The following is a 55903-nucleotide window of genomic DNA, read 5'->3' as shown; positions in this document are numbered from 1 at the left end:
GGCGGCGCCCCGCCCGAGGGTGCCCGGGTGCGGCGCATCGCCCACCTGGACATGGACGCGTTCTATGCCTCCGTGGAACTGCTGCGCTATCCGCAGCTCAAGGGCCTGCCGGTGGTGATCGGCGGCGGCGGGCGCGAGTCGCATGACGCGCTGCTGGCCGCATACGGCGGTGACCGCGCGGCGGTGCCGGTGGCGGCATTCCCGCGCCTGGGCGACTACGTGGGCCGGGGCGTCATCACCACGGCCACCTACCCGGCGCGGCAGTTCGGCGTGGGCTCGGCCATGGGCATGATGAAGGCGGCGCGCCTGTGCCCGCAGGCGCTGCTGCTGCCGGTCGACTTCGCCGAGTACCGGCGCTTCTCGCGCCGCTTCAAGGACATCATCCTGTCCATCGCCCCGGTGATGGAAGACCGGGGCGTGGACGAGGTGTACATCGACTTCACCGACGTGCCCGGCGGCCAGCGCCAGGGCGGCCGGGCGCTGGCGCGGCTGATCCAGAAAAGCATCCACGACGACACGGGCCTGACCTGCTCGGTGGGCGTGGCGCCCAACAAGCTGATCGCCAAGATGGCGAGCGAATTCAACAAGCCCAACGGCATATCGATCGTGCACGAAGGCGATCTGCAGAGCGTGATCTGGCCGCTGGCCTGCCGCAAGATCAACGGCGTGGGCCCCAAGGCCGAGGCCAAGCTGCTGGCGCACGGCATTGAGACCATCGGCCAGCTGGCCCAGCGCCCGCGCGACTGGCTGGTGCAGCATTTCGGCCGGTCGACCGGCGCCTGGCTGCACGAAACATCGTGGGGCCGCGACGACCGTCCGGTGGTGACCGAAAGCGAGCCGGTGTCGATGAGCCGCGAGACCACCTTCGACCGCGACCTGCATGCGGTGCGCGACCGGGCGGAGCTGGGCCGCATCTTCACCGACCTGTGCGTGCGCGTGGCCGAGGATCTGCGCCGCAAAGGCTACGTCGGCAAGACCATCGGCATCAAGCTGCGCTTCGACGACTTCAAGATCGCCACGCGCGACCAGACCATCGACGGCTACACGCAGGACGCCGCCGCCATCCGCCGCGCTGCGGGCCAGTGCCTGAAGCGCGTGCCACTGGATCGGCGCCTGCGCCTGCTGGGCGTGCGCGTGGGCAACCTGCTGCCGGAGGAAGCGGCCCGGGCCGCCGAGAGCACGGCCCCTGCCGAGCCGGCTGCGGGCGGCGTCGGGACCAACGCCGTGCTGTTCTAGCCGGGGGAGTTCAGGGCAGCAGCGGCTTCATGACCCGCACGAAGCGTTCGGCCTCCGCTTTGTCGGCCACTTTCTTGCACTGCACCGGATAGTGGAAAGAGTGCATCGAGTCGGCTGGAACGTCGAGCACCTGGAGCTTCCACATGCATCGCGCGGGATCGTCTTCGCTGCGCCCATAGACCAGGCTGGCGGGGCGTCCCTTCACGGTCAGGGTGATGGACTCGGACGGCGCGCAGGCCCGCGCACCCATTCGTTGGAGATGGGTGATCGAAACCATCACCTCTCCGAGTTCGGTGGTGTAGACCGCGTCGGCCCGGCTCCCGTCACCGGACTGGTAACGCACGATCTTCTCGCGCTGCGGGAAGCCGTAGGTGTCCGCCAGGCTGGCGATGCCCGCTGCGTCGGACTGGTTCAGCATGCGCAGGTCGAGCACGTACTGGTCCGGAATCTTCTCCTCGTTCCAGCGCACCGTGGCATTGGCGCTGTAGGGGCCGGCGATCTCGATGGTCTGCTTGCCGGGGCATGCCGGGGCGACGGGTGCCTGAGCGGCCGCCAAGTGCGAGGCGAGCAGCAGCGCGCATCCACCCAGCAGTTGGAAAGGGAAAGCGGTCATCTTGTTGCTTCCTTGTGCTTCATGCCGGACCTGGGAGCAGGCCGCCCCGAAGACTAACGCGCCGCAGCGGCCGGTCAAGCGCCGCGCCGGCGGCTACTGCCGCGCCGTCCGCACGTTGGCCGGCAGCGCCTGCGGATGGCTGGTGCGCAGTGGGTTGATGTCCAGCCCGCCCCGGCGCGTGTAGCGCGCATAGACGGCCAGCTTGATCGGGCGGCAGCGCGTCCATACGTCCATGAAGATGCGCTCCACGCACTGCTCGTGGAATTCGTTGTGGTTGCGAAAGCTCACCAGGTACTGCAGCAGCCCGGCCTGGTCGATCTGCGGGCCGCTGTAGCGGATCTGCACGCTGCCCCAGTCGGGCTGGCCGGTCACAAGGCAGTTGCTTTTCAGGAGGTGGCTAACCAGCGTCTCGGTCACCGGCGCCTCGCCCTCGGCGGCCTTCAGCAGCTCGGGCGCGGGCGTGTAGCGCGTGCATTCGATGTCCAGGCGGTCCAGCAGCAGGCCGTCCAGTTCGTGCACGGGTTCGCGGTCGAACAGCTCGGGCAGCAGCAGCTTCACGCCGACCGTGGACGCACTGGCCGCGCCGCGCCAGGCGGCCTCGCTCAGGTCGGCGCGCAGGCGGGCCTGCACCTCGGCCGCATCGGTGAAGCGGCTGTTGTTGAAGCTGTTCAGGTACAGCTTGAACGACTTGCTTTCGATGATGTTGGGCGTCTCGCAGGGGATGGTCACGTGCGCGATGGCCACTTGCGGCTTGCCGCGCTCGTTCAGCCACGACAGCTCGAAGGCGGTCCACAGGTCGGCGCCGAAGAAGGGCGCGGCGGCAGCGGCGCCCAGGCCGATCTCGGCGCGCTTGGGCGCGCGTGGAATGGGAAAGAGCAGCGATGCGTCGTACTGGTCGACGTAGGCCGAGGCGCGGCCCAGCTGCGATCGTTCGGGGGTGTTGTCGTTCATGGCCGGGTGTCCTTTCAGGTGCGTTCCAGTTCTTCGAGCAGCTCGGCCTCGCGCGCATGGGCCAGGGCCTGCAGCACGTCGCCCAGGTCGCCTTCCATCACCGCCAGCAGCTTGTAGAGCGTGAGGTTGATGCGGTGGTCGGTGAGCCGCCCCTGCGGGAAGTTGTAGGTGCGGATGCGGTCGCTGCGGTCGCCCGAGCCGATCAGGCCCTTGCGCAGCGCGGCTTCCTTGGCGGCGCGTTCGCTGCGCTCCTTTTCCTGGATGCGCGCCTGCAGCACCTGCAGCGCCTTGGCCTTGTTGCTGTGCTGGCTGCGGCCATCCTGGCATTCGGCCACGATGCCGGTGGGCAGGTGGACCACGCGCACGGCCGAGTCGGTCTTGTTGATGTGCTGGCCGCCGGCGCCGCTGGCGCGGAAGGTGTCGATGCGCAGGTCGGCCGGGTTCAGCGTGATGGCCTGGTGCTCGTCGGGCTCGGGCATCACGGCGACGGTGCAGGCGCTGGTGTGGATGCGGCCCTGCGTCTCGGTGGCGGGCACGCGCTGCACGCGGTGGCCGCCCGATTCGAAACGCAAGGCGCCATACGCTCCGTCAGCTTCCACCCGCAACACCACTTCCTTGTAGCCGCCGATCTCGTTCTCGTTGGCGCTCATGATCTCGACCTTCCAGCCCACGCTGGCGGCGTAGCGCGTGTACATGCGCGCCAGGTCGGCCGCGAACAGGGCCGATTCGTCGCCGCCGGTGCCGGCGCGGATTTCGAGGAAGGCGTTGCGTGCGTCGTCCGGGTCCTTCGGGAGAAGCAGGCGTTGCAGGCCGTCTTCCAGCTGCACCAGCTCGCCTTCAGCGGCGGCGACTTCCTCCTGCGCCATCTCGGCCATGTCCGGGTCGGCCAGCATGCCTCGGGCGCCTTCCAGGTCGCCTTCGCGCTGGCGATAGCGGGCGTAGCGGCTCGCGATCTGCGTCACCTCGGCATGCTCGCGCGAGATGGTGCGGTACTGCGCCATGTCGCTCATGATGTCTTCACGCGAGAGCAGGAAGTCGAGTTCTTCGAGGCGCTGGGCGTAGCGCTCCAGCTGGCTTCTGAGAAAGGGTTTCATCGGGGGCGAAAGGGTTTTGCTACGGTTTTCGTAGCTGTATGCGCTTGTGTATCAAGCGCTGGAGGCCGAAATGGCTTGAGATCGTGGGTGTGGCGGACGCCGGAGCGCCCCGCCAGGGCGAGCGCCGCTAGAGGCTGCTCTTGGTCTGCGAGCGCAGGAAGAGGCGCGAGACGGTCTGCGCCGTCTGGGCGCGCGCCTCGGCGTCGCCCGCGCGCAGCTCGGCCATGGTGCCGTGCAACATCTTCTGCGTGAGGCCGCGCGAGAGCGCCTCCAGCACCGCGTCCAGGTCTTCGCCGCGGGCCAGCAGCTTCTTGGCGCGGGCGATCTCGGCGGCGCGCCACTCGTCGGCCTGCGCGTTGAGCTGCTGGATCAGCGGCACCACGGCGGCGCCGGAGGCCGCGCCCGACGCACCGGCCGGCGGGCTGCGCAGGTCCATCCAGTGCATGAAGCTCTGCACGCCGGCGTCGATGATGGCCTCGGCCTGGGCCACGGCGGCCTGGCGGCTGGCCTGCGCCGTCTGCACCACCGTGGCCAGATCGTCCACTGTGTAGAGGTACACGTCGCCCAGCGCCTTCACCTCGGGCTCGATGTCGCGCGGCACGGCCAGGTCGACCATGAACATGGGGCGGTGGCGGCGTTTTTTCAGCGCCCGTTCCACGGCGCCCAGGCCGATGATCGGCAGGCTGCTGGCGGTGCAGCTGATGACGGCGTCGAATTCATGCAGCCGGTCTGGCAGGTCGGCCAGGCGCATCACCTCGCCGCCGAAGCGGGTGGCCAGCTTCTCGCCGCGCTCGAGCGTGCGGTTGGCGATGGCGATGGCCTTCGGGTCCTTGGCCGCGAAGTGCGTGGCGGCCAGCTCGATCATCTCGCCCGCGCCGACGAAGAGCACGCGGATGTCGGAAAGGTCTTCGAAGAGCTGGCCCGCCAGGCGCACGGCGGCGGCGGCCATGCTGATGCTGTGCGCGCCGATCTCGGTGCTGCTGCGCACCTCCTTGGCCACGGCAAAGCTGCGCTGGAAGAGCTGGTTGAGCGTGGTTCCCAGCGCGCCGGCCGTCTCGGCGGCGCGCACGGCGTCCTTCATCTGGCCGAGGATCTGCGCCTCGCCCAGCACCATGGAGTCGAGCCCGCTCGCCACGCGGAAGGCATGGCGCGCCACCAGGCCGTCTTCGAGCGCGTAGGAGTGCGAGCGCAGCAGCGCGGGGCTGACGCCGCCGCTCTGGGCCAGCCAGCCCAGGGTGTGATCGACCGCGCTTTCGTTGCCGGCGCAGTAGATCTCGGTGCGGTTGCAGGTGGAGATGATGGCCGTCTCGATCTGCGGGTGGCGGGCCGATGCGCCCGCCAGCGACTGGCGCAGGCCCTGCAGCGTGGGGGCGATCTGATCGAGCGCGAACGCAAAACGACCGCGCAGATCGAGCGGCGCGGTCGTGTGGTTGATGCCCAGGGCCCAGACTGCCATAAGCCGCCATTATAAAATTTGTGGCTCCGCCAGGTAAGCCACCTGCCCGAAAGCCTTGATCCAGGTCAACCCCATGGGCCCCCTCGCCGCCGCCAACCACCTGCTGAACTTCATCGCGCCCGCCCTGGTGGTGGCGCTGCTGCTGGTGCTGGCCTGCCGCCTGCTGATGCGCCAGCGCTCCGCCGCCAGCGGCCTCTGGAAGCAATGGGCGGTGGTGTCCGCCGTGGGCTGCGCGGTGCTGCTGGCCGGCCTGCTGGGGCTGGGGCGCGACGGCAAGATGCTGACGTATGCGGGGCTGGTGGTGGCGTGCGCCAGCGCGCAGTGGGTGTTGCTGCGCTGCTGGCGCTGATGGGGCCCGGTGCGATGCCCTGCGGATGGCGCTAGACTGAATCACAAGTTTCATGGGAGTCTTTATGGCCACGGGTTCCACAGGAAAAGTTCTCACTGAGCACAACATGCAGGTCGCCGAGCAGCTCATTCCCGAGCTTGCCGCCAAGGCCGGACGCAACGCCTACAGGACCACGTTGAAACAGACGGGTGCCGTTACCGTGAAGGCGAGCAATGGCCAGATGGTGGAACGCAAGCGGGACGGCAGCTTCACCGTCATCAAGTCCCTCGCCGTGGACAAACGAGTCAAGCCTGGGACTGTGCTCAAGCGAATCAGCTGAGTGCATCGCGACGAGTTGCGTCGATGAACACGCTTGCCAGCCGCGACTCATCTGCGTCGGCCGAGCCGGCTCGACGCCGCCTTCGCATTCTTGCGGGGCCCAATGGTTCAGGCAAAAGCACGATCAAGTCGGAACTCAAGCCTGAATGGATCGGCGCTTTCGTCAACGCCGACGAGATGGAGCGAGAGTTACGCACCAGAGGTGGGCAATTGAATCTCGGCGCTCTGGGGGGTTCTGGCGATGCGGCAGTCGTGCTGAACAGCATCATGCGAAGCCTTGCCACTTCCGGATTGGAAAGGCGACTCGATCTGTCTGCACTGCGCGACGGCATGGCGCTCGATGACAACATGACACTTCAAGTTCCGGGCCTGTGCGATTCCTACGTGGCGGCGGCGCTGGCGGAGGCCGTACGGCACGAACTTCTTGGCGCCGGGCAGACATTCACCTTCGAGACGGTGATGTCGCATCCCTCCAAGATCGAGTTCATGAGGAAAGCCCGTGCGCAGGGCTACCGTGTCTATTTCTATTTCGTTGCGACTGATGATCCCGACATCAATATCGACCGAGTGCGCCGCCGGGTGTTGCAGGGTGGCCATCCCGTCGATAACTGCAAGGTGATCGAGCGCTATCACAAGTCGATTGCCTTGATGGCGCAAGCGTGCGAGGTCGCGCATAGGGCCTACATCTTTGACAACTCTGGATCCAGGCACAAATTGCTCGCCGAAGTGACTGATTTCGACACCATCAGGCTCGCTGCCAGCCGCATCAATCCTTGGCTGCTCGGCACCGATCTCTGGCGAGCTTTTTCCTGACCTGTTGCGGCAGTCTTGGGTGCGGCCCCCCCGCGGAACCCCTGCGGGTAAGGCCCCGTGCCAAGCCCCGGCCGCCGTCCTAAGCTCGGGTTCTTTCATTCCAGCATTCGCACAAGGAGACCCCCGCATGCGCCTTCGCCACTGGCTCGCCACCGCCGCCTTGACCTGCCTGTCCCTCGGCGCCTTCGCCCAGGCCTTTCCGTCCAAGCCCATCCGGATCGTCGTGGGCTTTCCGCCGGGCGGGCCGCTCGACCAGCATGCGCGGCTGCTCACCGACAAGCTGCAGGCCGTGCTGGGCCAGCCGGTGGTGGTCGATTACAAGTCCGGCGCGGGCGGCACGGTGGGCGCGCAGGACGTGATGAAGGCCCCGCCCGACGGCCACACGCTGATGCTGGCCAACACGGGCGTGATGGTCATCAACCCGGCGCTGTACAGCCGCCTGCCGTATTCGACGCTGAAGGACTTCACGCCCATCGCCCGCACGGCCATGCAGCCGCTGGCGCTGCTGGTGAACCCGGCGCTGCCGGTGAAGACCCTGCAGGACTTCATCGCCTACGCCAAGGAACGGCCGGGCAAGGTGAACTTCGGTTCGGCCGGCAATGGCGGCATCAGTCACTTGGTGCCGGAGATGTTCAAGACGGCGACGGGCCTCTACCTGGTGCACATCCCGTACCGGGGCAGCGCGCCGGCCTTCACCGACCTGATGGGCGGGCAGGTGCAGTTCATGGCCGAAAGCATTCCGCAGGCCGCCAGCTACCACAAGCAGGGCAAGGTGCGCGCCCTGGCCGTCACCAGCCGCCAGCGCAACCCCGCGCTGCCCGAGGTGCCCACGGCCATCGAAAGCGGGCTCAAGAACTTCGAGGTGGTGGGGTTCTACGGCTTCCTCGCGCCGGCCGGCGTGCCCAAGGACGTGGTCGCCAAGCTGAGCGATGCCTTCGGCCAGGTGATGCAGCTGCCCGAGGTGCGCGACCGGATGGTGTCGCAGGGCGCCGACCCGGCCTTCCTCGGCGCCGATGCGTTCGCGAGCTTCCTGGCTGCGGAGATGCCGCGCTGGGCGACGGCGGTCAAGCAGTCCGGCGCCAAGCTGGATTGACCGCCGGGCTTCGGGCTGAATACTTGAAGCGTTTCAGCCCTCCGGCGCTAGTCCATCAAGCGCTGGTAGCTATCAATTATGTAGCGTTTGCCGCGCCGCCCACCGTCGCCTGCGGCTGGGGTACCGCCACCGTGGGCAGGGCCGGCGCGGCGTCGGGTGCCGGCGCTGCGGGGGCGTAGGGCGCCACGCTGGTCGATGCCGGCGGCGACAGCGCCAGCCCGGCGGCGCGCAGCGATTCGAGGATGGAAAACAGCAGGTCGCTCTTCACGCCGCCCGCGTTGCGCGGGTTGCTCACGTAGCCGATGGCCAGGAAGGTGAGCGTGCCGCTCACGATGTCTTCCAGCTGCACGATGGGCTCGGGGCTCTCCAGGATGCCTTCGTGCGCGGTGAGCGCGGCCAGGATGATCTCGCGCATGCGCTTGGCGTCCACGTCCAGCGGGGCGGGCAGGCGCAGCAGCACCCGCCCGGGCGCGCCGGTCAGCGTCATGTTGCGCACGGTCTTGGTGATGAATTCCGAGTTGGGCACGATCACGGTGGAGCGGTCGCCCAGCTGGATCTCGGTGGCGCGCACGTTCACGCGGCGCACGTCGCCCTCGGTGGTGCCCAGCACCACCCAGTCGCCCACCTTCACCGGCCGTTCGGCCAGCAGGATCAGGCCCGAGATGAAGTTCTGCACGATGGCCTGCAGCCCGAAGCCGATGCCCACCGACAGGGCGCTCGCCACCCAGGCGATGCGCTCCACGCTGATGCCCAGGCCCGCCAGCGCCACGGCGACGACGATGACGCCGCCCACGTAGCCCAGCAGCGTGGTGATGGAGCTGCGCATGCCCGGCTCCAGCGAGGTGCTGGGAAAGTAGCTGTCGCTCAGCCAGCGCTTGACGATGCGGATCATCACGAAGCCGGCCACGACCACGGCCAGCGCCGTGAGCAGCGCCTGCGGCGCCATGGTGAATTCGCCCACCTTCAGGCTGTGGTCGGCATTGGTGCCGCGCCGGAAGACCTCGTCCGGCCCGGTGCCGAAGGGTGCCATCAGCGCGATCAGCATGTAGAAGAAAAGGGCCACGCGCAGCACGCCGGACGCCAGCACGGCGGCCTGGTCGAGCAGCCGCGCGTCCATGCCCATGACCTTGTGCAGCCGCCCGCCGAAGCCGCCGCGCGAAGACAGCAGCGCCTCGCAGGCGTCGTCCACCACCTGGAAGGCGAGGTAGGTAACGGCGAACACCACGCCGGTCCACACCATCTGCCGCGCCAGCGTGCCGGCCAGCGCCACGAAGCCGATGGCCACCAGGATGGCCGTGACCACGGTGGCCAGCGTGGCGCAGGCCACCAGCAGGCCGACCCAGGGCGAGCGCGGCGCCGCGGCGCCGGTGGCGTCTGGCGCGGCGGCGGCATCGGCCGCAGGGGCGCCGGCCGCATCGCCGGCATGCGCCTGCGCGGCGGCATGGCGCGCGGCCGAGGGCGCGCGCAGGTGGCGCAGGGCCATCGCCACCAGCGCCGACACCAGCAGGGCGGACACCACGTGCACCGTCACCTCGGCCGTGAGGCTCGCGCCCACGATGCTGTTGACCTGCGTGACCAGCCCGCTGGTGGCGGCGACGATGCCGATGAACCAGGGGTAGGGGCTGAGCTGCGTGGCCAGCGTGTCCGAAATGCCGGTGAGCCGCCACGAGCTGCGCTTGCGCGACAGCAGGGCGTGGCCCAGCGCGATCACCACGGCGGCGAAGGTGGCCATCTGCACGCTGGACCGCGCCAGCTCCTGCAGCCGGTCGCCCAGGTCGGCGCCCGCGTCGAGCGCGCTCCAGGCCCACTGCGCGGCCAGGCCGATGAGCAATGCGTGCACCACCACCGAGGCAGCCGCCAGCAGCGAGCGGCGCAGCCGCCCGCCCGGCAGCCTGGCCGGCACCAGCCGCAGCAGCACGCGTTCGGCGATCCAGGTGCCGGCGATGGCCAGCAGCAGCGCGCCCACCAGCCCGCCGAGGAAGGCGGAGCGGCGGTCGGACTGCAGCGCGGTGCGCACGGCGGCGCGCAACTCGTCGGCCAGCGAGGCGAGCCGGGCCGTGTCGCCCGGCCAGGCGGCGCGCAGGTTGCGCCAGTAGGCGCGGCCCAGGGGCGAGTCGACGCGGGTGGTCAGCGCCGCCTGGAACTGCTCGCGCCGCTGGCGGATGAGGTCGGTGCCGCGCTGCTGGGCGTCGACCGTGATGAGGCGCGCGAGCTTCAGGTCGGAATCGACCGCGCTACGCTGCCTGGACAGGCTGGCCCGCTGCTCGGCCACGTCGGGCGCGTCCGCCGGGGCGCCCTTCTCGGGCGCGGGGCCCAGGCCGGCCAGGCGCGAGTCGATGTCGGCCAGCTCTTCCGTGCGGCGGTTGGCCACCTGTTCGGCGGCCGTGCCGATGGTGTTGACCTCGGCCAGCAGCTTGCGGCCGTCGTCGTCCTCGGGCAGCTTCTGCGGGATGGCGTCGAGCTGTTTGCGCAGCAGGTCGATGCTGGGCAGCTGCGGCTCGGCCGGGCTGCTGGCGGGGGCGGCGGGCGGGCTGGCCTGCCGGCTCTGCGCGTGGGCCGCGCCGCCGGGCCAGGCGGCCAGCAGGCAGGCGAGCAGCGCGGCCAGCGATGCGCCCACCCAGGCCGCCCACCACGCGGATCGCCTGGCAGGCCCGTTGGCGAGACCCTGCGCGGCGGCCGGTGGGCTGAGAGGAGAGGACAGAGCGAAAGCAGGCGCGGGCGGCCTTCCGTGGCGCCGGTTCGCAAGGGCGCTGCCGCGCCGGGCGGTGGGGGAATGCGGACGGGGCGAAATCATCCGCGGATTGTGCTGCGGCTGGCACCGGCCCGGTGAACAGTTGTAGCGCCGGCACCTTCGGCCGGGTGGCAGCGGCAGCGGCGGCGGCAGCAGCGGCAGCGGCCTTCAGCCCGCCGGGCTGAACAGGTCCACGCGGTCGGTGATGATGCCGTCGGTGTCCAGGTCGATCAGGCGCTGGGCGGCCCACTCGTCGTTCACGGTGTAGCTCAGCGCCCGCAGGCCCGCGCCGTGCACGGCGGCCACGTGTTCGGCCGTCCAGAGAGCGTGGTTGCAGACGATGGCGACGCAGCCCAGCTGCAGGGCCGTGTCGAGCCAGCCGGGCGCGAGGCTGTCCAGCAGCAGGCCACGGGGCAGGTGCGGCGCGGCGCGCTGGGCGCCCGCCAGCGCCGCCGGCTTGAAGGAGGTGAGCAGCGGCGGCACGGCCTGGCCGTGCCAGAGGCGCGCCGCATGCGATGCGACGACGCGGCCGGTTTCTTCCTCGGTGCCCGGGGTGGGCTTGACCTCGATGTTCAGCAGAAAGCCGTTGGCGATGCAAAAGCGGGCGGCGTTGTCCAGCGTGGGCAGCGGCTCGCCGGCGTAGGCGCGCGAATGCCAGCTGCCGGCGTCCAGCCGGGCCAGGTCGCTCCAGGCCAGGTCGCCGCCGGTGCCATGGCCGCTGGTAGTGCGCTCCAGCGTGGCGTCGTGCATCAGGAACGGCACGCCGTCGGCGCTGAGCTTGGCATCGCACTCGAACATGCGGTAGCCGTGCGCGGCGCCCAGACGGAAGGCGGCCAAGGTGTTCTCGGGCGCGAGCTTGCCCGCGCCGCGGTGGGCGACCCAGCGCGGATAGGGCCAGTCGGACAGTGGGGCAGCGGAAGAGGTGGGAGTCATGTCATGGAGCCAACAGCGAAGGCAAGGCGCTAGACCGCCTCGCCGAACTTGAGCAGGTTGCCGTGGGGGTCGATCACGTAGAGCTCGCGCATGCCCCAGGCACGTTCTTGCGGCGGCTCGAGGGCGAGGCCCCGCTGCGTGAAGTCGGCATGCAGCGCACGCGTGTCGGCGCGCACGTAGCAGGAGGTGTTCTGCGCGATGTGGCGGTCGTCGCAGCGCCAGAAATGCAGCTCGCAGCCGTCGCGCTCCACGATCAGGTAGTCGGCATGGCGCGCGCGGGTGGCGAAGCCCAGGCGCAGGGTGTAGAAGGCCTCGCTCTCGGCCAGGTCGAGCGAGGCCAGCACCGGGATGGTGGCCTGGAGCAGCGGCTGCGTCACGGGGGCGGCTGCCGAGGGCGTCAGATGCGCTTGCCCGTTGCCGCGTCGAACCAGTGCAGGCGCGCGTCGCGCGGCGTCACGTGGATGATCTCGTCGGCCGCGGGGTGGTGCGTGCCTTCCTCGACGCGCACGATCAGCTGCTCGTCGCCCAGGCGGCCGTAGACCAGGCGCTCGGCGCCCAGCAGCTCCACGGTTTCCACGCGCACCTGCCAGCCGCCGCTGCCGGCCGGGCCGATATCCAGGTGCTCGGGGCGGATGCCCATGATGGCGCCGTCCTTGCCACCCGGCGCGTTCTTCAGCAGGTTCATGGGCGGCGAGCCGATGAAGCTGGCCACGAAGGTGGAGGCGGGCGTGTGGTAGACCTCCTCGGGCGTGCCGAACTGCTCCATCACGCCGCCGTTCATGACGATCATGCGCTGCGCGAGCGTCATGGCCTCGACCTGGTCGTGGGTGACGAACAGGCTGGTGATGCCGAGCTCGCGGTGCAGCTTCTGGATCTCCAGCCGGGTCTGGGCGCGCAGCTTGGCGTCCAGGTTGGAGAGCGGCTCGTCGAACAGGAAGACCTGGGGCTGGCGCACGATGGCGCGGCCCATGGCCACGCGCTGGCGCTGGCCGCCCGACAGCTCGCGCGGCTTGCGTTCGAGCAGGTGGCCCAGCTCGAGGATCTTGGCGGCCTTGTCCACGCGCGCCTTGATCTCTTCCTTGGGTACCTTGGCGATCTTCAGGCCGTAGGCCATGTTCTCGAAGTTCGTCATGTGCGGGTAGAGCGCGTAGTTCTGGAACACCATGGCGATGTCGCGCTGCGCGGGTTCGAGGTCGTTGACCACGCGGTCGCCGATGCGCAGCTCGCCGCCGGAGATTTCCTCCAGGCCCGCGACCATGCGCAGCAGCGTCGACTTGCCGCAGCCCGAGGGGCCGACGATGACGACGAATTCGCCGTCGTGGATTTCAGCGCTCACGCCGTGGATGACCTGGTTGGCCTTGGGGCCCACGCCGTAGCGCTTGATGATGTTGCGAAGGGAAAGAGATGCCATGATTGCTATTGATTTGGTAGCTGCATGCGCTTATTTATCAAGCGCTGGGGGCGTTTTTGATGCTTATTTTTCGGTATCGACCAGGCCCTTGACGAACCAGCGCTGCATGAACACCACGACGAACGCCGGGGGCAGCATGGCCAGCAGGGCCGTCGCCATGACGATGTTCCACTCGTTGCCGGCGTCGCCGCCCGCGATCATGCGTTTGATGCCGATCACCACGGGGTACATGTCTTCCGACGTGGTCACCAACAGGGGCCACAGGTACTGGTTCCAGCCGTAGATGAACTGGATCACGAACAGCGCCGCGATCGAGGTGCGCGAGAGGGGCACCAGGATGTCCTTGAAGAAGCGCATCGGGCCGGCGCCGTCCACGCGGGCGGCTTCGACCAGCTCGTCCGGCACCGTGAGGAAGAACTGGCGAAAGAGGAACGTGGCGGTGGCCGAGGCGATCAGCGGAATCGTGAGGCCCGCGTAGCTGTTGAGCATGCCGAGGTCGGACACCACCTGGTAGGTCGGGCCGATGCGCACTTCCACCGGCAGCATCAGCGTGATGAAGATCAGCCAGAAGCAGATGCCCTTGAAGGGAAAGCGGAAGTACACGATGGCGAAGGCCGACAACAGCGAGATGGCGATCTTGCCCACGGTGATGACCATGGCGGTGACGAAGCTCACCCACATCATGTGCGCCACCGGCGCGGTGGAACCGGCGCCGCCGCCGCCGCCGAACAGCGTCTCGCGGTAGGTCTGCCCGAAGTTGCTGCCGGGCAGCAGGGGCATGGGCGCCTGCACGATGTCCTGCGCGGTGTGCGTGGAGGCCACGAACGCCAGGTACAGCGGGAAGCCGACGATGATCACGCCCAGCACCATGATGAGGTGCGAGAAGAGCTTGAGGTAAGGACTGCGTTCAACCATTTGAGTTTTCCGATGTGTGCATTGCCGGGGGCCTGCGAACTGCGCACGGCCCAGACCAGGGCAGCCGAGCAAGGGCCGCCCCGCAGCGAGGGCTGCGTCCCCTCGCCCGACGTGCGCAGCACGGCGAGAGCGGGGGGAAGGCGCGCAGCGCCTCAGGGGGGTGTCGTCGCATCAGTACTGCACCTTCTTCTCGACGTAGCGGAACTGGATGACCGTCAGGACGACGACGATGGCCATCAGCACCACCGATTGCGCCGCCGAGCCGCCCATGTCCATGGCCTTGAAGCCGTCGTGGTAGACCTTGTAGACCAGGATGGCCGTGTCGCGCCCCGGGCCGCCCTGGGTGGTGGCGTCCACGATGGCGAAGGTGTCGAAGAACGCATACACCACGTTGATGACCAGCAGGAAGAAGGTGGTGGGCGAGAGCAGCGGGAACTGGATGCTCCAGAACCGGCGCCAGGGGCCGGCACCGTCGATGGCGGCCGCCTCGATCAGCGACTTGGGGATGGACTGCAGGCCCGCGAGGAAGAAGAGGAAGTTGTAGGAGATCTGCTTCCACACCGCCGCGATCACGATCAGCGCCATGGCGTGGTCGGAATTGAGCATGTGGTTCCAGTCGAAGCCCCACTGCCGCAGCATGTAAGCCACCACGCCCAGCGACGGCGAGAACATGAACATCCACAGCACGCCGGCCACGGCGGGCGCCACGGCGTAGGGCAGCAGCAGGGCGGTCTTGTAGACCAGGGCGCCCTTGATGATGCGGTCGGCGAAGATGGCCAGGATCAGCGACAGGCTGATGCCGCTCACCGCCACCAGGATCGAGAAGAAGGCCGTGGTCTTGAACGAGGCCAGGTAGCTCGGGTCCTCGAACAGGGTGCGGAAGTTGTCCAGGCCGACCCATTCCCTGGAGAAGCCGAAGCTGTCCTGCATCTGGAAGGACTGCACCAGGGCCTGGCCGGCCGGCCAGAAGAAGAAGACGCTGATGACCACCAGCTGGGGTGCCAGAAGCACCCAGGGCAGCCACGCGGAGCGGAATAGAACGCGTTTTTCCATGTCGGGACTCTCAAAAAGACAACCCGCCGCCCCGTAGACCGATGCGGTCTACAAAGGGCGGCGGGTCTTCAGCACCCGGCCTGCGCGAGGCCCGGGGCTGACAGGCGCACTGCTTACTTGTTGGCGCGGGCGAAGCGGGCCAACTGCTCGTTGCCGCGGGTGGCGGCGGTGTCGAGCGCTTCCTTGGGCGTCTTCTTGCCGGCCCAGATCTGTTCCGTTTCCTCGTCGATGATGGTGCGGATCTGCACGAAGTTGCCCAGACGGATGCCGCGCGACTTGTCGGTCGCCTTGCGGATCATCTGCGTCACGGCCACGTCGGTGCCGGGGTTCTTTTCATAGAAGCCCGATGCCTCGGTCAGCTTGTAGGCGGCAGTGGTCACCGGCAGGTAGCCGGTGCGCTGGTGGCTGGCGGCCTGCACCTTGGTGTCGTTCAGGAAGTTCAGGAAGTCGGCCACGCCCTTGTATTCGTCGGCCTTCTTGCCCGACATCACCCACAGGCTGGCGCCGCCGATGGCGGTGTTCTGCGGCGCGCCCTTCACGTCGTCGTAGTAGGGCAGGGCGGAGATGCCGTAGGCGAACTTGGCGTCCTTGGCGACGCGGGCGTAGAGGCCCGAGGAGCCGGTGATCATGGCGCACTCGCCCGAGGGGAACGAGGCATCGGGCGCATTGCCGCGGCCCTTGTAGACGAAGCTGCCTTCCTTGGAGGCCTTGGCCAGGTTCTCGAAGTGGCGCACGTGCAGCGGCGTGTTGATCTCGAGCTTGGCGTCGGTGCCGTCGAAGCCGTTGTTCTTGGACGCGAACAGCGTGTTGTGCCAGAGCGAGAAGCTCTCCAGCTGCGTCCAGCTGATCCAGCTGGTGGTGAAGGGGCAGCTGTGGCCGCTGGCCTTGAGCTTGGACGCGGCGGCGAACACCTCGGGCCAGGTCTTGGGGGCCTTCTCGGGGTCCAGGCCCGCCTTCTTGAAGGCGTCCTTGTTGTAGTAGAAGATGGTGGTGGAGCTGTTGAGCGGATAGCTCAGCATCTGGCCGTTGGGGGCCGTGTAGTAGCCCGCCACGGCGGAGACGTATTGCGTCGGGTCGAACTTGAAGCCGCCGTCGGTCAGCACCTTGCCGGCCGGGATGATGGCGCCCTTGCTGGCCATCATGGTGGCGGTGCCCACTTCGAACACCTGCAGGATGTGCGGCGCATTGCCGGCGCGGAAGGCCGCGATGGCGCCGGTCATCGACTCGTCGTACGTGCCCTTGTAGGTGGGCACGACCTTGTACTTGGTCTGGCTGGCGTTGTATTGCTTGGCCAGGTCGTTGACCCAATCGCCGAGCGCCGCGCTCATCGAATGCCACCACTGAATCTCGACCTGCTGGGTTTGTGCCTGGGCCGGAACGCACACGGACAGTGCGACGGCGGCGGACAGCGCCAGATGCTTGAATTGCATGAAAACTCCTGCGAAGGGGGTAGTGCGGGAATGCACGAAGCGGCCATCGTATGGCGCGCTCCGTGACGGGAATGTGACGTTGTGACACACCCCTTGCCAGCGCTCAACCGGGGAAACCCGTCGGGTCGGTCCTCGCGGTTCGTGGCAGTGACGTGACAGTATTGTGACAAAGTGCGAACGTTCGTGCGCAGTCCCCGTACCGCTGGGGGGAATTGCCGCAACGAGAACGGGCGTTTGCTGCGGCGCACCATCCCGAGTCGCGAGGCAGCAATCCGCAGCGGCGCGCCTCGATGGGCCGGGCGTGGTCCCATCACACCAGTGAGCGGCGTCTTTACGTCCTGCCTTTCAGCCCCGCCACCTTCAACTGCACTTCGAGCCGCTCGCGCAACACCGCGATCGCGCGGTCGTCGTCGTCGGCCTTCCGGGTGACGAGCGTGAGCTCCATCACCGGCGCGTTGCGGCCGAGCTTCACTTCGCGCACCGGGTACGCGCCACAGAGGGCCGCGTCGAGCAGGTGGATGATCGACACGCCCAGCCCCCCGCTGACCATCGCGATGATGGCCGCCGCCGAGTCGAGCTCGAAGGCGCTGCGCTTGTCGGGCACGAGCGAGAGCACGTGCCGCGCCGCCATGGCGCCGGTCACGGCCGAGCGGTCGTACCGGATCCAGTCGTGGCGGCGCAGCAGCGCGGTCGGCGTGGCCTCCTGGGCACCCGGCGGGGCGATCAGCACCAGCTCGCGGCGCGCGAGCGGCCACCACCGCAACTGCTCGCTGCCGCCCTTGCCGGGCAGGGCGACGACGGCCGCGTCCAGGTGCCCGGCCTTGACGTCCGCGATGAGTCCGGTGCTGCGGCCGCGCACCGGCCGCACCGTCAGCCGCGGATGCTGCGCCCGCAGGGCCGACAGCGTGCCGGGCAGCAGCGAGGGCAGCAGCGACTCCAGCACCCCCAGCCGCACCGTGCCGTCGATCGCGATGCTGGGGCGCCGCCGCAGGCCGTCGAGCTTTTGCAGGCCGCCGCGCATGGCGCCGGCCACGTCGAACGCCGACACGCGCGGGCGCACCTGGGGGCCGGACCGGTCGAAGAGCGGCTGCCCCAGGTAGCGCTCCAGCTGCTTCATCTGCATGCTCACCGCGCTGGGCGTGAGGTTCATCTGCACGGCGGCGCCGGCGAAGCTGCCGGTGCGCAAGACCGCGTCGAGGGTGGCGAAGGCTTCGATCTTCATCAAAATCCTTGATGTCTTTCTTGAATTTTCATCGCTTTTTGTTGATCCATGACAAACCTAGACTGCAGGCCAGAGATCAACCGCATGCCTGCGGACAAGGAGACACGCATGAACGCCCCCGAATTCAAGCCCCGCGCCTGGCTGGCCGCTGACGTGGAACGAGACAGCTCGTGGATCATCCGGATGACGCCGGAAGAAGTTGCGGGCTTCGACGACGCGTTGCAGCACGCGGTCGCGTTGAACAAGCCGCTTCTGGCCATGACGGCGGAAGACTTCCCGTTGCCCGAGGCGTCGCGCCGCGTGCTGGCCCGCGCCATCGACTCGACGCAGGGCCGCTGGGGCATGTGCCTGCTCAAGGGCTTTCCGGTCGACCAGTGGACGGAAGCCGAGACGCGCCTGGCCTACTGGGGCATGGGCCTCTACATGGGCGTGGGGCGCACGCAAAACCGCGCCAGCGAAATCATCAACGACGTGCGCGACACGGGCGCCAGCTACAAGGTCAAGGGCGGCCGGGGCTACAACACCAACGCGGGCCTGGACTTCCACCAAGACTCGTGCGACGTGGTGGCCCTGCTGTGCCGGCGCACCGCCAGGTCGGGCGGCACCAGCAAGGTGATCAGCTCCATCGCCCTGCGCGACGAAGTCGAGCGCCTGCGCCCCGACCTGATCCCGGTGCTGCAGCAACCCTGGTTCCACACCTATCAGAACACGCAGGACCCGACGCAGCCCCCTTACTACCGCTGCCCGATCCTGGGCGACGACCCGACCTACTTCACCGTGCGTACCAACCGCAAGAACATCGACGCGGCGCAGCGCGACTTCGAGGACGTGCCCCGCCTTTCGCCCGAGCAGACGGAAGTGCTCGACCTGTTCGACCAGCTCATGCCCAGCGACAGGCTCTGCTATTCGATGGAGCTCGAGCAGGGCGACCTGCAGTTGCTCAACAACTACGTCACCCTGCACTCGCGCACGCCGTTCGAGGACTTCGAAGACCCCGACCAGAAGCGCCACCTGCTGCGCCTGTGGCTGTCGGTGCCGTCCTCGCAGCCGCTGCCCCCGCAGTGGGAGGAGTATTACGGCGACGTGCGCGCGGGCGCGGTGCGCGGCGGCGTGCGCGGCAGCGCGATCACGCAGGAATTCCTGGACTATGAAGAGCGCCAGGCCCGGGCGTTGGGCATGACCTGGCGCAAGTGGCGGCCGCTCGTCACCCGCGAGGCGGCGACGGCGACCCTCTGATGCGCCGCGAAGGCACGGCGTGGCCGCGCCTTTTGCACGTGACCCCAGCGGGCGCACGACCCGCGGTCCCCCCTCTACCCCGGCCAGGTTGCCGGCTGCGGCCGCAGCGCCGGCACACGACACGCACAACCAGGAGACACCCCCCATGATCGATAGACGCAAGTCGCTGCTGGCCCTGGCCGCAGCCACCCTCGCCTTCGGCGCGCACGCGCAGAACACCGTGACCCGCATCCTGGTGGGCGCCACGCCCGGCGGCGGCACCGACATCGTCGCGCGCGCGCTGGCTCAGGAACTCTCCACCCGGTTGGGCCGGCAGTTCATCGTGGACAACCGCCCCGGCGCGGCCGGCAACATCGCGGCGCAGGCCGTCGCGCAGGCCAAGCCGGACGGCAGCACGCTGCTGCTCTCCTACACCAGCCACGTGATCAACCCCACGCTCTACGGCAAGCTGCCCTTCGACCCGGTGAACGACTTCACGCCGCTGGCGGGCATCGCGTCGCTGCCGGCCATCCTGGTGGCGCGGCCCAACTTCCCGGCGGGCAACATGCGCGAGTTCATCGACGTGGCCAAGGCCCACCCGGGCAAATACAACATGGCGATCGCGGGCCTGGGCAGCGCCAACCACCTGGCCGGCGAATCGCTCAAGCTCGACGGCGGCATCGACATCACCGGCGTGCCCTACAAGGGCACCGGTCCCGCGTTGCAGGACGTGGTCGCAGGGCAGATCGACCTGGTCATCTCGGGCGTCGCGAGCGTGCAGCAGTTGCTCAAGGCCGGCAAGGTCAAGGCGCTGGGCGTGACCAGTGCCAGGCGCGTGGCCGAGTTCCCCCACATCGGGCCGGTGGCCGACGTGATCCCCGGCTTCGACTTCAGCTCGTGGTACGGCCTCTTCGGCCCCGCGGGCATGGATGCGGCCGAGGCCGAGAAGATCTCGGCCGCCGCCCGCGCGGCGCTGCAGTCGCCCGCCATGCGCGAGCGATTCGCGCACGAAGGGCTGATCCCGATGGGCACCGGCCGCGCCGAATTCACCGCGTTCGTCAAGTCCGAAATCCCCCGCTGGGGAAAGATCGTGACCGCCACCGGAGCCAAGCCCGAATGAATGCACCCGCCACCCGCCGTCCTTCATTGCGCGAACGCCTGGCCGAACCGCGCCCGCTGCTGGCGCCGGGCGTGTACGACGCTCTCACCGCACTGTTGGCCGAGCAGGCTGGCTTCGAGGCGCTCTACCTCTCGGGCGGCGCGGTCGCGTACACGCAGCTCGGCCGCTCGGACGTGGGGCTCACCACCGCGAGCGAGACCGCCGACGTGCTCGCTCGCATCACCGACCGCGTGCGCCTGCCGGTCATCGTCGACGGCGACACCGGCTACGGCAACGCGCTCAACGTGCAGCGCACCGTGCGCGACTTCGAGCGCGCCGGCGCCGCGATGATCCAGCTGGAGGACCAGGACTTTCCCAAGCGCTGCGGCCACCTCGCCGGCAAGTCGCTGGTGTCCACCGCCGAGATGCAGGGCAAGCTGCGCGCCGCGCTGGATGCGCGGCAATCGCGCGAGACGCTGATCCTCGCGCGCACCGATGCGGTGGCGGTCGAAGGCGTGGAGGCTGCGTTCGCGCGGGCCGAGGCCTACCTCGAATGCGGTGTCGACGCGCTCTTCATCGAAGCCCTGCGTTCGCGTGAGCAGATGCAGGCGGCCTGCGACCGGTTTGCCGGCCGCGTGCCGCTGCTGGCCAACATGATCGAAGGCGGGCAGACGCCCGTCTCGAGCGCGGCCGACCTGGGCCGGGTGGGCTTTCGCATCGTCATCTTCCCCGGCGGCACGGCGCGCTGGGTGGCGGCCGGACTGCAGCACTACTTCGCCACGCTGCGGCAAGACGGCACCACCGCCGCCGTGCAGGACCGCATGCTGAAGTTCGACGAACTCAACGGCGTGATCGGTACGCCCGAGCTGCTGGCCCTGGGCGAGGGCTATGCGGCCGAGGCGCAGGCGCGGCGCTGAGGGGCGGCGCCGTCGCCAGGGCCCACCGCGGCGCGTGCGGGCAGTCACGCTTCATACGGCAATCTGCCCAGGCGCACAGTGGCGCGCCGCCCCGGCACCCGCCACGTGATGGCTGCAACCCGGTAAGGGCAATTGCTGCGATGCACAATCAGCCCAGGAGCGTGCACGGACAGCTGCCAGCACGAGCCCAGCCTTGTCGGCACTTGCCAGCCTTTGCGGGCACTGCCAGCATCGCCAGCCCCTTCCAGTCCGTGCCAGCCCTTGCCGCCCGGTTCCGGCTTCATGGGCCGGGCTTGGGATCGTCGAAGCCCGGGCTCGCTCACAAGCGGGTCGATGAGCCCGTCGACAGATTCCAGGCCCGAGCCCACGAGCTGTTTCGATACTGCGATCACCGGGCGCGTTTCACCTCCTTTTTGAAAGCTTCATCGCCATGGCCAAGACGTCTCTCGACAAAAGCAAGATCAAGTTCCTGTTGCTGGAAGGCATCCACCCCTCCGCGGTGGAGGTGCTGCGCGGTGCCGGGTACACCCAGGTCGAGCTGGTGTCGGGCGCGCTGGAAGGCGAGGAGCTCAAGCGCCGCATCGCCGACGTGCATTTCCTCGGCATCCGCTCGCGCACGCAGCTGACGGCCGACGTCTTCGCCCACGCGCACAAGCTGGTGGCCGTGGGGGCGTTCTGCATCGGCACCAACCAGATCGACCTGGACGCCGCTCGCGAGCGCGGCATCGCCGTCTTCAACGCGCCGTATTCCAACACCCGCTCGGTGGCCGAGCTGGTGCTGGCCGAGGCCATCCTGCTGCTGCGCGGCGTGCCCGAGAAGAACGCCGTGGCGCACCGCGGCGGCTGGCTCAAGAGCGCCGAAGGCGCCTACGAGATCCGCGGCAAGACGCTGGGCATCGTGGGCTACGGCTCCATCGGCACGCAGCTGTCCGTGCTGGCCGAAGGGCTGGGCATGCACGTCGTCTTCCACGACGTGATCAACAAGCTGCCGCTGGGCAACGCCCGGCAGGCGCCGTCGCTGCAGGCGCTGCTGGCGCAGAGCGACATCGTCAGCCTGCACGTGCCGGAGCTGCCCTCCACGCAGTGGATGATCGGCGCCGCCGAGATCGCCGCGATGAAGCCCGGCGCCATCCTGCTCAATGCCTCGCGCGGCACGGTGGTGGACATCGATCCGCTGGCCGAGGCCCTGCGCGCCAAGAAGCTGCTGGGCGCCGCCATCGACGTGTTCCCGGTCGAGCCACGCTCGAACAAGGACGAGTTTGTCAGCCCGCTGCGCGGCATGGACAACGTCATCCTGACGCCGCACATCGGCGGCTCCACGATGGAGGCACAGGCCAACATCGGCCTGGAGGTGGCCGAGAAGCTGGTCAAGTACAGCGACAACGGCACGTCCATCACGTCGGTGAACTTCCCCGAGGTGGCGCTGCCCGCCCACCCCGGCAAGCACCGCCTGCTGCACATCCACCGCAACGTGCCGGGCGTGCTGTCGGCCATCAACCAGGTGTTCGCCGACAACCACATCAACATCGCCGCGCAGTACCTGCAGACCAACGAGAAGGTGGGCTACGTGGTGATCGACGTGGACGCCGTCTCGTCCGACCTGGCGCAGGACAAGCTGGCCCAGGTACCTGGCACCATCCGCAGCCGCGTGCTGTTCTGATGCTATTTATTTGATAGCTATAGGCCCTTGTCTGGTGGACGCTGGCGCCTGATTCGATGCGAAAAGCCGGCGCGGGCCGCTGCTCGGCGTGCCCGGTGCCTGGCCGGCGGCGGGCGGCCCGGGCGGGCAGCGATTAAAATCCCGTCCCCCGAGGCACGACGGGCGCGCCCTGCGCCCTACCCAGGTTGACCCCATGAATGTTCCGATAGCGTTGGCTGCCTTGCAGACGCAGGCCGCCGAGCCCGCCCGTCTGCGCGAGATTCCCTACAACTACACCTCGTTTTCCGACCGGGAAATCGTCATCCGCCTGCTGGGCGCCGCCTCCTGGGACGTGCTGGACCAGTTGCGCCGCGAGCGCCGCACGGGCCGCTCCGCCCGCATGCTGTACGAGGTGCTGGGCGACATCTGGGTCGTGCAGCGCAACCCCTACCTGCAGGACGACCTGCTGGACAACGAAGGCCGCCGCAAGGCGCTGGTGGATGCCCTGCAGCACCGCCTGGCCGAGATCGGCAAGCGCCGCACCCCGGGCGAGGACGAAGAGCGCGACCGCCTGGTCGGCCAGCTGGTCGATGCCGCCCGCCGCGCCATCGCCGAGTTCGACGCCACTTTCGTGGAAGCGGCGCAACTGCGCCGCCAGGTGCAGAAGCGCCTGGGCCGCCACACGGCCAAGGACAACATCAAGTTCGACGGCCTCTCGCGCGTGTCGCACGTGACCGACGCCACCGACTGGCGCGTCGAATACCCGTTCGTGGTGCTCACGCCCGACACCGAGGCCGAGATGGCCGCGCTGGTCAAGGCCTGCATCGAGCTGGAACTGACCATCATCCCGCGCGGCGGCGGCACCGGCTACACCGGCGGCGCCATTCCGCTGACCTGGCGCAGCGTGGTCATCAACACCGAAAAGCTCGAAGCCATGACCGAGGTGGAGATGCTGCGCCTGCCGGGCATGGGCCACGAGGTGGGCACCATCTGGACGGAAGCCGGGGTGGTAACCCAGCGCGTGGCCGACGCGGCCGAGCGCGCGGGCTTCGTCTTCGCGGTCGATCCGACCAGCGCCGAGGCGTCCTGCATCGGCGGCAACATCGCCATGAACGCGGGCGGCAAAAAGGCCGTGCTCTGGGGCACGGCGCTGGACAACCTGGTCAGCTGGCGCATGGTGACGCCCGAGGCGCAGTGGCTGGAAGTCACGCGCCTGGACCACAACATGGGCAAGATCCACGACGTGGAGACGGCCACCTTCGAGCTGCAGTACTTCGAGGCCGACGGCAGGACGCCGATCCGCACCGAGCAACTGGCGATTCCCGGCCGCACCTTCCGCAAGGAAGGCCTGGGCAAGGACGTGACCGACAAGTTCCTTTCGGGCCTGCCGGGCATTCAGAAGGAAGGCTGCGACGGCCTCATCACCAGCGCCCGCTGGGTGGTGCACCGCATGCCGGCGCACACCCGCACCGTGTGCCTGGAGTTCTTCGGCAACGCCAAGGACGCCGTGCCCTCGATCGTCGAGATCAAGGACTTCATGTTCGCCGAGCAGAAGCGCTCGGGCGTGCTGCTCGCGGGCCTGGAGCACCTGGACGACCGCTACCTGAAAGCCGTGGGCTACGCCACCAAGAGCAAGAAGCACGGCGGCGGCCTGCCCAAGATGGTGCTGTTCGGCGACATCGCGGGCGACGACGCCGACGCGGTGGCGCGCGTGACCAGCGAAGTGGTGCGCATTGCCAATTCACGCGCGGGCGAGGGCTTCATCGCCATCAGCCCCGAGGCGCGCAAGAAGTTCTGGCTCGACCGCAAGCGCACGGCCGCCATCAGCCGCCACACCAACGCCTTCAAGATCAATGAAGACGTGGTGATCCCGCTGCCGCGCATGGCCGAATACACCGACGGCATTGAGCGCATCAACATCGAGCTGTCGCTGCGCAACAAGCTCAAGCTGTGCGACGCGCTGGAAGACTTCTTCCTGCGCGGCAACCTGCCGCTGGGCCGCCAGGACGATGCGCACGAGATCCCCTCCGCCGAATTGCTGGAAGACCGCGTGGCCCAGGCCGTGGCGTTGATCGGCGAGGTGCGGGCGCTCTGGGCCGGCTGGCTGCGCGACGTGGAAACGCTGTTCCCGCAGCTGCAGGACCACACACTGCGCGCCAGCTGGAAGACGCAGCTGCGCGAGCCGCTGGCCAAGATCTTCGCCGGTGCCGCTTTCCAACCCATCATGGACGAGGCGCAGGCCATCCACCAGCGCGTGCTCAAGGGCCGCGTGTGGGTGGCGCTGCACATGCACGCGGGCGACGGCAACGTGCACACCAACCTGCCGGTCAACAGCGACGACTACGACATGCTGCAGACCGCGCACGAGGCGGTGGCGCGCATCATGGTGCTGGCGCGCAGCCTGAACGGCGTGATCTCGGGCGAGCACGGCATCGGCATCACCAAGCTCGAATTCCTGACCGACGACGAACTGCGGCCCTTTGCCGACTACAAGCGCCGGGTGGACCCGCAGGGCCGCTTCAACAAGGGCAAATTGCTACGAAATCAGGAGCATCCTGCGCAGGAGGGACGGGCGCCAGCGGCCGTTTCGGCCCGTGAATCGCTGATGTATTCGGACCTGACCAATGCCTACACGCCCAGCTTCGGGCTGATGGGGCACGAGTCGCTGATCATGCAGCAGAGCGACATCGGCGCCATCGCCGATTCGGTCAAGGACTGCCTGCGCTGCGGCAAGTGCAAGCCGGTGTGCGCCACCCACGTGCCGCGCGCCAGCCTGCTCTACAGCCCGCGCAACAAGATCCTGGCGACCTCGCTGCTGGTCGAAGCCTTCCTCTACGAAGAGCAGACGCGCCGGGGTGTGTCGATCAAGCACTGGCAGGAATTCGAGGACGTGGCCGACCACTGCACCGTCTGCCACAAGTGCTACACGCCGTGCCCGGTCAAGATCGACTTCGGCGACGTGACCATGAACATGCGCAACCTGCTGCGCAAGATGGGCAAGAAGACCTTCCGCCCGGGCAACGCGCTGGCCATGGGCATGCTCAACGCCACCAACCCGGACACCATCAAGCTGATGCGCACGGCCATGGTGGACGTGGGCTTCAAGGCCCAGCGCATGGCCGTCGATCTGCTGCGCGGCTTCGGCCGCAAGCAGACCGCGCATCCGCCCGCCACGGTGGGCACGGCGCCGGTCAAGGAACAGGTCATCCACTTCATCAACAAGAAGCTGCCCGGCGGCCTGCCCAAGAAGACGGCGCGCGCGCTGCTGGACATCGAGGACAAGGACTACGTGCCCATCATCCGCAACCCGGCCGCCACCACGGCCGAGACGGAGGCGGTGTTCTACTTTCCCGGCTGCGGCTCCGAACGCCTGTTCTCGCAGGTCGGTCTGGCGACGCAGGCCATGCTCTGGCATGCGGGCGTGCAGACCGTGCTGCCGCCGGGCTACCTGTGCTGCGGCTACCCCCAGCGCGGCAGCGGCCAGTTCGACAAGGCCGAGAAAATGATCACCGACAACCGGGTGCTGTTCCACCGCGTGGCCAACACGCTGAACTACCTGGACATCAAGACGGTGGTGGTCAGCTGCGGCACCTGCTACGACCAGCTGCAGGGCTACCAGTTCGACAAGATCTTCCCGGGCTGCCGCATCATCGACATCCACGAATACCTGCTCGAAAAAGGCATCCAGCTGCAAGGCAAGGGCGCCTATCTCTATCACGAGCCCTGCCACAGCCCGATGAAGCAGCAGGACTCGATGAAGACCGTCAAGGCGCTGGTGGGCGACCAGGTGGTCAAGAGCGAGCGCTGCTGCGGCGAATCGGGCACGCTGGGCGTCACCCGGCCCGACATCTCCACGCAGGTGCGCTTCCGCAAGGAAGAAGAGATCAGGAAGGGCGAAGCGAAGCTGCGCGCCAGCGGCGCCGTCGCCCCGCAGGAGAACGTGAAGATCCTCACCAGCTGCCCCAGCTGCCTGCAGGGACTGAACCGCTACCAGGACGACCTGCAAAACGGCCTGCTCGAAGCCGACTACATCGTCGTCGAGATGGCGCGCGAGATCCTCGGCGAGAACTGGATGCCCGAATACGTGCAGCGCGCCAACGCGGGCGGCATCGAGCGGGTGCTGGTCTGATGGCCTCGGCCTGTCCGCTGTGCGGGGGCGACGGCGGCACGCTGGTCTGGCGCGGCAAAGAGCTGCGCGTCATTCGCGCCGAGGAAGCGGGCTTTCCCGCCTTCTACCGCGTGGTCTGGAACGCGCACGTGGCGGAGTTCTCCGACCTGTCCGCGCCCGAGCGGCTGCTCTGCATGGAAGCCGTGACCGCGGTGGAGCAGGTGCTGCGCACTGCGCTGCAGCCGGACAAGATCAACCTGGCGGCGCTGGGCAACATGGTGCCGCACCTGCACTGGCACGTGATCGCGCGCTTCGCGTGGGACAGCCACTTCCCCTCGCCCGTCTGGGCGGCGCCCCAACGCCCGGGCGACCCGGCGCGGCTGGCGCAGGTGGCCGCGCGGTTGCCGCAGGTGGAGCAAGCCCTGCGCAGCCAGCTCGATCGCCTGGTGTAGGTCACGCGTCGACGGTCTCCCCCGCGAGATCGTCGGCACGTGTGGGGCGGCGGCCCTTCAGCCGGCGCCGCTGCCGGCGACCGTCACGCGGTCGCGCCCGCACTGCTTGCTGCGGTAGAGCGCTCCGTCGGCCCGCGCGATGGCGCTGGACAGCGACTCGTCGCCCCGCACCTCGCACACGCCCAGGGAGAGCGTCGCGCGCAGCGGCGCGCCCGCGTGGGGCGTGGCGTGGGCTGCCATCGCGGCGCGAAGGCGCTCGGCCACCGATTGCGCGGCCTGCGCGGACGTGTCCGGCAGCAGCACCAAGAATTCCTCTCCGCCCCAACGCGCCACCAGGTCCTGCGGCCGGCTGGCGCTGCGCAGCAGGCCGGCCGTGCTCGCCAGCACCTGGTCGCCCGCATCGTGGCCGTGGCGGTCGTTGATCTGCTTGAAGTGGTCGATGTCCGCGATGACCAGCGCCGTGGGCCGGCCTGCGGCGCGCGCCCGGGCCAGGACCTGCTCGGCGTGCGCGATCAGGCTGCGGCGATTGGACAGGCCCGTCAACGGATCGGTGGCCGCCTGGGCCTGCAGCTGCCCCTCTGCCCGCCGCACCGTGGCGTAGTAGAAGCGGGCCGTGTACGCCGCCATGCAGAACACTACGGCCACGTTGAAGCCGTGCACCACGGCCAGGCCGTGGCCGGTGAGCGGCGCCTGGGCGCCTGCATGCTGCGACAGCGCATGCAGCCCGAGGTAGAACCCGAACAGCACCAGCAGGAGCAGGGCCGGCCGCGTCAACTGGCGGTCGCTGACGGTGATGGCGGGAATGAACATCAGCAGGTAGTAGTGAAAGCCGCTGTCCCAGCCAATGAGCCAGGTGCCGAGCGCGGCATGGCACGTCACCTCCATCCAGATCAGCAGCAGGGCGGCGCTGTTGGCGCGGCGCAGCAGCAGCCAGTACGCGGCGGCGTAGAGCGCCATGCTCAGCACGTTGAGCCAGGCCAGCAGGGGCGAGCCCAGCACCAGGAACAGCGGCAAAAACGCCAGGTCCACCCCGGCCGCCATCACGGTGACGCGCCGCGACATGATCCAGAACGCCTTGTGCGCGAGGTTGGCCTGCACCGCGGAAGGGGAGGTCGCTTGCATGAACGAGTGCTTTGAATTGCTTTGCAAACAAAGGTAACCGCGATGGCCGGAGGGGTCAATGCCGGCCTATGCCGCCACGCCGGCCGGGCGTGTCCCCACACGGCCGATGTGCGAGCTGCGGTGGGACAATGCGGGCGGCTCCCTTTCCCGTTCCCTTTTCCCGAGCCACTTCCACATCAAGGACAGGTGCAATCTCCATGGCAGGTTTGACCGCAGGCGCTCCCACGCCGCAATCGATCACGGTGCACGGCGCCTCGCGCGTGCTGGAAGTGGCGTTCTCCGACGGTGCGGCGTTCCGCATCCCGTTCGAGCTGATGCGCGTCTATTCGCCCTCGGCGGAAGTGCAGGGCCACGGCCCCGGGCAAGAGGTGCTGCAGACCGGCAAGCGCGACGTGACGCTGGTGTCGCTGGAGCCGGTGGGCAACTACGCGGTCAAGCCCACGTTCTCCGACGGGCACGACAGCGGCATCTTTTCCTGGGACTATCTCTACCAGCTCGGCCGCGAAGAGTCGGCGCTCTGGGCCGACTACACGGCGCGGCTCGCGGCGGCCGGCGTGGACCGCGACGCGCCCATGGCGCCCAAGCCTGCCGCCGGCCATTCGCACGGCCACGGCTGCGGGCACTGAAGGCGCCGTTTCAACCTGCAAGCGACAGATGCCCCAGGCCCCCAGGGGGTTGTCGCTGTACGCCCCCCGGGCCGGCGCCTAACATCGGGGCATGAGCACCACGCATTTCGGTTTCCAATCGGTCGACGAGCAGGACAAGGCGCGCCACGTGCGCGGCGTCTTCGATTCCGTCGCCTCCAAGTACGACGTCATGAACGACCTGATGTCGGCGGGCCTGCATCGCGCCTGGAAGGCCTCCACGGTGATGGTCGCCAACCTGCGCGAAGGCAGCCAGGTGCTGGACATCGCGGGCGGCACGGGCGATCTGGCCCGCGCCTTCGCCCGCAAGGTCGGCGCCACGGGCCGGGTGGTGCACACCGACATCAACGAGTCCATGCTGCGCGTCGGCCGCGACCGCCTGATCGACGAGGGCCTGGTGCTGCCCACGCTGGTCTGCGACGCGGAGCGCCTGCCGTTTCCCGACGCGCATTTCGACGTGGTCAGCGTGGCCTTCGGCCTGCGCAACATGACCCACAAGGACGTGGCCATCGCCGAGATGTGCCGCGTGCTCAAGCCCGGCGGCCGGCTGCTGGTGCTCGAGTTCTCCAAGGTCGCCAAGCCGCTCGAGAAGGCCTACGACTGGTACTCCTTCAAGGTGCTGCCGCGCTTGGGCAAGCTGGTGGCCGGCGACGACGCCAGCTATCGCTACCTGGCCGAGTCGATCCGCATGCATCCGGGGCAGGAGGAACTCAAATCCCTCATGCAACAAAATGGCTTTGGACATGTGGACTATCACAACATGACTGGCGGAATGGTGGCCCTGCATGTTGGAATCAAGTGCTGACCCGCGCGCGCGGGTGCGATAAAGATCAACAGGAGATGACATGATGAAACTCTGGTCCGTGGTTCTGGCCGCGATGCTCGTCGTCGCGCATGGCGATGCGGACGCCAAGCGCATGGGCGGCGGCAAGTCGCTGGGCAAGCAGTCCAGCAACGTCACGCAGCGCGAGTCCGCGACGCCGCCCGCCACGCCGGGCGCGCCCGCGCAGAACGTCACCAACAACGCCGCCGCGGCCAAGCCCGCGACGCCGGCGGCCGCCGCGCCTGCCGCCGCGCCCAAGAAGCCCTGGGGCGCCATGCTGGGCGGCCTGGCGGCCGGCCTGGGCCTGGCCTGGCTGGCCCACTCGCTGGGCATGGGCGAGGCCTTCGGCCAGTTCCTGCTGATCGCCCTGATGGTGGCGGCAGTGGCGGTCGTGATCGGCCTGGTCATGCGCTCGCGCAAGTCGGCCAGCGCGCCGCAGGCCCGCTCGCCGTTCGCCTTCCAGGGCGCGGCGGCCGGTGGCGGCTCCGCGTCGCCCGCCGACGCGCAGGTGCCGCGCCAGTACAGCCCGTCCAACGTCGGCAACGATGCGTCCGCCCGCCCCTGGGAGCGCGGCACGATGGCCTTCGATTCGTCGCGCCAGGCGGCCGCAACCGGCGCCGCCGGTGCCTCCGGCGTGGTGATCGGCTCGGCCCTGGCGGGTTCGCAGAACTGGGGCGTGCCGGAAGGCTTCGACACGCAGGGCTTCCTGGCCGCGGCCAAGCGCAACTTCACCACGCTGCAGGCCGCCTGGGACAGCTCCGACATCGGCACGCTGCGCTCGATGATGACCGACAGCATGCTGGAGGAGATCCGCACCCAGCTGCGCGAGCGCGAATCGCACCGCGACGCCAACCAGCCCAATCACACCGAGGTCGTCATGCTCGAGGCGCAGCTGCTGGGCATCGAAGACTTGGGCGACGGCTACATGGCCAGCGTCGAGTTCTCCGGCATGATCCGCGAGGAAGCCTCGGCCGGCCCGAGCCCGTTCCGCGAAGTCTGGAACATGACCAAGCCCAAGAGCGGCTCCAGCGGCTGGCTGGTGGCGGGCGTGCAGGCGCTGCAGTGACCGTCTGACGGCGCGCTGCGATGGCCGTGGGGCAGTGGGGTCAAAGCCCGCATGCGCCGCGGCCAGTTCAGGGAATAATCGGGGACTATGGCAACACAGTCCCCTTTTTCGTTCCTGGACGGTCTTTTCGAACGCCTCGCCAGTGGTCCGCAGCCGCCGCAATGGCTGGTTCACGAAGTGCAGCACCGGGGCGTGCTGTTTCTGAACCACGTGCTGATGCAGGAACCCCAGGCGATGGAGCGGCTGGCCCGCCAGCGTGGAAGGGTGGCCCACGTGCAATGGCGCGCCTATTCGGTGGCGCTGCTGATCACGCCGGCCGGCTTGCTCGACCTGGCCCCCGCCGGGGCCACGCCCGATCTGCGGCTCGAGATTACCGAAACTTCCCCCCTGTCGCTGGCCCAGACCGCGCTGCGCGGTGACAAGCCCACCATCCGCATCGAAGGCGACGTGCAGCTGGCGGCCGAGATCAACTGGCTGGTGGACCACGTGCGCTGGGACGTCGAGGAAGACCTGGCGCGGGTGATCGGCGACGCTCCCGCACACGCCGTGGGATCGGTGGCGCGCCGCGTGGCGCAGGCGCTGCGCAACTTCGTGGGCTCCCGCATGGCGGCGGGCACCGGCACCGGCACGGCTGCATCCGCCGGCAGCGACAGCACCGCGCCATGAGCCGGTATTTCCGCGGCTTCACCATCGTCTGGGTGGCGCTGCGCTACGGCCTGGACGAGCTGGTGCTCACCAGCTTCCAGAAGCCCTGGCTGCGCCTGCTGGCGCGCACGATCTCGATGGGGCGCGACCTGCGCGCGCCGCGCGGCCAGCGGCTGCGCGAGGCGCTGGAAAGCCTGGGGCCGATCTTCGTGAAGTTCGGACAGGTGCTGTCCACCCGCCGCGACCTGCTGCCGCCCGACATCGCCGACGAGCTGGCCCTGCTGCAGGACCGCGTGCCGCCCTTCGATTCGAAGATCGCCATCTCGACCATCGAGAGGGCCTTCCGGCGCCGGGTGGACGAGGTGTTCGTGGCGTTCGACCCGGTGCCCATCGCCAGCGCGTCGATCGCGCAGGTGCACTTCGCCGTGATCCGCGACCGCCAGGGGCAGGAGCGCGAGGTGGCGGTGAAGGTGCTGCGCCCGGGCATGCTGCCCATCATCGAGAACGACCTGGCGCTGATGCGCATGATGGCCGGCTGGGTGGAGAGCCTGTCGGCCGACGGCAAGCGGCTCAAGCCCCGCCAGGTGGTGGCCGAGTTCGACAACTACCTGCACGACGAGCTGGACCTGGTGCGCGAGGCCTCCAACGCCGCCCAGTTGCGCCGCAACATGCAGGGGCTGGAGCTGGTCGAGATCCCGGAGATCTTCTGGGACTTCTGCCACTCCGACGTGCTGGTCATGCAACGCATGAAGGGCGTGCCCATCAACCAGATCGAGCGCCTGCGCGCCGCCGGGGTGGACATCCCGAAGCTCGCGCGCGACGGCGTGACCATCTTCTTCACCCAGGTGTTCCGCGACGGGTTCTTCCATGCCGACATGCACCCCGGCAACATCCAGGTCAGCCTGGAGCCCGAGACGTTCGGCCGATACATCTCGCTGGACTTCGGCATCGTCGGCACGCTGACCGAGTTCGACAAGGAATACCTGGCGCAGAACTTCACGGCCTTCTTCCGCCGCGACTACAAGCGCGTGGCCGAACTCCACATCGAAAGCGGCTGGGTGCCGGCCACCACCCGGGTCAACGACCTGGAAGGTGCCATCCGCGCCGTGTGCGAGCCGTACTTCGACCGCCCGCTCAAGGAAATCTCGCTGGGCATGGTGCTGATGCGGCTCTTCCAGACCTCGCGCCGCTTCCATGTCGAGATCCAGCCGCAGCTGGTGCTGCTGCAAAAGACGCTGCTCAACATCGAGGGGCTGGGCCGGCAGCTCGACCCGGAGCTCGACCTCTGGAGCACGGCCAAGCCGTTCCTGGAGAAGTGGATGCTCGAGCAGATGGGCCCGCAGCGCCTGTGGCACGAGCTGAAGGCGGAGGCGCCGCACTTCGCCAAGATGCTGCCCGAGCTGCCCCGCCTGCTGCACGCCTATCTGCGCCACCGCCCGCACGAGACCCAGCGCGAGCTCAAGGAGCTGCTGGAGAGCCAGAAGCAGACCAACCGCCTGCTGCAGGGGCTGGTCTACGGTGGCCTGGGTTTTGCATTGGGGCTGCTGGCCATGCAGTTGCTGGTTCGCGTGCGCATCTTCTGACGGCTCCGCGCACCCGCCTCACCCGTTCCCTCCCGTCCTTCGACGCCACCCACCACTTCGCGACATCGAGGAGCATGCCGTGCTGTTGACCCTGGTCATTGCCTATCTGTTGATCACCATCGCCATCGGCCTGGTCGCCGCCCGGCGGGTCAACAACACGACGGATTTCGCCATCGCCGGGCGGAATCTGCCGATGTTCATGATCATCACCACGACCTTCGCCACCTGGTTCGGCTCGGAGATCGTGCTGGGGGTGCCGGCGAAGTTCATCGAAGGCGGGCTGCGCAACGTGGTCGAAGACCCGTTCGGCGCCGGCATGTGCCTGATCCTGGTGGGTCTTTTCTTCGCCGGCAAGCTCTACCGCATGACGCTGCTGACCATCAGCGACTACTACCGCGAACGGTACGGCCGCGTGATCGAGGTGGCCTGCTCGCTCATCATCATGCTGAGCTACCTGGGCTGGGTGTCGGCGCAGGTGACCGCGCTGGGCCTGGTGTTCAACCTGCTGTCGGGCGGGGCGCTGAGCATTCCCGTGGGCATGACCATCGGGGTGGTGTCCATCCTGGCCTATACGCTCTTCGGCGGCATGTGGTCGGTGGCGGTGACCGACTTCCTGCAGATGATCATCCTCGTGGTGGGCCTGCTGGTGCTGGCCTTCTTCGCGGGCGACATGGCGGGCGGCGCCGGCAAGGTGATCGATCTGGCGGTGAGCCGCGATCTCTTCAAGTTCCTGCCCGAGCCGACCCTCCACGACATCGTGTTCTTCTTCGCGGCGGCCATCACCATCATGCTGGGTTCGATCCCGCAGCAGGACGTGTTCCAGCGGGTGATGTCTGCCAATTCGGTCAAGGCCGCGACGCGGGGCACGGTGATCGGCGGCAGCGCCTACATCCTGTTCGCCTTCGTGCCCATGTTCATGGTGGTGAGCGCGCTGATCATCATGCCCGAGCGCGCCCAGGAGCTGCTGGCCGAAGACCCGCAGAAGGTGCTGCCCACCCTGGTGATGGAGAAGATGCCGTTCATCATGCAGGTGCTGTTCTTCGGCGCGCTGCTCTCGGCCATCAAGTCGTGCGCGTCGGCCACCCTGCTGGCGCCCAGCGTCACCTTCACCGAAAACATCTGGCGCCAGTTCCGCCCCGCCGGCAGCGACCGCGAGAACCTGCTGACCATGCGCATCAGCGTGCTGGTGTTCAGCATCGCAGTGCTGGCGTACTCCATCCGCATGCAGGGCACGCCGATCTACGAGCTGGTGTCCGGCGCCTACCAGGTGCCGCTGGTCGGCGCCTTCGTGCCGCTGGTGGCGGGGCTCTACTGGAAGCGCGCCAGCACCCAGGGCGCGGTCTGCGCGGTGGTGATGGGCATCGGCGTCTGGGTCGCCGGGCTGACCATGGCGTGGGGCGCGGTGTTCCCGGCGCAGCTGGCCGGCGTGCTGGCCGCGGGCCTGGGCATGGTGGCCGGCTCGCTGCTGCCGCAGTGGCTGACCGACACGCGCACGCCGCATCGGCTGCTGCCTGAGGGCACGGGCTGAGAACGTCAACCTTCTGGGCCCGCCCGGAGCGCAGGGCGGCGCGGCGACGGCGCCACCTATAATCGCCGGTTTTGCATTCTTCGCCCCGCGCCGAGCATCCGATGCCAATCTATGCCTATAAATGCGGCTCCTGTGGTCATGCCAAGGACGTGCTGCAAAAAATGTCCGACCAGCCCCTCACCGTGTGCCCTGCCTGCGGCGCCGAGGCGTTCTCCAAACAGCTGACGGCCGCGGGCTTCCAGCTCAAGGGATCGGGCTGGTACGCCACCGACTTCAAGAACAGCGGCAGCGCGCCCAGTCCCGCGGCCCCGGCTGCCGCCACGGGCGATGCCGCCCCGGCCACGCCGGCTGCCGCACCTGCACCCGCCGCATCCGCCGCTCCTGCCGCCAGCCCCGCTGCGGCCTGACGCGTTTTCGCCCCGCCCATCCCCCCACACACTGCGTCTGCCCGAATGTCTGCTTTGCGCAAATGGTTGTTGACCGGCCTGCTGGTCATCGTGCCCGGAGTCATCACGGCCTGGGTACTGAACTGGATCGTCAGCACGCTCGACCAGACCCTGCAGATCCTGCCGATCTCCTGGCAGCCGGACCGGCTGCTGGGCTTCCACATTCCCGGCTTCGGCGTGCTGCTCACGCTCGCCATCCTGCTGGTGGTGGGGGCGCTGGCCAGCAACTTCGCCGGCCGCAAGCTGGTGGAGTGGGGCGATTCGCTGGTCAGCCGCATCCCGGTGGTGCGCTCGATCTATTCCAGCGTCAAGCAGGTGTCGGACACGCTGTTCTCGGAAAGCGGCAACGCCTTTCGCACCGCCGTGCTGGTGCAGTGGCCGCGCGAGGGCGTGTGGACGGTGGCCTTCGTCACCGGCACGCCCAGCGGCGAGGTGGCCGGCTATCTTCGCGACGAATTCGTCAGCGTCTACGTGCCCACCACGCCCAATCCCACGGGCGGCTACTTCGTGATCCTGCGCAAGAGCGACTGCATCGAGCTGGACATGAGCGTGGACTCCGCCTTGAAGTACATCGTCTCGATGGGTGTGGTGGCGCCACCGGACCCGGTCGTGCCCGAAGCCAAGTAAGCCCTTTTGTTGCCGTGCGTCCCGACCGGGGGCGCCTGGAAAAACCCTTGTCGCGCCGATCCCGGCGCAGGAAGACTGAAATCCCATGGCCATGCGTTCCCACTACTGCGGTCTCGTCACCGACGCCCTCCTGGGCCAAACCGTCACCCTCGCGGGCTGGGTGAACCGCCGGCGCGACCACGGCGGCGTGATCTTCATCGACCTGCGCGACCGCGAAGGCTCGGTGCAGGTGGTGTGCGACCCCGACCGTGCCGACATGTTCAAGACCGCCGAAGGCGTGCGCAACGAGTTCTGCGTGCAGATCAAGGGCCTGGTGCGCGCCCGCCCCGAGGGCACGACCAACGACAACCTCAAGAGCGGCAAGATCGAGGTGCTGTGCCACGAGCTGAACGTGCTCAACCCCTCGGTCACGCCGCCCTTCCAGATCGACGAGGAGAACCTGTCGGAGACCACGCGCCTCACGCACCGCGTGCTGGACCTGCGCCGTCCGTACATGCAGAACAACCTGATGCTGCGCTACCGCGTGTCGATGGAGGTGCGCAAGTTCCTTGACGCCAACGGCTTCGTCGACATCGAAACCCCCATGCTCACCAAGAGCACGCCCGAAGGCGCGCGCGACTACCTGGTGCCCAGCCGCGTGCACGACGGCCAGTTCTTCGCGCTGCCGCAGTCGCCCCAGCTCTTCAAGCAGCTGCTGATGGTGGCCGGCTTCGACCGCTACTACCAGATCACCAAGTGCTTCCGCGACGAAGACCTGCGCGCCGACCGCCAGCCTGAATTCACCCAGATCGATATCGAAACGTCGTTCATGGAAGAGCAGGACATCCGCGACATGTTCCAGGGCATGATCAAGACGGTGTTCCAGAACACGCTGGGCGTGGACCTGGGCGAGTTCCCGGTCATGACGTACCAGGACGCGGCCTACCGCTACGGCTCCGACAAGCCCGACCTGCGCGTGAAGCTCGAATTCACCGAGCTGACCGAGGTGATGAAGGACGTGGACTTCAAGGTCTTCTCCGGCGCCGCCAACATGAAGGGCGGCCGCGTGGTGGCCCTGCGCGTGCCCGGCGGCGCGCGTGACGCCGGCGGCCTCTCGCGCGGCGAGATCGACGGCTACACCGAGTTCGTGAAGATCTACGGCGCCAAGGGCCTGGCCTACATCAAGGTCAACGAACTGGCCAAGGGCCGTGATGGCCTGCAATCGCCCATCGTGAAGAACATCCACGACGCGGCCATCGCCGAGATCCTCAAGCGCACCGGCGCGCAGGACGGCGACCTGCTGTTCTTCGGCGCCGACAAGGAAAAGATCGTCAACGACGCCATCGGCGCGTTGCGCATCAAGATCGGCCACAGCGAATTCGGCAAGAAGAACGGCCTCTTCGAAGACCGCTGGGCGCCGCTCTGGGTGGTGGACTTCCCGATGTTCGAGCACGACGAGGAAAACGACCGCTGGGTCGCCGTGCACCACCCCTTCACCGCTCCCAAGGACGGCCACGAGGACTACATGGTCACCGCGCCCGAAAAGTGCATCTCCAAGGGCTACGACATGGTGCTGAACGGCTGGGAAATGGGCGGCGGCTCCGTTCGTATCCACCGCGCCGACGTGCAGCAGAAGGTGTTCGACGCCTTGAAGATCACGCCCGAGGAAGCCCAGCAGAAGTTCGGCTTCCTGCTGGACGCGCTGCAGTACGGGGCGCCTCCGCACGGCGGCCTGGCGTTCGGCCTGGACCGCATCGTCACGCTGATGACCGGCGCCGAGTCCATCCGCGACGTGATCGCCTTCCCCAAGACCCAGCGCGCCCAGTGTCTGCTGACCCAGGCACCGAGCCCGGTGGACGAAAAGCAGCTGCGCGAGCTGCACATCCGCCTGCGCAACCCCGACGCCGTGAAGGCCGCCTGACGCTGCCGCCCGCGCCGATGTGCCGGGCGGGCGGACACGAGAGCGGCAGGAGCGCCATGTTCCTGCCGCTTTTTTCATGCCCCTTTTCCATGCTGTTCCCCGCCATCGCAAGGTGACCCGAATGCGGACGATTCCTCCTCGACTCCCTGCGGCGCCGCTGGCGCTGGCGGTGCTGGCCGCTGCGGCCCTGCTGGCCGGCTGCGGCGAAAAGAAGACCGAACTGGGCCAGGGCGGCTCGGTCGTCACCGGCTCGGCCGGGCCCCAGGGCGCGCAGAACGCCTCGCGCGAGCTGGTGCGTTGCGATGCGCCGGTGGCCACGCTGGCGCTGGCCGAGAACCCGAACGGCTACGTCATGTCCTCGCAATACCAGCTGCCGCCGTCGCCCGTGCCGCTGGTCAAGCTGCTGGCGCAGCAGAGCGGGTGCTTTCGGGTGGTGGACCGGGCCGCCGGCCTGCGCGGCACGGTGCAGGAGCAGGACCTGAAGGAAGCCGGCGTGCTGCGGTCCGACTCGACGGTGAAGAAAGGCCGCGGCTACGAGGCGCAGTTCACGCTCACGCCCAGCCTCACCTTCAGCGAGCAGGACGCGGGCCGGGGGCTGGCCGGCGTGATCGCCATGATTCCGGTGCTGCGCGACATCGCCGGCCTGGCGGGGCTGGTGGAACAGGTGAAATTCAAGGAAGCGCAGACCGCGCTGCTGCTGTCCGACAACGAGACCACCGAGCAGGTGGCGGCCGCGACCGGCTCGGCGCGTTCCACCGACCTGGGCGTGGGCGGGCTGGTGTTCGGCAGGCTCGGCGGCGCGGCGGGCGCGGGCTGGAGCAACACCAACGAGGGCAAGGTGATCGCCGCCGCCTTCCTGGACGCCCACAACCAGCTCGTCGCCCAGGTGCGCACCCTGCAGGCGAAGGAGCTGCCGCCGCAGGTGCCCACGCGTGGCCGCCAGCCGGCGGCGGGTGGCTGAGCGGCGCGGCCAGGCGATGACCGGCGGCGCGGCGCCTTTCAAGATTCCCGAATCCGTGCTGGTGGTGATCCACACGCCCGCCTGGGAGGTGCTGCTGATCCGCCGGGCGGGCGACGACGACCACTGGCAGTCGGTCACCGGCAGCAAGGACTGGCCCGAGGAACCCTTCGAGGCGACGGCCCGCCGCGAGGTGATGGAGGAAACCGGCATCGACACCCGGGCGCCCGGCTGCCTGCTGACCGACTGGGCGCTGGAGAACGTCTACGACATCTGGCCCCAGTGGCGCCACCGCTATGCGCCGGGCGTGGTGCGCAACCGCGAGCGGCTCTTCGGCCTGCGCGTGCCGGCCGGCACGCCCGTGCGGCTCAACCCGCGCGAACACCTGCGCTGGCGCTGGCTGCCGTGGCGCGAAGCCGCCGACGCCTGCTTCTCGCCCTCGAATGCCGAGGCCTGCCTGCTGCTGCCGCGTTTCAGCCCGCGGGCCGGCGGTGAGGCCGCCGGTCCGCTGTAGCGATTAAATTCCACGTGCTTTCGGGCTCTGGCGCTTGATGTGCCTGGGCCTTATGCTATCGAATATATAGCTAATTTTGGGTTCGGCCCCGCCGGCGATGCGCAGCGGCCGCCCGGCTTCAAGCGGCCGGCCGCAGCTGCAACGCCGCCAGCGCCCCGAGCGGGTCGGCCGCCTCGGCCGGCGCTGGCGCGGGGGCGGGTGCGCTCGGCCCGGGCGCCTGGTGGGCCGGCGCCGTCCGGCGGGCCGATGCGTCGGGCGCCGTGCGGGTGCGCAGCACCAGCTCGCCGGCCTTGCGCTGGCTGCCTTCGCCCAGCACGGCGCGGGGGGCGGCGGCGCCGCACGACAGCCGCAGCTGGTCGATGCGGGCCTGGTAGTCGTCCGCGTCGGCGATGCGGGCGGCGTGCCGGGTCAGCATCTGCTGGGCGATGTCCAGCAGCTTGGTGTTGAGCGTGGCCTGCACGCGCGCGAGCAGCAGCTGGACGGCGCCGGCATGGTCGCCGCCCAGGCTCTGCGCCACCGCCGTCTCGGCCGTCTTGTTGACCTGCGAGAGGCAGTCGCGCAGGGTCTGGGCGTGCTCGGGGTGCATCTGGCAGGCATTGGCCAGCAGTTCGGTCAGGCCCCGGGTGTTGGTGAAGCGCAGGCCGATGGCCAGCACCCAGCCCGGCCCTTCCGGCAGGGCGATCGAGGTGGCGGCCAGCACCGACAGCAGGGCCGCCATGTTGCAGGCGGCCTCGAAATCGAATTCGCTGTCCAGCACGTCCTGGCCCAGCAGCCGCACGCTGGCCACGGCCTGCACCACCTGGCGCTGCTGGATCTGCTGCAGCGCCCGCACCACGGCCTGGAAGCGCAGGATGCGGCGGCTGTCCGGATGCCGGTCGATGATGCGCAGGAAGTCGGCCATGCACCGCTCCACGCCCTTGCGGTCGTTGCTGGCGAAATACTGGAACGCCAGCAGCACCAGCGACTGGTAGTCGAAGAGCTTGGAGTCGATGCCCAGGATGGCCGCGCGCGCCAGGGCCTTGGCGGCGGTCTCGCGGTCGCCCATGTAGTGGGCCATCATGCCCAGCTTCTGCAGCCGGGCGATGGAGTCGGGCGTGATGCTGCTGGCCAGGCGGTAGGTGGCGAGCGCCTCGTCGAACTGGCCGGTCTCGACCTGGGCGCGCCCCAGCACGTCATAGGCGTCGGCGAACGAGGCGTCGTCGCCCAGCAGCCCCTGCAGCGTGGTGATGGAGCGGGGCGCCTGGCCCGACTCCAGCTGTGCGCGGGCCACGCCCAGCCGCGCCCAGGGCAGGGCGCGGGTCTCGATCACCGCCTCGAACAGCGTGCGGGCGGCGTCGTGGCGGCCCAGCCGCAGCAGCAGCTCCGAGCCGATGCGGGCGGCGTACAGCCAGTAGGGCCGGCGCTGCTCGAACCGCTCCACGCACAGCGCGGCCGCGCCCTCGAAGTCTTCACGCCCGATGGCCTCGAAGATGGGCTGCAGGTGCACCTTGCGCAGGCGGGCGCTCGAGAGGCGCTCGAACATCGTGCTGGGAGTGAAGGGCTTGAGCAGGTAGCCGTCCAGCGCCGACTCGGCCGCCTCGGCGACGGCGGCGTAGGACGCCTCGGCCGTGACCATGAAGAACACGGTGGAAAAGGGCAGCAGCTGCGCGCGGCGGAGGTCGTCCAGCAGTGTCTGGCCCGACTGGCCCTCGGCGAAATACTGCTCGCACAGCACGTAGTCGAACACCGTGTGTTCTAGCCGCGACCGCGCGTCCTGCACCCGGCTGCACTGCATCACCCGGGTCACGCCGTACTCGCGCAGCTGCGACACGAGGATGCTGCGCGACGTGGCGTTGCCGTCGATGACCAGCGCCCGGGTCTCGGGGCCTGGCGTGGCAGAGTAGGTGAGGTTCATGGCGGGCGGCAGACGCGGGACTGCCGCAAGTTGGATGCCACAGTGTAGGGAAAGCCGGGCCTTGCGGATACAGGTGGATACGTCTGTTCCACAAAAGGTGTATTGCCGGCCCCGGGTCGCGGCTGCGACACAATCGCCGCCATGCTGCTTTCTGCCCCGTCGCTGTGCACCTGCGCCCCACCTTCGTACCGCGGGGTGCGGCAGCGCGCCCTGGCGTGGTGCCTGCAGGGGCGGGGCCGGCGGGCTGCGCGGGCCGTCCGGTCCGGCGTGCCGGGCGCGGCGGGGGGCCGGCCGTGAACGCGGCGGGCGACGTGCCGCGCCGCGCCCGCACCTTCCTGCGCCGCCGCCAGGCCGCGCCGGTGTGCAGCGACCACCGCATCGACCTGCTGCAGGGCGCGGGCGAATTCTTCGACGCGTTGATCCGCGACATGGACGCCGCGCTCTCCGACATCCAGTTCGAGACCTACATCTTCGACTGCACCGGCGCCGGCTCCCGCGTCGCCGAGGCCTTCATCCGGGCGGCCCAGCGCGGCGTGCGGGTGCACGTGGCGGTGGATGGGGTGGGCTGCATGGGCGGGCTGCCCTCGCCCTGGCCGGAACGGCTGGCCGAGGCGGGCGTGCAGTGGCAGGTGTATTCGGCGCCCGGGCGCTTCGGCCTGCTCTGGCCCAAGCGCTGGCGGCGGCTGCACCGCAAGCTCTGCGTCATCGACGGCTGCGTGCTGTATTGCGGCGGCATCAACGTGCTGGACGATTTCCACGACCCCAACCACGGCGCGCTGCAGGCGCCCCGCTTCGACTTCGCGGTGCGCGTGGTGGGCAGCCTGGTGGCCGAGGCCAGCGACACCATGGAGCAGCTCTGGTGGCGCATGCGGGCCGTGCGCGACGCCCGGCGGCACCGGCTGGGCGACGCGCTGGCCGACCTGCGGGCCGCCAGCGCCGCCCGCGTGGCGGCCGCGCACGAGGCGCGCCAACCCCAGGGCATGCGCGCCATGCTGGTGCTGCGCGACAACGTGCGCCACCGCTCGCGCATCGAGCAGGCCTACCTGCGCGCCATCGGCACGGCCCGGCACGAGATCATCATCGCCAACGCCTACTTCATGCCGGGCGCCAAGCTGCGCCGCGCCCTGGTGCTGGCCGCGCGCCGGGGGGTGCGGGTGCGGCTGCTGCTGCAGGGGCGCTACGAATACTTCATGCAGTACCACGCGGCGCGGCCGGTCTACGGCGTGCTGCTGGAGGCCGGCGTGGAGATCCATGAGTATTCGCCCAGCTTCCTGCATGCCAAGGTGGCGGTGGTCGACGCCGAGGGCGAGCACCCGTGGGCCACGGTGGGTTCGTCCAACCTCGATCCGCTCTCCATGCTGCTGGCGCGCGAGGCCAACGTGGTGGTGGAAGACGCCGCCTTCGCGCAAGACCTGCGCGGCCGGCTGGTGCACGCCATGGCGCATGCGGGCGAGCAGCTGGGCCCGGCCTGCTACGCCGGCCGCCCGCTGCGCCAGCGGCTGCTGGACCGCGTGGCGTTCGCGCTGATGCGGGCCGCGCTCTGGGTGACGGGCCACCGCTACTGATACGGGCCGTTTGCTATCGTATTGATAGCTGCAGGCGCTTGATGCATCGGCGCTGGACGCCAAAAACCCTTGTCATCCCGTGCGGCCGCTTCGCTGGTACCATCGCCGCCATGCTGAAAGAACTCATCGCCGCCGATAACGCCGCGCCGTCCGCCGAGGGCACGCCGGTGTCCGTCAAGATCCGCGAACGGCTGGTGGCGGCCCGCAAGCGGTTCAACGCCAACGACAACATCGCCGCGTTCATCGAGCCGGGCGAGCTGGAGCTGCTGCTCGACGAGGTCGAGGCCAAGATGCAGGGCGTGCTCGACAGCATGGTCATCGACACCGCCACCGACCACAACACGCACAACACCGCCCGGCGCGTGGCCAAGATGTACCTGAACGAGGTCTTCAAGGGCCGCTACGTGCCGCAGCCGGCCATCACCGAGTTCCCCAACGCCGAGCACCTGAACGAGCTGATGATCGTCGGCCCCATCACCGTGCGCAGCGCCTGCAGCCACCACCTCTGCCCCGTGATCGGCAAGATCTGGATCGGCGTGCTGCCCAACGAACACACCAACGTCATCGGCCTGTCGAAGTACGCGCGGCTGGTGGACTGGGTCATGGGCCGCCCGCAGATCCAGGAAGAAGCCGTGGTGCAGCTGGCCGACCTGATCATGGAAAAGACCCAGCCCGATGGCCTGGCCATCGTGATGGAGGCCAGCCACTTCTGCATGTCCTGGCGCGGCGTGCGCGAGATGGACAGCAAGATGCTCAATTCCGTCATGCGCGGCGTCTTCCTGAAGGACCCGGCGCTGCGCCGCGAATTCCTCTCCCTCATCCCCGGAAGGAACTGACCCATGCTGGTTCGCCTGCTCTACGCCAGCCGCGCGGTCGACACCTCGCCCGCCGCCATCGAGGCCATCCTCGCGCAGTCGCGCTCGCACAATGCGCCCAGCGGCATCACCGGTGTGCTCTGCTATGGCGGCGGCGTGTTCCTGCAGGCCATCGAGGGCGGACGCTCGGCCGTGAGCGCCCTCTATGCGCACATCCAGCGCGACCCGCGCCACAAGGACGTCGAGCTGCTGCACTTCGAGGAGATCGACGAGCGGCGGTTCGGCGGCTGGACCATGGGGCAGGTCAACCTCTCGCGCATCAACCATTCCATCCTGCTGAAGTACTCCGAGAAGCCCGAGCTCGATCCGTATTCGGTGTCGGGCAAGGTGTCGTATGCGCTGCTCGAGGAACTGATGGCCACGGCGTCCATCATCGGGCGGCACTGAGCCGCCACTGAAGCGGGCCGCCTTGCGCGGCCTCGGCCCGGCCCCGCGCGGCCGGGGAGCGCTCCCCATCCAATGTCCCTGCAGGCGTTCGCACTCATCATCCTGGCCGGGCTGATCCATGCCTGCTGGAACATCGCGGCCAAGAAGGCCGGCGGCGACGCACGCTTCGCCTTCTTCACCTCGGCGCTGATGATGTTCATCTGGGCGCCGCTGGGCTGGTGGATGGGGCGGGACGTGGTGCCCGGCTGGGGGCGCGTGGAATGGGGCTTCGTCGTGGCCAGCGGCCTGCTGCACGTGGGCTACTACGTCATCCTGCTGCGCGGCTACCGCAAGGCCGACCTGACGGTGGTCTACCCGCTCGCGCGGGGCTCGGGGCCGCTGCTGTCGTCGTTGGTCGCCATCACGCTGCTGGGCGAGCGCATCTCGGCGCTGGGCGCTTTCGGCATCGTGGGCGTGGTCGGCGGGGTGTTCCTCATCGCCGGCGGGCCGGCGCTACTGCGCGCCGCGCACGACCCCGCGGCCCGCCAGCGCGTGCATGCCGGCATCTTCTACGGCGTGCTGACGGGCGTCTTCATCGCCAGCTACACGGTGGTGGACGGCTACGCCGTCAAGATGCTGCTGATGTCGCCCATCCTCGTCGACTACATGGGCAACTTCGTGCGGGTGGGCGTGCTGGCGCCCACCGTGCTGCGCGACCGCGCCACCGCGCTGCGGCTGTGGCGGTTGCAATGGCGCTTCGCCCTGCTGGTGGCCGCCGTCAGCCCGGTGGCCTACGTGCTGGTGCTCTACGCGATGAAGGAGGCACCGCTCTCCCACGTGGCGCCGGCGCGCGAGGTGTCGATGCTGTTCGCCGCGCTGATCGGCGGGCACCTGCTGGGCGAGGGCGACCGGCTGGCGCGGATCGCCGGGGCGGTGCTGATCGCGGCCGGCGTGACCGCGCTGGCGCTGGGCTGACCGGTGGTGGAGGGCCCCGTGACACCGGCTGGCGCGCTGCTGATCGGCTGCGACTTCTCCAGCAGCCCGAGCCGCGCCAAGCCCATCGTGCTGGCGCTGGGCCATGTCCGCGGCGGCCGTGTCGTGCTGTCCGGGCTGGAGCGGTTCACCACGCTGGCCGCGTTCGGCGCCTGGCTGGCCGAGCCGCGTGCCTGGGTCGGCGGGTTCGACCTGCCCTTCGGCCTGCCGCGCCCGCTGCTGGCCGCGCTGGGCTGGCCGATGGCCTGGCGGGCCAGCATGGAGCACTACCGCACCCTGACCCGCCCGCAGATCCGCGACACCTTCGCGGCGTTCTGCCAGGCCCGCCCGGTGGGCGGCAAGTTCGCCCACCGGGCGACGGACGGGCCGGCCGGCTCCAGCCCGTCGATGAAATGGGTCAACCCGCCGGTCGCCTACATGCTGCATGCGGGCCTGCCCCTGCTGCTGGACGCGGGTGTCCACCTGCCGGGGCTGCAGGCCGGCGACCCGGCCCGCGTCGCGCTGGAGGCCTACCCCGGCCTGCTGGCGCGCGAGGTGCTGGGCCGGCGCAGCTACAAAAGCGACGACCGGCAGCGCCAGACCCCCGAACGCCTGATCGCCCGCCGCGACCTGGTCGAAGCGCTGGAGCTGGGCCGCACCCGCCTCGGGCTGCGGCTCAAGCTCACGCATGCGCAGCGCGACACCCTGGCCGGCGACGCCAGCGGCGACAGCCTGGACGCAGTGCTCTGCCTCATCCAGGCCGCCTGGGCCGCGCAGCGGCATGCCGAAGGCGACGCGCTCTACGGGCTGCCGCCCGGGCTGGATCCGCTGGAGGGCTGGATCGTCACCGCGCCCTGGCCCGCCGGCCCGCACTGAACCGGCCCGCTTTCGCTACCATGGCTGCCTGGCCATGCGCCGCCCCTTTCGTGAAAGTTGCTCGATCATGACCTTCGCCCACTGGCTGCTGTTTTGCGGCGTCTCCCTGCTGATGTGCTTCACGCCGGGGCCCGCCGTGCTGCTGGCCGTGTCCAACTCGGTGGACGTGGGGCCGCGCCGCACCGCCTTCAGCTCGCTGGGCAGCGCGCTCGGCATCTTCACCGTCTCGGGCCTGGCCATGGCCGGCATGGGCGCCGTGCTGAGCGTGTCGGCCCACGCCTTCCTGGCGCTCAAGATTGCCGGCGCGGGCTATCTGGTGTGGCTGGGCATCAAGCGCTGGCGCAGCCCGGAGCCGTTGATCGGCAGTCAGGCGGGCCAGCCCCCCGCCCAGCGGCGCGAACGCAAGAACTGGCAGCTGGTCGCCCAGGGGCTGGGCGTGTCGCTGACCAACCCGAAGGCGATCCTGTTCTTCTCGGCGCTGTTCCCGCAGTTCATCGTGCCCGACGCGCCGCTCTTCACCCAGTACCTGGTGCTGACCACCACCTTCGCGGTGCTGGCGCTGGTGTCGCACGCCTTTTATGTGGCGCTGATGGCGCTGGTCAAGGATTACGTCGCGTCCCGCGCCAGGCTCTTCAACCGCCTGGTGGGCGGCACTTTCATCGGCCTGGGGCTGGCGCTGCTGCAGACACGGCACAAGGTCGGCTGAAGACGCTCCCGCGCCCATGTCCCACCCCGCGCATCGGCCCTTTTCACGGCCGCAGGCCGTGGCAGCTTGGGCCCGCTTGCTCGCAGGGATGGCCGCATGCGCACTGCTGGCGATGGCACAGCCCGCGGGTTCGGCGCCTGCGCCCTGGCACTGGTGGCGCAGCAAGGTGGACGGTCAGCGGATCTGTTCGCAAACCTCGCCCGGCCAGGGCTGGACGCAGGATGGCGGCCCCTTCGAAGGGCCGGGCTGCCAGCCCAGGCCGCGCGTATTCGTCGTGCCGATGCGGTAACCCGCCGCCGCGAAGGGCTGCCTGCCCTCGCGGCTGGCAGGCGATGCGGTCAGCCGGCGCCCAGGGCGATGTCCACCTGCCGCGCTCCGCGCGTGATGGGCACCCGCAGGTGATCGGCCAGGCACTGCAGTGCGTCGGCGTCGATCGGCAGCGTGTTCTGGGCGCTGGCCGGCACCAGGGGCGGCAGGGCGTCGGGCGAGACGCTGCCCCGCGCCGTGACGCGGATGCCGCCTTCGCGTGGCTCGATGTGGATTTCCGCCGGCGGCTCGGAGGGCGATTCGCCCAGGTGGTAGATGGCCGCCAGCGTGATGTAGAGCAGCGTGTGGTGGGCCACCGGCGCCTCGCTGTCGCCCGGCAGCGCGCCGGCCAGTGGCTGGATGAACACGCCGCGCAGCGCCAGTAGCGGGCGCGCCAGCTCGATGGCCTCCAGCAGGGTGGCGCGGGCCGGCTGGCGGTCGGTGATCTGCACGTCCCAGTTGCGCAGGCGGCGCACGTGCTCGCCCAGGGTGGTCAGCTGCCCTTCCAGCTGTTCTACGCGCTCGACCGCCTGTTCGGCGGGCGTGTCGTTGCCGGGGGCGACGCGGCGCTTGAGCACGGTCATGCCCATGCGCAGCACCGACAGGGGGCTGGCCAGGTCGTGGCGCATGGCGGGCAGGGCCCGCATCAGCACAGCGTGTTGTACGCCCGCGGCCATCCACATGCGGGCGTTCGGGTGTTCAAGGTTGCTGGTCATGTCGCGCATTCGGTGGTTCGAGCGTGCCGGGAGGCACGGAAGGGTTGCAGAAAGAGGCGGGCGGGAGACTCCGCGTCACTGGGGCGACTTCGCCTGCAGCTCGCTGACGCAGCGGGCCACCAGGGCGTCGAAGGCCTCGAAGTCGAGCGGCTTGCCCAGCACGTGGTCGAAGACCGGCGTGGCCGAGCCCGTGCCCGACGCCATGCCGGTGATGGAGATCGCGATGCAGGGCACGCCGGCCTGGGTGGCGATGTCCCGCAGCTGGGGCGTCAGCACCGAGCCCTGCACGTCGGGCAGGTTCTGGTCCACCAGCAGCAGCTGCGCGGGGCGCTCGCGCATGGCCTCCAGGGCCGCCTGGCCGCTGAGCGCGGTGCGCACGGGGAAGTCCTGCATTTCCAGCAGCTCGCGCAGCAGCTCGGTGGCATCCAGGTTGTCGTCGATGATGAGGATCTCGGGGTGCATAGGCCAGTGTGGGGCTAAAGAGGTCTGCGGGTTACGAGGCTGCCCCGGGGTTGGATCACCAGCGGGTGCGGAATCGGCGCGAGGGCCCGGGTGACCGGTGTGTCGCGGCAGCAGGCGCAACGGTTCAGCCGCAGGCCCGATTGTGGCCAATTTCGTGCGCCGGGGCGGTACCCGTCCGGTAGGACACGGCCGCTATCTGCGGCGCCACGCCGGCTCAACCCTCGTGCCCGAGGGGCGCGCGCAGCTGCAGGGTGAACACCACGCGGGGCGATGCATAGTGGTAGCGCAGGTCGCCCCCGTGCTCCATCACGATCTGGTGCGCGATGTAGAGGCCCAGCCCCATGCCGCCCCGGTTGCGCGGGTTATTGAGGGACGTGGGCTTGAACGGCTTGAAGAGCGCCTCCGCCACGTCCGGCGGAATCTCGGGCGCCACGTTGCTCACCTGCAGGGTGGGGCCTTGCTCGTCGGTGAAGGCGCGCACCTCGATGGCCTCGCCCACCTGGCCGTGGTGGCGGGCGTTGCTCACCAGGTTGACGATCACCTGCGCCACCCGGTCCGGATCGGCGAAGGCCATCAGCGACGGGGGTGCATCGAAGGTGATCGCCAGCAGCGGGTGGGCGGTGCGGGACTCGTCCAGCAGGTCGGCCACCAGCGGCACCAGGTCGAGCGGCTCGGGGTGCACGTCCAGGCCCAGCTTGTTCTGCAGGCGCGACATGTCCATCACCTGGCTGACCAGCCGCTGCATGCGGCTGCTGGACGACTGGATGCGCTGGCCGATACGGCCGGTGCGGCTGCCGGCGTCCTCGGTTTTTTCCAGCACGCGCGCGGCCATGCTGATGGAATGCAGCGGGTCGCGCAGGTCGTGCCCCAGCACGGCCATCAGCTGGTTGCGGGCGCGGTTGAGCTCCGCGTTGCGGCCGTTTTGCGAGCGCACCAGCTCGTCGAGCATCTGCTGCGCGATCTTCAGGTCTTCCGCGCTCCAGGGCACAGCGGTGGAGCGCACGGTCTCCTTCCACAGATCGAAGGAACCACGCGGGGTGAGCCGCGGCCCCAGCGGGCCGAAGCGGGTTTCCTTGTCGGGCTTGCCGCCCCAGTGGATGGTCTCCACCTGTTCCTTGCGAAGGAAGATCAGCCAGCTGCCGGTGCTGCGGTCCAGCGGCAGCCCCAGCACGCCGCACCAGGGCGCCAGCGCCGCAGCGACGGCGGGCGATTCGAGCGGCAGCGCATGGGTGTGGAAGAGGTCGTGGCCCTGGCCGGACTGGGTGGTCTGCAGCCACTGCACGAGGATGCGCGCCACCGCCAGCGGGATGGGGCCTTCCTGGCAGAACTTGCTGCGCTCGGCCACGATGGCGCCGTCGGCATTCAGCGCCCGCGCCAGCGGGGCGGCGAATTCGCACAGCGTGGCGAATTCGTCGTCGGAATGCAGCACGTTCTCCATCACGTGCGTGCGCAGCGCGGCCACTTCCTGCAGCCGTTCGGCCTGCGCGCGGGTGAGCGCCGTCTGGATGTTGGCGGCCAGCATCTGCGCGATCACGTCGCAGGCCATGCGCACGCTGTAGGGCACCTGGCGCGGCGCCATGTGGTGGCAGGCGAGCAGCCCCCAGAGCTGGTCGTTGATGACGATCGAGACGCTCATCGACGCGCCCACGCCCATGTTCGTGAGGTATTCGATGTGGATCGGCGAGACGCTGCGCAGCACGCCGGCGCTCAGGTCCAGCGGCTCGGCGGTGAGCTGCAGCAGCGGCACGGGCGGCGAGCCGATGTCCGCGATCATGCGCAGCGTGTTGGCCACGTAGAGGCGCCGCGCCTGCGCCGGAATGTCGCTGGCCGGGTAGCGGCGGCCCAGATAGGGGTCGAGCGTCTCGGCGCATGCCTCGGCCACCACGTCGCCGCTCGCGTCGTGCCGGAAGCGGTAGGCCATCACCCGGTCGAAGCCGGTGAGCGCGCGCAATTCCTCGGTGGCCAGCTGCAGCAGGTCCTCGATGGCGCGGGGGCGGCGCAGCTTTTCCATGGCGCGGTGCGCCTGCAGGGCGAAGCCCGTCAGCTCGTCGGACGAATGGCGGCGGCTCTCGAACTCCACCACCAGCAGCGACTGCACCGTGTGCAGCACGACGTCGAAGGTTCGGCCCGCCAGGTGGCATTCGGCCGGCATGGGCATGTCGCCGCGGCCGCCCACGGCCGCCAGGCCCTCGGCGATCAATGCGGCCAGGCGCTCGTCCTCGCCCAGCAGTTCGGGGGTCCAGCGGGTGCCTGGCTCGATGGCGTGCCCCAGCATCTCGCCCGTGTTGGCACTGGCGTAGCGCACCAGGCCCTCGGCGTCCAGGGCCAGCAGCGCGCCGTGGTTCTGGATGGCGCCCGGGATGTGGATCGGTTCACGGTCGCAGTTGTCGAGCGTGGCGGGGGGCAGCAGCCCCTGGTAGTGCGGCGGACGGCCGGGCGGCGTCACGGGCGTCACAGGGGCGCTCCGGCGGCCCGCAGGTCGCTTTCCAGGCCGTCGAATGCGGCGCAGGCACCGGCGCAGGCGGCCTCCACGGCTTCGGGCGGAACGGCGGCGAACTCGCCACGCAGCCGTTCGACGAATTCACGCCAGCGAGCGCCCGCACCGCTGCCGCCGCTGCCTTGCAGGTAGCGCAGCGGGTGGGGGGCGAGACGGGGCGCCAGCCGGCGATGCAGCACCTGGCCACCCAACTGCGAGCCTTCCACGACATAGGCCAGACCCCAGCGGAAGGCGGCGTGCTGGCCGGGGGATGCCGGACGTGCCTGCCGCAGGGCCTGCTGGGTCGCGGCGCTGGGCGCGGCGGGTGCCAGGGGCAGGCCGGTGTCGCGCAGGTCGGCCTGCAGGTCGGCCAGGCGGGCCGGGTCGTCGAAGGCGAAGCCCGGCGCCTGGGCCTGCAGCGCCTGCAGCTCGGGTGCCAGCGCGGCCAGCCAGCCGCTCAGCGCCTGGGCGTGCAGCGCGTAGTCGCGCAGGCTGGCGTGCGGCTGGGCGAGCGGCAGGTGGGCGTCCAGCCGGGCATGGCGTGCCTGCGTGGCCTGGCGCAGCGCCGTCAGGGGGTCGGCCGTGCCCGGGGCGGATGCGCCGGGCGAGGAAGCGTCAGGGGGGCGCTGGGACACGGAGGGAGGCGGTTGAAGGGCTGGCGCGGGGGCCAAGAAGGGTGTGGCGGATCGCAATGGCGGCATTCTAGGCGTTGGCCGGAAGGCACGCTCCGCCATTCCATGGAAGGCCCACGGTTGTCCCGCGCCGCGGGTGCCCCCAGCCGCATGGCCTGCTGCGTGCCGCCACGCCATCCGCCCGAAATGCTATGAAAATAATAGCTATATGCCTATATTTTACGGTCGCGGGAGCCTGTTTTCATTCCTGAAACCGGCGGGCGGCCCGCTCAGTGTCCCACCAGCGCGGTGTAGGCCGCCCGGGTCTCGGGCGAGACCGACGCCACCAGCTGCGCGTGCGGCGTCTGGTGGCGCGCCACCATGCGGGCGGAGGCCACGGTGCGCGACTTGCAGAACCAGTGGCAGGTGTGCTGCATGAGGAACAGCTCGGCCGTCATCATGAAGGCCTTGTCGCGCGGTGCGCGGCCGGCCTCGTTGCGGGCCACGCGGGCGATGCCCTGGGCGTGCACGGCCAGCGCCTGGCGCATGTCGAACGAGGCGGCGGGAAAGAGCTGCAGGGCGAACGGCAGCCCCACCGGCAGGCGGCTGACCCGGGCCAGTTGCGGGTCGACGCGGGCGAACTCCGCGGCGAAGCGGCCGAACTGGTCGCTCAATTGCGATTCGCTGCCCTCCAGCAGCGCGAAGATCTGGCTGCGCCGCTCGGGGTCCTGCTCGCCCAGGGCGCGCAGGTAGCCCTGGGTCAGCGTCTCCAGCAGCTTCTCGATCTGGTAGTTGCCGAGGTGGGCGCCCAGCAGGGCGATGCGCTTGCGCTGCTGCTGCGCGTTGACGGCGTAGCCGCCGGTGGACAGCAGCAGCGCGAGTAGAAGAAGGTCCATGGGTTCGGGTGTCGGAGCGGGTGGGATGGGTAACGGACGGGCGCGGCCGGGCGCGGCGCGGACGGGTGCTGGCGCTGGCGCACCGGGCGCCACCACGCATTGTGCGCGCCGCCCGGCCCCTCGCATGGCTGCGGGCCCGTCAGCCGGCGGGCGGCGCCGGCCAGGGCGGCAGCGCCGGTCGCAGCTGCTCGAACACCCGCGCCAGCCGCAGCACGCCCAGGTCGTCGAAGCGCGGCCCGGCGATCTGCAACCCGATGGGCAGGCCGCCCGCCGTGTGCGCGCAGGGCACCGAGGCGGCGGGCTGTTCGGACATGTTGTAGGGCACCGTGAAGGCGATGTGCTCCAGCGGCCGCAGCGGGTCGCCGGTGGGCGAGGCCGCCTCGGCCGCGAAGGCCGGCATGGGCGCGACGGGCGACAGCACGTAGTCCACCGCGCTGCAGGCGCGCACCGTGGCCACGCGGGTGGCGTGGAACTGCTGGCCGGCCTCGAAGACTTCCATGCCCGTCATGGCGGCCGCGCTGTCGGCCCAGGCCTGGATGTAAGGCAGCACCCGCGCGCGGCGCTCGGGCGGCAGGGTGCGCAGGTCGGCCAGCGAGCGCATGCGCCAGAAATGGTCCATGCCCGCCAGCATGGCCGGGGTGAGGAAGGGACGCATCGGCACGATGGTGGCGCCGGCCTGCTCGAAAAGGCGGGCGGCCCGTTCGATGGCGGCGCGCACCTCCGGCTCCACGGCGAGGCCGCAACCCGCGTCGAGCAGCAGGCCCAGGCGCAGGCCGCGCACGCGCTCGGGCCCGGCCTCGAAGCTGTCCCAGGCGATGGCGGCGGGCGGCAGCGCCATGCTGTCGCGCGTGTCGGGTTGCGACAGCACCTGCATCATCAGCGCGGCGTCGCGCACCGTACGGGTCATGGGGCCGGCGGCGCGGCCGGTGGTCGGCGGGTCGATGGGCACGCGGCCCAGGCTGGGCTTGAGGCTGAAGATGCCGCACCAGCCCGCCGGCAGCCGCAGCGAGCCGCCGATGTCGGTGCCCACGTGCAGCGGCCCGTAGCCAGCGGCTGCCGCAGCGGCCGCCCCGGCGCTGGAGCCGCCTGGCCCGCAGGCCAGGTCCCACGGGTTGTGCGCCAGCGGGTGGAAGGACGACAGGCCCGACGACAGCATGCCGTAGTCAGGCATGGTGGTCTTGGCGATCAGCACCGCGCCGGCCTCGCGCAGGCGGGCGGCGGGCGGGGCGTCTTCCAGGGCCGGCGCCAGCATGGTGGCGGCGGTGCCCAGCGGCGTGGGGTCGCCCCGGGTGGCGATGTTCTCCTTGATGGTGGCCGGCACGCCGTCGAGCAGGCCCTGCGGCGTGCCGCGCAGCCAGCGCGCCTCGCTGGCGCGGGCCTGTTGCAGCGCGGCCTCGGGCCGCAGCAGGTAGGTGGCGTGCAGGTGCGGCTCCCAGCGGTCGATGTGGGCCAGCACGGCCTGGGTGACCTCGACGGGCGAGAGCGTGCGCTGGCGGTAGGCGGCCAGCAGCGCGTGGGCGGGCCAGTTGTGCAAGGGTAGGTCGCGCATGGGCAGGTCGGTGTCGGTCATGGGGCGGCCTCTCGTCTTCAGGCCCAGGAGAGCGCCGCCAGGTCGTTGACGAACACCGGCAGGTCCTTCCACAGGCCGCGCAGGTTCTTCGGCGCCACCGTCACCCACTGCGGCTGGTAGAGGAAGGCGTGCACGCTGTCTTCTGCCAGCAGGCGCTGCGCGTCGCCCAGCAGGCGGGCACGGTCCGCCGGACGGGTGGCGTTCTTGATCTGGTCGTAGAGCGCGTTGAACTTCGGCGACTGGTAGCCCCAGTAGTAGTCGGGCTTGGCGAAGTTGCCCAGGTCGAACGGCTCCACGTGCGAGATCAGCGTCAGGTCGTAGTTCTTGCTGCCGTAGGTGCCGCTCAGCCACTGCGCCCATTCCACGTTCTGCAGCCGCGCCGTGATGCCCACCTGCGCCAGCTGCGCGGCGATCACCTCGCCGCCCTGGCGCGCATAGGGCGTGGGTGGCAGCGTCATCGTCAGGGTGAGCGGCGTCTTCACGCCCGCTTCGGCCAGCAGCCTGCGCGCCTTGTCGGGGTCGTAGGGGTTGATGCCCGTGGTGTCGATGTAGCCGAAGGCGCCCGGCACGTAGTGGCTGCCGATGGGCGCGCCCAGCCCGTCGCCCGCGCCTTCGATGACGGCACGGCGGTCGATGGACGCGGCGATGGCGCGGCGCACGCGCACGTCCTGCAGCGGCTTTCTCGCGTGGTTCATGGCCAGGATGGTCTTGGCCCGCGAGCCGCTCACCACCACTTGGAAGCGGGCGTTCGACTTGAACTGCGCCAGGCTGCGCGGCGTGACGCGCGGGAACACGTCCACGTCGCCCGCCAGCAGCGCCGCCACCTGGGCCGCCGGGTCCGGGATGAAGCGGAAGGTGGCGCGGCGGATCTTCACGTTCGCGGCGGCGCGGTAGCCCGGCCAGGCGGTGAGCGTGATCGACGCGCCCCGGCTCCACTGGCCGAGCTGGTAGGGCCCCGTGCCCACCGGGCGGGTGGCGTTGCCGGCCGCGCTCTTGGGCTCCACGATGACGGCCGTGGCCTGGCCCAGCAGGAACAGCAGGTCGGGCTCGATGTCCTGGTTGATGACCACGACGGTGCGCTCGTCCACCACCTGCGTGGTCAGCGCGGCGAAGGTGCGCTTGTCCTTGTTCGTGCTCTTGTCGCTGCCCGCCCGGTCGAAGGAGAACTTCACGGCTGCGGCGTTGAACGGCTCGCCGTTCTGGAACGTGACGCCCCGGCGCAGGCGGAAGGTGGTGGTCTTCAGGTCGGGCGACACCTCCCAGCTTTCGGCCAGCAGGGGCGAGACGCTGCCGTCGGCGTTGATCTTGGTGAGCGGCTCCAGCACGTTGTAGAGCACCACCTCGCCGATCGACGAGGCCGCGCCGGCGGTCGGGTCCAGGCCCGGCGGCTCCAGCACCATGCCCAGCGTCACCGCATCCTTGCGGGTCTGCGCCAGCGCGGCGCCGAAGGGCGCGCACAGCGCGGCGGAGGCGAAAACGCCGGTGGCGAGAACGGAACGGCGGTCGGGCATGGGGGCGGGTCTCCTGTGGGTTGTCGTGCAGGGGCGAGGGTCGGGGGGGCGGCTCGGGGCGCCGGTACCTGCCGGATGATGCCAGCCCCCGCCGGCATGCTCAGGCTCAGGCAGGCTCAGGCAGGCTCAGGCAGGCTCAGGCAGGCTCAGCCCGCCCGCGCTTCATCCGGCAGCCGCGGCACGGCCGCCACCAGCGCCTGCGTGTACGGGTGGCGCGGCCGCGAGAACAGCCCGGCCGGCGCGCCGCGTTCCACGATGCGGCCCTGGTGCAGCACGATGGCCTCGTCGCACACCTGGTGCACCACGGCCAGGTCGTGGCTGATGAGCAGCAGGGCGATGCCGTGCTGCTCGCGCAGGTCCAGCAGCAGGTTCAGCACCTGCGCCTGCACCGACACGTCGAGCGCGCTCACCGGCTCGTCGGCCACGATCAGGCGCGGGCGGGTGACCAGGGCGCGGGCGATGGCGATGCGCTGGCGCTGGCCGCCCGAGAACTCGTGCGGGTACCGGGCCGCGTCGCTGGCGCGCAGGCCCACTTCGGCCAGCGCCTGCAGCACACGCTCGTGCTGCTCGGCGCGGGGCAGCGGGCGGTCGTGGCCGGGCAGGGGCAGGGCGTCCAGCGGCTCGGCCACGATGCGGGCGACGGTCTGGCGCGGATCGAGCGAGCCATACGGGTCTTGGAACACCATCTGGAAGCCCGCCCGTGCGGCGCGCAGCTCGGCCGCCGGCATGCGGTGCAGGTCGCGCCCCTGCCACTCGACCGTGCCGCTGCTCGGTGCGTCCAGCGCCATCACCAGCCGCGCCAGGGTGGACTTGCCCGAGCCCGATTCGCCCACCACGCCCAGGCTGCCGCCAGCGGGGACGGAGAAGCTGACGCCTGCCAGCGCGGCGACCTGCGGGCGCGGGCCGAAGAGGTGTTCACGCGGCAGCGCGTAGTGGCGCGCCAGGTCGGTCACCCGCAGCAGGGGTGGTGCGCCGCTGGAATGAGGGTCAAAAGTGCCGCTGGCGCTTGGTGGATGGGTGCTGGCAGCTATTGAATCAATAGCAGACTCATGGGTGGACGTCATGCAGCGGCCTCCTGCGATGCCGCCACGGCGCCAAGCCGGATGCAGCGCGCATGGTGTTCCTGGCCCTCCTGCCCACCGATGCGGCGTGCGGCAGGCAGGCCGGCGTGGCAGTCCGGGAGGGTGAAGGCGCAGC

General features: G+C 69.5%; 51 protein-coding genes (1 of these 51 cut by a window edge). 28 read left to right on the top strand and 23 right to left on the bottom strand.

All coding sequences use genetic code 11. From position 1 onward, the window contains the following. Window positions 1-51 precede the first annotated feature (51 nt). Window positions 52-1236: a Y-family DNA polymerase gene (locus tag ABWV53_RS18700; protein ID WP_353367657.1), complete on the top strand. Its 1185-nt coding sequence runs from the start codon at window positions 52-54 to the stop codon at window positions 1234-1236. A gap of 10 nt (window positions 1237-1246) precedes the next feature. Here ABWV53_RS18700 and ABWV53_RS18695 read toward each other — a convergent pair whose 3' ends face one another. From ABWV53_RS18695 to hemA, 4 genes are all read right to left on the bottom strand, one after another. After that, the gene (locus tag ABWV53_RS18695; protein ID WP_353367645.1) at window positions 1247-1849 is read right to left on the bottom strand and encodes a hypothetical protein; all 603 of its coding nucleotides are present in this window, start codon (window positions 1847-1849) and stop codon (window positions 1247-1249) included. Between the two features lie 93 nt (window positions 1850-1942). Beyond that, window positions 1943-2800: an NADPH-dependent 7-cyano-7-deazaguanine reductase QueF gene (queF, locus tag ABWV53_RS18690; RefSeq protein WP_353367644.1), complete on the bottom strand. Its 858-nt coding sequence runs from the start codon at window positions 2798-2800 to the stop codon at window positions 1943-1945. Between the two features lie 14 nt (window positions 2801-2814). After that, the gene (prfA, locus tag ABWV53_RS18685; protein ID WP_353367643.1) at window positions 2815-3894 is read right to left on the bottom strand and encodes a peptide chain release factor 1; all 1080 of its coding nucleotides are present in this window, start codon (window positions 3892-3894) and stop codon (window positions 2815-2817) included. A 127-nt stretch (window positions 3895-4021) separates the two neighbouring features. Further along, window positions 4022-5350 (bottom strand): glutamyl-tRNA reductase, encoded by a 1329-nt coding sequence (hemA, locus tag ABWV53_RS18680; protein WP_353367642.1) that lies wholly within the window; start codon window positions 5348-5350, stop codon window positions 4022-4024. A 73-nt stretch (window positions 5351-5423) separates the two neighbouring features. On the opposite strand from hemA, the gene ABWV53_RS18675 reads away from it, so the two are divergent. From ABWV53_RS18675 to ABWV53_RS18660, 4 genes are all read left to right on the top strand, one after another. Next, the gene (locus tag ABWV53_RS18675) at window positions 5424-5699 is read left to right on the top strand and encodes a hypothetical protein (protein WP_353367641.1); all 276 of its coding nucleotides are present in this window, start codon (window positions 5424-5426) and stop codon (window positions 5697-5699) included. Window positions 5700-5805: 106 nt separating this feature from the next. Then, window positions 5806-6018: a hypothetical protein gene (locus ABWV53_RS18670; RefSeq protein WP_353367640.1), complete on the top strand. Its 213-nt coding sequence runs from the start codon at window positions 5806-5808 to the stop codon at window positions 6016-6018. A 23-nt stretch (window positions 6019-6041) separates the two neighbouring features. Then, window positions 6042-6830 (top strand): ATPase, encoded by a 789-nt coding sequence (locus tag ABWV53_RS18665; RefSeq protein WP_353367639.1) that lies wholly within the window; start codon window positions 6042-6044, stop codon window positions 6828-6830. A gap of 127 nt (window positions 6831-6957) precedes the next feature. Further along, complete coding sequence (locus tag ABWV53_RS18660; protein ID WP_353367638.1) at window positions 6958-7923, top strand: Bug family tripartite tricarboxylate transporter substrate binding protein; 966 nt, start codon at window positions 6958-6960, stop codon at window positions 7921-7923. 76 nt (window positions 7924-7999) lie between these two features. On the opposite strand, the gene ABWV53_RS18655 is transcribed toward ABWV53_RS18660, so the two are convergent. From ABWV53_RS18655 to ABWV53_RS18620, 8 genes are all read right to left on the bottom strand, one after another. Continuing rightward, on the bottom strand, window positions 8000-10540 hold the full coding sequence (locus ABWV53_RS18655) for a DUF3772 domain-containing protein (RefSeq protein ID WP_353367637.1): 2541 nt from the start codon (window positions 10538-10540) through the stop codon (window positions 8000-8002). A gap of 282 nt (window positions 10541-10822) precedes the next feature. Beyond that, window positions 10823-11587, bottom strand: a complete 765-nt coding sequence (gene ugpQ, locus ABWV53_RS18650; protein ID WP_353367636.1) for a glycerophosphodiester phosphodiesterase — start codon at window positions 11585-11587, stop codon at window positions 10823-10825. A 29-nt stretch (window positions 11588-11616) separates the two neighbouring features. Beyond that, entirely contained in the window at window positions 11617-11964 is a 348-nt protein-coding gene (locus tag ABWV53_RS18645; RefSeq protein ID WP_353367635.1) for a bleomycin resistance protein, read from the bottom strand. Between the two features lie 20 nt (window positions 11965-11984). Next, entirely contained in the window at window positions 11985-12998 is a 1014-nt protein-coding gene (locus tag ABWV53_RS18640) for a sn-glycerol-3-phosphate import ATP-binding protein UgpC (protein WP_353367634.1), read from the bottom strand. Between the two features lie 63 nt (window positions 12999-13061). Further along, the gene (gene ugpE, locus ABWV53_RS18635) at window positions 13062-13913 is read right to left on the bottom strand and encodes a sn-glycerol-3-phosphate ABC transporter permease UgpE (protein WP_353367633.1); all 852 of its coding nucleotides are present in this window, start codon (window positions 13911-13913) and stop codon (window positions 13062-13064) included. 171 nt (window positions 13914-14084) lie between these two features. After that, window positions 14085-14966, bottom strand: a complete 882-nt coding sequence (ugpA, locus tag ABWV53_RS18630) for a sn-glycerol-3-phosphate ABC transporter permease UgpA (RefSeq protein ID WP_353367632.1) — start codon at window positions 14964-14966, stop codon at window positions 14085-14087. A gap of 113 nt (window positions 14967-15079) precedes the next feature. Beyond that, window positions 15080-16396: a sn-glycerol-3-phosphate ABC transporter substrate-binding protein UgpB gene (gene ugpB, locus ABWV53_RS18625; RefSeq protein WP_353367631.1), complete on the bottom strand. Its 1317-nt coding sequence runs from the start codon at window positions 16394-16396 to the stop codon at window positions 15080-15082. A 331-nt stretch (window positions 16397-16727) separates the two neighbouring features. Continuing rightward, entirely contained in the window at window positions 16728-17618 is an 891-nt protein-coding gene (locus ABWV53_RS18620; protein WP_353367630.1) for a LysR family transcriptional regulator, read from the bottom strand. Window positions 17619-17726: 108 nt separating this feature from the next. Here ABWV53_RS18620 and ABWV53_RS18615 point away from each other — a divergent pair, with 108 nt between their 5' ends. From ABWV53_RS18615 to ABWV53_RS18590, 6 genes are all read left to right on the top strand, one after another. Beyond that, window positions 17727-18854 (top strand): TauD/TfdA family dioxygenase, encoded by a 1128-nt coding sequence (locus ABWV53_RS18615; protein WP_353367629.1) that lies wholly within the window; start codon window positions 17727-17729, stop codon window positions 18852-18854. Between the two features lie 145 nt (window positions 18855-18999). Further along, window positions 19000-19953 carry a Bug family tripartite tricarboxylate transporter substrate binding protein gene (locus ABWV53_RS18610; RefSeq protein ID WP_353367628.1) on the top strand — a complete coding sequence of 318 codons (954 nt, stop codon included), beginning with the start codon at window positions 19000-19002 and terminating at the stop codon, window positions 19951-19953. Continuing rightward, complete coding sequence (locus tag ABWV53_RS18605) at window positions 19950-20849, top strand: isocitrate lyase/PEP mutase family protein (RefSeq protein WP_353367627.1); 900 nt, start codon at window positions 19950-19952, stop codon at window positions 20847-20849. The genes ABWV53_RS18610 and ABWV53_RS18605 overlap by 4 nt, the downstream gene beginning before the upstream one ends. 430 nt (window positions 20850-21279) lie before the next feature. Beyond that, on the top strand, window positions 21280-22509 hold the full coding sequence (gene serA / locus ABWV53_RS18600; RefSeq protein ID WP_353367626.1) for a phosphoglycerate dehydrogenase: 1230 nt from the start codon (window positions 21280-21282) through the stop codon (window positions 22507-22509). Window positions 22510-22702: 193 nt separating this feature from the next. Next, the gene (locus ABWV53_RS18595; RefSeq protein ID WP_353367625.1) at window positions 22703-26617 is read left to right on the top strand and encodes a DUF3683 domain-containing protein; all 3915 of its coding nucleotides are present in this window, start codon (window positions 22703-22705) and stop codon (window positions 26615-26617) included. Then, on the top strand, window positions 26617-27048 hold the full coding sequence (locus ABWV53_RS18590; protein ID WP_353367624.1) for an HIT family protein: 432 nt from the start codon (window positions 26617-26619) through the stop codon (window positions 27046-27048). Before ABWV53_RS18595 ends, ABWV53_RS18590 begins: the two co-directional genes overlap by 1 nt. 57 nt (window positions 27049-27105) lie before the next feature. Here ABWV53_RS18590 and ABWV53_RS18585 read toward each other — a convergent pair whose 3' ends face one another. Beyond that, window positions 27106-28170 (bottom strand): GGDEF domain-containing protein, encoded by a 1065-nt coding sequence (locus ABWV53_RS18585; protein WP_353367623.1) that lies wholly within the window; start codon window positions 28168-28170, stop codon window positions 27106-27108. Between the two features lie 197 nt (window positions 28171-28367). Here ABWV53_RS18585 and ABWV53_RS18580 point away from each other — a divergent pair, with 197 nt between their 5' ends. From ABWV53_RS18580 to nudB, 11 genes are all read left to right on the top strand, one after another. Continuing rightward, the gene (locus tag ABWV53_RS18580; protein WP_353367622.1) at window positions 28368-28796 is read left to right on the top strand and encodes a gamma-butyrobetaine hydroxylase family protein; all 429 of its coding nucleotides are present in this window, start codon (window positions 28368-28370) and stop codon (window positions 28794-28796) included. Window positions 28797-28887: 91 nt separating this feature from the next. Next, entirely contained in the window at window positions 28888-29619 is a 732-nt protein-coding gene (gene ubiE / locus ABWV53_RS18575; RefSeq protein ID WP_353367621.1) for a bifunctional demethylmenaquinone methyltransferase/2-methoxy-6-polyprenyl-1,4-benzoquinol methylase UbiE, read from the top strand. Between the two features lie 40 nt (window positions 29620-29659). Then, entirely contained in the window at window positions 29660-30703 is a 1044-nt protein-coding gene (locus ABWV53_RS18570; RefSeq protein WP_353367620.1) for a Tim44 domain-containing protein, read from the top strand. Between the two features lie 87 nt (window positions 30704-30790). After that, complete coding sequence (locus ABWV53_RS18565) at window positions 30791-31369, top strand: ubiquinone biosynthesis accessory factor UbiJ (RefSeq protein ID WP_353367619.1); 579 nt, start codon at window positions 30791-30793, stop codon at window positions 31367-31369. Beyond that, on the top strand, window positions 31366-32931 hold the full coding sequence (ubiB, locus tag ABWV53_RS18560; protein ID WP_353367618.1) for a ubiquinone biosynthesis regulatory protein kinase UbiB: 1566 nt from the start codon (window positions 31366-31368) through the stop codon (window positions 32929-32931). The genes ABWV53_RS18565 and ubiB overlap by 4 nt, the downstream gene beginning before the upstream one ends. 79 nt (window positions 32932-33010) lie before the next feature. Beyond that, entirely contained in the window at window positions 33011-34459 is a 1449-nt protein-coding gene (locus tag ABWV53_RS18555; RefSeq protein ID WP_353367617.1) for a high affinity choline transporter 1, read from the top strand. Window positions 34460-34560: 101 nt separating this feature from the next. After that, window positions 34561-34866: an FmdB family zinc ribbon protein gene (locus ABWV53_RS18550; protein ID WP_353367616.1), complete on the top strand. Its 306-nt coding sequence runs from the start codon at window positions 34561-34563 to the stop codon at window positions 34864-34866. A gap of 45 nt (window positions 34867-34911) precedes the next feature. Then, on the top strand, window positions 34912-35532 hold the full coding sequence (locus ABWV53_RS18545) for a DUF502 domain-containing protein (protein WP_353367615.1): 621 nt from the start codon (window positions 34912-34914) through the stop codon (window positions 35530-35532). Between the two features lie 85 nt (window positions 35533-35617). Further along, window positions 35618-37432 carry an aspartate--tRNA ligase gene (aspS, locus tag ABWV53_RS18540; RefSeq protein WP_353367614.1) on the top strand — a complete coding sequence of 605 codons (1815 nt, stop codon included), beginning with the start codon at window positions 35618-35620 and terminating at the stop codon, window positions 37430-37432. A gap of 121 nt (window positions 37433-37553) precedes the next feature. Beyond that, window positions 37554-38393, top strand: a complete 840-nt coding sequence (locus tag ABWV53_RS18535) for a CsgG/HfaB family protein (RefSeq protein ID WP_353367613.1) — start codon at window positions 37554-37556, stop codon at window positions 38391-38393. Between the two features lie 16 nt (window positions 38394-38409). Beyond that, a complete protein-coding gene (gene nudB / locus ABWV53_RS18530) occupies window positions 38410-38904 on the top strand; it encodes a dihydroneopterin triphosphate diphosphatase (RefSeq protein ID WP_353367656.1) in 495 nt (164 codons plus the stop codon). 118 nt (window positions 38905-39022) lie between these two features. On the opposite strand, the gene ABWV53_RS18525 is transcribed toward nudB, so the two are convergent. Next, a complete protein-coding gene (locus ABWV53_RS18525) occupies window positions 39023-40798 on the bottom strand; it encodes a response regulator (protein ID WP_353367612.1) in 1776 nt (591 codons plus the stop codon). A gap of 311 nt (window positions 40799-41109) precedes the next feature. Between ABWV53_RS18525 and clsB the strand changes: the two genes are divergently transcribed. The 6 genes from clsB (at window position 41110) to ABWV53_RS18495 (ending at window position 46158) form a co-directional block, all read left to right on the top strand. After that, window positions 41110-42363 carry a cardiolipin synthase ClsB gene (clsB, locus tag ABWV53_RS18520; protein ID WP_502903935.1) on the top strand — a complete coding sequence of 418 codons (1254 nt, stop codon included), beginning with the start codon at window positions 41110-41112 and terminating at the stop codon, window positions 42361-42363. 110 nt (window positions 42364-42473) lie between these two features. Beyond that, on the top strand, window positions 42474-43199 hold the full coding sequence (gene folE, locus ABWV53_RS18515; protein ID WP_353367611.1) for a GTP cyclohydrolase I: 726 nt from the start codon (window positions 42474-42476) through the stop codon (window positions 43197-43199). A 3-nt stretch (window positions 43200-43202) separates the two neighbouring features. Beyond that, the gene (locus tag ABWV53_RS18510; RefSeq protein ID WP_353367610.1) at window positions 43203-43625 is read left to right on the top strand and encodes a BLUF domain-containing protein; all 423 of its coding nucleotides are present in this window, start codon (window positions 43203-43205) and stop codon (window positions 43623-43625) included. Window positions 43626-43697: 72 nt separating this feature from the next. Beyond that, window positions 43698-44579 carry an EamA family transporter gene (locus ABWV53_RS18505; RefSeq protein WP_353367609.1) on the top strand — a complete coding sequence of 294 codons (882 nt, stop codon included), beginning with the start codon at window positions 43698-43700 and terminating at the stop codon, window positions 44577-44579. An 18-nt stretch (window positions 44580-44597) separates the two neighbouring features. Continuing rightward, window positions 44598-45452: a DUF429 domain-containing protein gene (locus ABWV53_RS18500; protein WP_353367608.1), complete on the top strand. Its 855-nt coding sequence runs from the start codon at window positions 44598-44600 to the stop codon at window positions 45450-45452. A gap of 67 nt (window positions 45453-45519) precedes the next feature. Next, window positions 45520-46158, top strand: coding sequence for a LysE family translocator (locus ABWV53_RS18495; RefSeq protein ID WP_353367607.1), 639 nt, complete (start codon window positions 45520-45522; stop codon window positions 46156-46158). Window positions 46159-46496: 338 nt separating this feature from the next. Here ABWV53_RS18495 and ABWV53_RS18490 read toward each other — a convergent pair whose 3' ends face one another. The 9 genes from ABWV53_RS18490 to ABWV53_RS18450 form a co-directional block, all read right to left on the bottom strand. Then, window positions 46497-47180 carry a sensor histidine kinase gene (locus ABWV53_RS18490; RefSeq protein ID WP_353367606.1) on the bottom strand — a complete coding sequence of 228 codons (684 nt, stop codon included), beginning with the start codon at window positions 47178-47180 and terminating at the stop codon, window positions 46497-46499. Window positions 47181-47255: 75 nt separating this feature from the next. After that, window positions 47256-47642, bottom strand: coding sequence for a response regulator (locus ABWV53_RS18485; RefSeq protein WP_353367605.1), 387 nt, complete (start codon window positions 47640-47642; stop codon window positions 47256-47258). Between the two features lie 214 nt (window positions 47643-47856). Next, on the bottom strand, window positions 47857-50097 hold the full coding sequence (locus ABWV53_RS18480) for an ATP-binding protein (protein WP_353367604.1): 2241 nt from the start codon (window positions 50095-50097) through the stop codon (window positions 47857-47859). Then, window positions 50094-50753, bottom strand: a complete 660-nt coding sequence (locus ABWV53_RS18475) for a biliverdin-producing heme oxygenase (RefSeq protein WP_353367603.1) — start codon at window positions 50751-50753, stop codon at window positions 50094-50096. The genes ABWV53_RS18480 and ABWV53_RS18475 overlap by 4 nt, the downstream gene beginning before the upstream one ends. Window positions 50754-51019: 266 nt before the next feature. After that, window positions 51020-51625 (bottom strand): hypothetical protein, encoded by a 606-nt coding sequence (locus ABWV53_RS18470; protein ID WP_353367602.1) that lies wholly within the window; start codon window positions 51623-51625, stop codon window positions 51020-51022. Window positions 51626-51764: 139 nt separating this feature from the next. After that, window positions 51765-53195, bottom strand: a complete 1431-nt coding sequence (locus ABWV53_RS18465; protein WP_353367601.1) for an amidase — start codon at window positions 53193-53195, stop codon at window positions 51765-51767. A 17-nt stretch (window positions 53196-53212) separates the two neighbouring features. Then, on the bottom strand, window positions 53213-54706 hold the full coding sequence (locus tag ABWV53_RS18460) for an ABC transporter substrate-binding protein (RefSeq protein ID WP_353367600.1): 1494 nt from the start codon (window positions 54704-54706) through the stop codon (window positions 53213-53215). A 146-nt stretch (window positions 54707-54852) separates the two neighbouring features. Next, complete coding sequence (locus tag ABWV53_RS18455; protein WP_353367599.1) at window positions 54853-55770, bottom strand: ATP-binding cassette domain-containing protein; 918 nt, start codon at window positions 55768-55770, stop codon at window positions 54853-54855. After that, a protein-coding gene (locus ABWV53_RS18450) for an ABC transporter ATP-binding protein (RefSeq protein WP_353367598.1) crosses the window boundary here: on the bottom strand, window positions 55767-55903 show its 3' portion. 898 nt of this gene lie beyond the right edge of the window; only the last 137 of its 1035 coding nucleotides appear in the window; its start codon lies beyond the right edge, outside the window — the gene reads right to left on this strand; the stop codon is at window positions 55767-55769. Before ABWV53_RS18450 ends, ABWV53_RS18455 begins: the two co-directional genes overlap by 4 nt.

The organism is Acidovorax sp. FG27, assembly GCF_040365715.1.
GTDB lineage: Bacteria > Pseudomonadota > Gammaproteobacteria > Burkholderiales > Burkholderiaceae_C > Paracidovorax.
The sequence above is the reverse complement of the archived record's forward strand: the minus strand, read 5'-3'. Positions and strand labels throughout refer to the sequence as shown.

Coding starts and splice junctions, on each gene's coding strand:
- aspS (WP_353367614.1), top strand. CDS start 35,618: ATGGCCATGCGTTCCCACTACTGCGGTCTCGTCACCGACGCCCTCCTG.
- ABWV53_RS18615 (WP_353367629.1), top strand. CDS start 17,727: ATGAACGCCCCCGAATTCAAGCCCCGCGCCTGGCTGGCCGCTGACGTG.
- ABWV53_RS18675 (WP_353367641.1), top strand. CDS start 5,424: ATGGGCCCCCTCGCCGCCGCCAACCACCTGCTGAACTTCATCGCGCCC.
- ABWV53_RS18670 (WP_353367640.1), top strand. CDS start 5,806: ATGCAGGTCGCCGAGCAGCTCATTCCCGAGCTTGCCGCCAAGGCCGGA.
- hemA (WP_353367642.1), bottom strand. CDS start 5,350: ATGGCAGTCTGGGCCCTGGGCATCAACCACACGACCGCGCCGCTCGAT.
- ABWV53_RS18570 (WP_353367620.1), top strand. CDS start 29,660: ATGATGAAACTCTGGTCCGTGGTTCTGGCCGCGATGCTCGTCGTCGCG.
- ABWV53_RS18665 (WP_353367639.1), top strand. CDS start 6,042: ATGAACACGCTTGCCAGCCGCGACTCATCTGCGTCGGCCGAGCCGGCT.
- ABWV53_RS18610 (WP_353367628.1), top strand. CDS start 19,000: ATGATCGATAGACGCAAGTCGCTGCTGGCCCTGGCCGCAGCCACCCTC.
- ABWV53_RS18545 (WP_353367615.1), top strand. CDS start 34,912: ATGTCTGCTTTGCGCAAATGGTTGTTGACCGGCCTGCTGGTCATCGTG.
- ABWV53_RS18590 (WP_353367624.1), top strand. CDS start 26,617: ATGGCCTCGGCCTGTCCGCTGTGCGGGGGCGACGGCGGCACGCTGGTC.
- ABWV53_RS18460 (WP_353367600.1), bottom strand. CDS start 54,706: ATGCCCGACCGCCGTTCCGTTCTCGCCACCGGCGTTTTCGCCTCCGCC.
- ubiB (WP_353367618.1), top strand. CDS start 31,366: ATGAGCCGGTATTTCCGCGGCTTCACCATCGTCTGGGTGGCGCTGCGC.
- ABWV53_RS18700 (WP_353367657.1), top strand. CDS start 52: ATGGACGCGTTCTATGCCTCCGTGGAACTGCTGCGCTATCCGCAGCTC.
- ABWV53_RS18580 (WP_353367622.1), top strand. CDS start 28,368: ATGGCAGGTTTGACCGCAGGCGCTCCCACGCCGCAATCGATCACGGTG.
- ubiE (WP_353367621.1), top strand. CDS start 28,888: ATGAGCACCACGCATTTCGGTTTCCAATCGGTCGACGAGCAGGACAAG.
- ABWV53_RS18550 (WP_353367616.1), top strand. CDS start 34,561: ATGCCAATCTATGCCTATAAATGCGGCTCCTGTGGTCATGCCAAGGAC.
- ABWV53_RS18620 (WP_353367630.1), bottom strand. CDS start 17,618: ATGAAGATCGAAGCCTTCGCCACCCTCGACGCGGTCTTGCGCACCGGC.
- ABWV53_RS18595 (WP_353367625.1), top strand. CDS start 22,703: ATGAATGTTCCGATAGCGTTGGCTGCCTTGCAGACGCAGGCCGCCGAG.
- ugpA (WP_353367632.1), bottom strand. CDS start 14,966: ATGGAAAAACGCGTTCTATTCCGCTCCGCGTGGCTGCCCTGGGTGCTT.
- ABWV53_RS18505 (WP_353367609.1), top strand. CDS start 43,698: ATGTCCCTGCAGGCGTTCGCACTCATCATCCTGGCCGGGCTGATCCAT.
- ugpB (WP_353367631.1), bottom strand. CDS start 16,396: ATGCAATTCAAGCATCTGGCGCTGTCCGCCGCCGTCGCACTGTCCGTG.
- ABWV53_RS18585 (WP_353367623.1), bottom strand. CDS start 28,170: ATGCAAGCGACCTCCCCTTCCGCGGTGCAGGCCAACCTCGCGCACAAG.
- ABWV53_RS18525 (WP_353367612.1), bottom strand. CDS start 40,798: ATGAACCTCACCTACTCTGCCACGCCAGGCCCCGAGACCCGGGCGCTG.
- ABWV53_RS18640 (WP_353367634.1), bottom strand. CDS start 12,998: ATGGCATCTCTTTCCCTTCGCAACATCATCAAGCGCTACGGCGTGGGC.
- ABWV53_RS18660 (WP_353367638.1), top strand. CDS start 6,958: ATGCGCCTTCGCCACTGGCTCGCCACCGCCGCCTTGACCTGCCTGTCC.
- ABWV53_RS18455 (WP_353367599.1), bottom strand. CDS start 55,770: ATGACGTCCACCCATGAGTCTGCTATTGATTCAATAGCTGCCAGCACC.
- ABWV53_RS18695 (WP_353367645.1), bottom strand. CDS start 1,849: ATGACCGCTTTCCCTTTCCAACTGCTGGGTGGATGCGCGCTGCTGCTC.
- ABWV53_RS18490 (WP_353367606.1), bottom strand. CDS start 47,180: ATGACCAGCAACCTTGAACACCCGAACGCCCGCATGTGGATGGCCGCG.
- ABWV53_RS18465 (WP_353367601.1), bottom strand. CDS start 53,195: ATGACCGACACCGACCTGCCCATGCGCGACCTACCCTTGCACAACTGG.
- prfA (WP_353367643.1), bottom strand. CDS start 3,894: ATGAAACCCTTTCTCAGAAGCCAGCTGGAGCGCTACGCCCAGCGCCTC.
- nudB (WP_353367656.1), top strand. CDS start 38,410: ATGACCGGCGGCGCGGCGCCTTTCAAGATTCCCGAATCCGTGCTGGTG.
- ABWV53_RS18565 (WP_353367619.1), top strand. CDS start 30,791: ATGGCAACACAGTCCCCTTTTTCGTTCCTGGACGGTCTTTTCGAACGC.
- ugpQ (WP_353367636.1), bottom strand. CDS start 11,587: ATGACTCCCACCTCTTCCGCTGCCCCACTGTCCGACTGGCCCTATCCG.
- ABWV53_RS18485 (WP_353367605.1), bottom strand. CDS start 47,642: ATGCACCCCGAGATCCTCATCATCGACGACAACCTGGATGCCACCGAG.
- ABWV53_RS18535 (WP_353367613.1), top strand. CDS start 37,554: ATGCGGACGATTCCTCCTCGACTCCCTGCGGCGCCGCTGGCGCTGGCG.
- queF (WP_353367644.1), bottom strand. CDS start 2,800: ATGAACGACAACACCCCCGAACGATCGCAGCTGGGCCGCGCCTCGGCC.
- ABWV53_RS18510 (WP_353367610.1), top strand. CDS start 43,203: ATGCTGGTTCGCCTGCTCTACGCCAGCCGCGCGGTCGACACCTCGCCC.
- ABWV53_RS18605 (WP_353367627.1), top strand. CDS start 19,950: ATGAATGCACCCGCCACCCGCCGTCCTTCATTGCGCGAACGCCTGGCC.
- ABWV53_RS18470 (WP_353367602.1), bottom strand. CDS start 51,625: ATGGACCTTCTTCTACTCGCGCTGCTGCTGTCCACCGGCGGCTACGCC.
- ABWV53_RS18495 (WP_353367607.1), top strand. CDS start 45,520: ATGACCTTCGCCCACTGGCTGCTGTTTTGCGGCGTCTCCCTGCTGATG.
- folE (WP_353367611.1), top strand. CDS start 42,474: ATGCTGAAAGAACTCATCGCCGCCGATAACGCCGCGCCGTCCGCCGAG.
- ugpE (WP_353367633.1), bottom strand. CDS start 13,913: ATGGTTGAACGCAGTCCTTACCTCAAGCTCTTCTCGCACCTCATCATG.
- serA (WP_353367626.1), top strand. CDS start 21,280: ATGGCCAAGACGTCTCTCGACAAAAGCAAGATCAAGTTCCTGTTGCTG.